The 57,671-nt window shown below is 58.2% G+C and carries 39 protein-coding genes and 2 tRNA genes (2 of these 41 cut by a window edge); 13 read left to right on the top strand and 28 right to left on the bottom strand.

Features of this window, described 5'->3' with window-relative positions:
• From KVT38_RS07215 to KVT38_RS07190, 6 genes are all read left to right on the top strand, one after another.
• Positions 1 to 1,050, top strand: partial view of a sensor histidine kinase gene (locus KVT38_RS07215; protein ID WP_217593010.1) — the 3' portion only. The gene continues 186 nt to the left of window position 1, outside the view; only the last 1,050 of its 1,236 coding nucleotides appear in the window; the start codon falls outside the window, past its left edge; it ends in the stop codon at positions 1,048 to 1,050.
• A 123-nt stretch (positions 1,051 to 1,173) separates the two neighbouring features.
• Positions 1,174 to 2,436: an ArnT family glycosyltransferase gene (locus tag KVT38_RS07210; protein WP_217593009.1), complete on the top strand. Its 1,263-nt coding sequence runs from the start codon at positions 1,174 to 1,176 to the stop codon at positions 2,434 to 2,436.
• The gene (locus KVT38_RS07205) at positions 2,423 to 3,148 is read left to right on the top strand and encodes a glycosyltransferase family 2 protein (RefSeq protein ID WP_217593008.1); all 726 of its coding nucleotides are present in this window, start codon (positions 2,423 to 2,425) and stop codon (positions 3,146 to 3,148) included. Before KVT38_RS07210 ends, KVT38_RS07205 begins: the two co-directional genes overlap by 14 nt.
• Positions 3,138 to 3,527: a DUF2304 domain-containing protein gene (locus tag KVT38_RS07200; protein WP_217593007.1), complete on the top strand. Its 390-nt coding sequence runs from the start codon at positions 3,138 to 3,140 to the stop codon at positions 3,525 to 3,527. The genes KVT38_RS07205 and KVT38_RS07200 overlap by 11 nt, the downstream gene beginning before the upstream one ends.
• Entirely contained in the window at positions 3,524 to 3,868 is a 345-nt protein-coding gene (locus KVT38_RS07195) for an EamA family transporter (protein ID WP_217593006.1), read from the top strand. The genes KVT38_RS07200 and KVT38_RS07195 overlap by 4 nt, the downstream gene beginning before the upstream one ends.
• 21 nt (positions 3,869 to 3,889) lie before the next feature.
• The gene (locus tag KVT38_RS07190; RefSeq protein WP_217593005.1) at positions 3,890 to 5,659 is read left to right on the top strand and encodes a stalk domain-containing protein; all 1,770 of its coding nucleotides are present in this window, start codon (positions 3,890 to 3,892) and stop codon (positions 5,657 to 5,659) included.
• Positions 5,660 to 5,694: 35 nt separating this feature from the next.
• Here the strand turns inward: KVT38_RS07190 and KVT38_RS07185 are convergent, their stop codons facing one another.
• The 3 genes from KVT38_RS07185 to KVT38_RS07175 all read right to left on the bottom strand — a co-directional run bounded on the left by KVT38_RS07185 (position 5,695) and on the right by KVT38_RS07175 (position 6,817).
• A complete protein-coding gene (locus KVT38_RS07185) occupies positions 5,695 to 6,153 on the bottom strand; it encodes a MarR family winged helix-turn-helix transcriptional regulator (RefSeq protein ID WP_254639055.1) in 459 nt (152 codons plus the stop codon).
• A gap of 143 nt (positions 6,154 to 6,296) precedes the next feature.
• Positions 6,297 to 6,372 (bottom strand) — tRNA-Lys (locus KVT38_RS07180).
• Positions 6,373 to 6,741: 369 nt separating this feature from the next.
• Positions 6,742 to 6,817, bottom strand: a tRNA-Lys gene (locus KVT38_RS07175).
• A gap of 190 nt (positions 6,818 to 7,007) precedes the next feature.
• Between KVT38_RS07175 and KVT38_RS07170 the strand changes: the two genes are divergently transcribed.
• On the top strand, positions 7,008 to 8,963 hold the full coding sequence (locus KVT38_RS07170; RefSeq protein WP_217593004.1) for an ABC-F family ATP-binding cassette domain-containing protein: 1,956 nt from the start codon (positions 7,008 to 7,010) through the stop codon (positions 8,961 to 8,963).
• Between the two features lie 77 nt (positions 8,964 to 9,040).
• On the opposite strand, the gene KVT38_RS07165 is transcribed toward KVT38_RS07170, so the two are convergent.
• Positions 9,041 to 10,027 (bottom strand): stalk domain-containing protein, encoded by a 987-nt coding sequence (locus KVT38_RS07165; protein WP_217593003.1) that lies wholly within the window; start codon positions 10,025 to 10,027, stop codon positions 9,041 to 9,043.
• A gap of 199 nt (positions 10,028 to 10,226) precedes the next feature.
• Here KVT38_RS07165 and def point away from each other — a divergent pair, with 199 nt between their 5' ends.
• Together def and KVT38_RS07155 are read left to right on the top strand one after the other, a co-directional pair.
• The gene (gene def / locus KVT38_RS07160; RefSeq protein WP_217593002.1) at positions 10,227 to 10,754 is read left to right on the top strand and encodes a peptide deformylase; all 528 of its coding nucleotides are present in this window, start codon (positions 10,227 to 10,229) and stop codon (positions 10,752 to 10,754) included.
• Positions 10,755 to 10,956: 202 nt separating this feature from the next.
• The gene (locus tag KVT38_RS07155) at positions 10,957 to 14,418 is read left to right on the top strand and encodes an Npt1/Npt2 family nucleotide transporter (RefSeq protein WP_217593001.1); all 3,462 of its coding nucleotides are present in this window, start codon (positions 10,957 to 10,959) and stop codon (positions 14,416 to 14,418) included.
• Between the two features lie 415 nt (positions 14,419 to 14,833).
• Here the strand turns inward: KVT38_RS07155 and KVT38_RS07150 are convergent, their stop codons facing one another.
• Positions 14,834 to 16,201, bottom strand: coding sequence for an FAD-dependent oxidoreductase (locus KVT38_RS07150; protein WP_217593000.1), 1,368 nt, complete (start codon positions 16,199 to 16,201; stop codon positions 14,834 to 14,836).
• Between the two features lie 115 nt (positions 16,202 to 16,316).
• Between KVT38_RS07150 and KVT38_RS07145 the strand changes: the two genes are divergently transcribed.
• Positions 16,317 to 17,429: a LacI family DNA-binding transcriptional regulator gene (locus KVT38_RS07145; RefSeq protein WP_217592999.1), complete on the top strand. Its 1,113-nt coding sequence runs from the start codon at positions 16,317 to 16,319 to the stop codon at positions 17,427 to 17,429.
• A gap of 101 nt (positions 17,430 to 17,530) precedes the next feature.
• On the opposite strand, the gene KVT38_RS07140 is transcribed toward KVT38_RS07145, so the two are convergent.
• The 3 genes from KVT38_RS07140 to KVT38_RS07130 are packed head-to-tail and all read right to left on the bottom strand — an operon-like array spanning position 17,531 to position 20,633.
• The gene (locus KVT38_RS07140) at positions 17,531 to 18,616 is read right to left on the bottom strand and encodes a Gfo/Idh/MocA family protein (protein WP_217592998.1); all 1,086 of its coding nucleotides are present in this window, start codon (positions 18,614 to 18,616) and stop codon (positions 17,531 to 17,533) included.
• Positions 18,597 to 19,634, bottom strand: a complete 1,038-nt coding sequence (locus KVT38_RS07135; protein WP_217592997.1) for an AraC family transcriptional regulator — start codon at positions 19,632 to 19,634, stop codon at positions 18,597 to 18,599. Before KVT38_RS07135 ends, KVT38_RS07140 begins: the two co-directional genes overlap by 20 nt.
• 6 nt (positions 19,635 to 19,640) lie before the next feature.
• Positions 19,641 to 20,633 (bottom strand): Gfo/Idh/MocA family protein, encoded by a 993-nt coding sequence (locus KVT38_RS07130; RefSeq protein ID WP_217592996.1) that lies wholly within the window; start codon positions 20,631 to 20,633, stop codon positions 19,641 to 19,643.
• A gap of 193 nt (positions 20,634 to 20,826) precedes the next feature.
• On the opposite strand from KVT38_RS07130, the gene KVT38_RS07125 reads away from it, so the two are divergent.
• Positions 20,827 to 22,026: a M20 family metallopeptidase gene (locus KVT38_RS07125; protein WP_217592995.1), complete on the top strand. Its 1,200-nt coding sequence runs from the start codon at positions 20,827 to 20,829 to the stop codon at positions 22,024 to 22,026.
• Positions 22,027 to 22,172: 146 nt separating this feature from the next.
• On the opposite strand, the gene KVT38_RS07120 is transcribed toward KVT38_RS07125, so the two are convergent.
• The 8 genes from KVT38_RS07120 to KVT38_RS07085 all read right to left on the bottom strand — a co-directional run bounded on the left by KVT38_RS07120 (position 22,173) and on the right by KVT38_RS07085 (position 28,778).
• Positions 22,173 to 22,850 (bottom strand): DNA-binding response regulator, encoded by a 678-nt coding sequence (locus KVT38_RS07120; protein ID WP_217592994.1) that lies wholly within the window; start codon positions 22,848 to 22,850, stop codon positions 22,173 to 22,175.
• Positions 22,851 to 22,973: 123 nt separating this feature from the next.
• Positions 22,974 to 23,624: a bifunctional 4-hydroxy-2-oxoglutarate aldolase/2-dehydro-3-deoxy-phosphogluconate aldolase gene (locus KVT38_RS07115; RefSeq protein ID WP_254639054.1), complete on the bottom strand. Its 651-nt coding sequence runs from the start codon at positions 23,622 to 23,624 to the stop codon at positions 22,974 to 22,976.
• Positions 23,621 to 24,370, bottom strand: coding sequence for a 2-dehydro-3-deoxy-D-gluconate 5-dehydrogenase KduD (gene kduD / locus KVT38_RS07110; protein WP_217592993.1), 750 nt, complete (start codon positions 24,368 to 24,370; stop codon positions 23,621 to 23,623). Before kduD ends, KVT38_RS07115 begins: the two co-directional genes overlap by 4 nt.
• 5 nt (positions 24,371 to 24,375) lie before the next feature.
• A complete protein-coding gene (locus tag KVT38_RS07105; RefSeq protein WP_217592992.1) occupies positions 24,376 to 25,146 on the bottom strand; it encodes a DeoR/GlpR family DNA-binding transcription regulator in 771 nt (256 codons plus the stop codon).
• A gap of 30 nt (positions 25,147 to 25,176) precedes the next feature.
• Entirely contained in the window at positions 25,177 to 26,010 is an 834-nt protein-coding gene (kduI, locus tag KVT38_RS07100; protein ID WP_217592991.1) for a 5-dehydro-4-deoxy-D-glucuronate isomerase, read from the bottom strand.
• A 486-nt stretch (positions 26,011 to 26,496) separates the two neighbouring features.
• Complete coding sequence (locus KVT38_RS07095) at positions 26,497 to 27,069, bottom strand: hypothetical protein (protein WP_217592990.1); 573 nt, start codon at positions 27,067 to 27,069, stop codon at positions 26,497 to 26,499.
• Positions 27,066 to 27,893: a hypothetical protein gene (locus tag KVT38_RS07090; RefSeq protein ID WP_217592989.1), complete on the bottom strand. Its 828-nt coding sequence runs from the start codon at positions 27,891 to 27,893 to the stop codon at positions 27,066 to 27,068. The genes KVT38_RS07095 and KVT38_RS07090 overlap by 4 nt, the downstream gene beginning before the upstream one ends.
• Positions 27,894 to 27,932: 39 nt before the next feature.
• Positions 27,933 to 28,778 carry a GNAT family N-acetyltransferase gene (locus KVT38_RS07085; protein WP_217592988.1) on the bottom strand — a complete coding sequence of 282 codons (846 nt, stop codon included), beginning with the start codon at positions 28,776 to 28,778 and terminating at the stop codon, positions 27,933 to 27,935.
• A gap of 447 nt (positions 28,779 to 29,225) precedes the next feature.
• Here KVT38_RS07085 and KVT38_RS07080 point away from each other — a divergent pair, with 447 nt between their 5' ends.
• Positions 29,226 to 30,317: a hypothetical protein gene (locus KVT38_RS07080; RefSeq protein ID WP_217592987.1), complete on the top strand. Its 1,092-nt coding sequence runs from the start codon at positions 29,226 to 29,228 to the stop codon at positions 30,315 to 30,317.
• A gap of 448 nt (positions 30,318 to 30,765) precedes the next feature.
• Positions 30,766 to 32,463 carry a hypothetical protein gene (locus KVT38_RS07075; RefSeq protein WP_217592986.1) on the top strand — a complete coding sequence of 566 codons (1,698 nt, stop codon included), beginning with the start codon at positions 30,766 to 30,768 and terminating at the stop codon, positions 32,461 to 32,463.
• Positions 32,464 to 32,519: 56 nt separating this feature from the next.
• Here KVT38_RS07075 and KVT38_RS07070 read toward each other — a convergent pair whose 3' ends face one another.
• The 12 genes from KVT38_RS07070 to KVT38_RS07015 all read right to left on the bottom strand — a co-directional run.
• Positions 32,520 to 33,614 carry a GerAB/ArcD/ProY family transporter gene (locus tag KVT38_RS07070; RefSeq protein WP_217592985.1) on the bottom strand — a complete coding sequence of 365 codons (1,095 nt, stop codon included), beginning with the start codon at positions 33,612 to 33,614 and terminating at the stop codon, positions 32,520 to 32,522.
• Positions 33,615 to 33,633: 19 nt separating this feature from the next.
• Positions 33,634 to 34,734: a Ger(x)C family spore germination protein gene (locus tag KVT38_RS07065; protein ID WP_217592984.1), complete on the bottom strand. Its 1,101-nt coding sequence runs from the start codon at positions 34,732 to 34,734 to the stop codon at positions 33,634 to 33,636.
• A gap of 7 nt (positions 34,735 to 34,741) precedes the next feature.
• Entirely contained in the window at positions 34,742 to 36,226 is a 1,485-nt protein-coding gene (locus KVT38_RS07060; protein ID WP_254639053.1) for a spore germination protein, read from the bottom strand.
• 137 nt (positions 36,227 to 36,363) lie between these two features.
• Positions 36,364 to 38,793, bottom strand: coding sequence for a glycoside hydrolase family 31 protein (locus KVT38_RS07055; RefSeq protein WP_217592983.1), 2,430 nt, complete (start codon positions 38,791 to 38,793; stop codon positions 36,364 to 36,366).
• Between the two features lie 51 nt (positions 38,794 to 38,844).
• Positions 38,845 to 39,729, bottom strand: coding sequence for a carbohydrate ABC transporter permease (locus KVT38_RS07050; RefSeq protein WP_217592982.1), 885 nt, complete (start codon positions 39,727 to 39,729; stop codon positions 38,845 to 38,847).
• An 18-nt stretch (positions 39,730 to 39,747) separates the two neighbouring features.
• Positions 39,748 to 40,638 (bottom strand): ABC transporter permease, encoded by an 891-nt coding sequence (locus KVT38_RS07045; protein ID WP_217593017.1) that lies wholly within the window; start codon positions 40,636 to 40,638, stop codon positions 39,748 to 39,750.
• Positions 40,639 to 40,702: 64 nt separating this feature from the next.
• Positions 40,703 to 42,409: a type 2 periplasmic-binding domain-containing protein gene (locus KVT38_RS07040; protein ID WP_217592981.1), complete on the bottom strand. Its 1,707-nt coding sequence runs from the start codon at positions 42,407 to 42,409 to the stop codon at positions 40,703 to 40,705.
• Positions 42,410 to 42,600: 191 nt separating this feature from the next.
• On the bottom strand, positions 42,601 to 43,956 hold the full coding sequence (locus tag KVT38_RS07035; RefSeq protein ID WP_217592980.1) for a response regulator transcription factor: 1,356 nt from the start codon (positions 43,954 to 43,956) through the stop codon (positions 42,601 to 42,603).
• A complete protein-coding gene (locus tag KVT38_RS07030; RefSeq protein ID WP_254639052.1) occupies positions 43,953 to 45,371 on the bottom strand; it encodes a sensor histidine kinase in 1,419 nt (472 codons plus the stop codon). Before KVT38_RS07030 ends, KVT38_RS07035 begins: the two co-directional genes overlap by 4 nt.
• A gap of 436 nt (positions 45,372 to 45,807) precedes the next feature.
• Positions 45,808 to 50,769 carry an InlB B-repeat-containing protein gene (locus KVT38_RS07025; protein WP_217592978.1) on the bottom strand — a complete coding sequence of 1,654 codons (4,962 nt, stop codon included), beginning with the start codon at positions 50,767 to 50,769 and terminating at the stop codon, positions 45,808 to 45,810.
• Positions 50,770 to 51,040: 271 nt separating this feature from the next.
• Positions 51,041 to 52,825 carry an S-layer homology domain-containing protein gene (locus KVT38_RS07020; protein WP_217592977.1) on the bottom strand — a complete coding sequence of 595 codons (1,785 nt, stop codon included), beginning with the start codon at positions 52,823 to 52,825 and terminating at the stop codon, positions 51,041 to 51,043.
• A 173-nt stretch (positions 52,826 to 52,998) separates the two neighbouring features.
• A protein-coding gene (locus tag KVT38_RS07015; protein WP_217592976.1) for a cohesin domain-containing protein crosses the window boundary here: on the bottom strand, positions 52,999 to 57,671 show its 3' portion. 526 nt of this gene lie beyond the right edge of the window; the window shows 4,673 of its 5,199 coding nt (coding positions 527-5,199); the start codon falls outside the window, past its right edge; it ends in the stop codon at positions 52,999 to 53,001.

Genomic DNA, 57,671 nt, shown 5'->3' with positions numbered 1-57,671 from the left:
CCCGTGCTGGTCGTGTTCGGAACGGTTCTCTTTTTCGTCTATTATTTTCTGCTTAGCCGCAGCACGATCCGCCGGCTGGAGGAGCTGGACGACGCGCTGCGCGGCATGGAGAACGGCGAGCTCGGACAGGCTTCGTTCACGACCGCGAACGACGAGCTTGGGCAGGCAGCCGCCAGCATCGACAGACTCGCCGACAAGCTGGCCGACTACCTGGAGCGCATCACCGAGGGCTTGCAGGCCGTGGCCGGCGGCCGGCTCGAGTATCGGATCGAGATGGACCGCTCGTACGGCGACTTCGCCCGCATAGCCGAGAGCATCAACGCGATGGCCGAGCAGCTCGACCGTTCGATTCGCGACGAGCGGCACGCCGAGAAAACGAAAAACGACCTCATCACCGGCGTGTCGCACGACCTCCGAACGCCGCTCACGTCCATTCTGGGTTTCCTGGAGGTCATCGAGCAGGATCGGTACAAGGACGAAGTCGAACTTCGCCACTACGTCAATATCGCCTATGAAAAGGCGCGCTCGCTGAAAAAGCTGATCGACGATCTGTTCGAGTATACGCGTATCGGAGGCGGCATGCCGCTCGTCTGGACGAAGCTGGACCTGACGGACCTGCTGCGCCAGCTCGCGGAAGAGTTCGTGCCGATCCTCGAGAAGGCTTCGATGACCTGCCGTCTGGCCGCGCCGGAAGCGCCGCTCGTCATCGAAGGCGACGGCAATCTGCTGGTGAGAGCCTTCGAAAATCTGGTCTCCAACGCGATCGCGCACGGCAGCGGAAGTCCGTACGTGGACATCGAGATCGAACGCCGGGACGATATCGCGCTCATCCGCGTCATCAACTATGGCGAGCCGATTCCCGCGATGGATCTTCCGTTTATTTTCGACCGCTTTTACCGCGGGGACCGTTCGCGCGCTTCCGGCGGGACGGGTCTTGGGCTCGCCATCGTCAAGAGCATCGCCGAAGTGCACGGCGGACGCGTCCAGGCCCGCAGCGACAGGAGCCGGACCGCGTTCGAGATCGCATTGCCCGTCGCGCGCAGCTTATAACGCTCATAACATCGTCAGCGTTTGTTAAGGATTTGATAAGCTTTCGTGCAGGCGTCCGTTAAGATTCCTCTACTATACTTGCTTTCGATAGCAAGGATACGAAGAGGAAGGGGATACATAGGCATGGAAAGGTTAGCGCCATCCCGAACGCCGGTGTTCAAGCCGGCGCTTGCCCTCGCGTTCGCGCTCGTGTTCGCGTTGGCCGCTTTTTTAAGATTCGATTTTTTAACCTCCGTCACGCATCAAGTTACCCACGACACCGTCTATTACGACAAGATGGTCCGCCAATTGATCGAGAACGGGGTTTACGGCTACAAAAGCGAGACGCCGAACGCGAAGGTGCCGCCCGGCTATCCGCTATTCATGGCCGCCGTATACAAGCTGGCCGGCTATACGGAACACGATCCGTACCCTTATATTCGTTATGCGCAGGCGGTAATAAGTCTCGCGACGTTGGCGATCGCCGCGTACATCGCGAACCGGCTCGGCGGTCCGATCGCCGCGCTCGCGACATCGGCCGTCATGGCCGTCTATCCGCCGTTCATTTGGGCCAACGGGGCCATCCTGACGGAGACGCTGGCCGCCCTCCTGCTGCTGGCTTACCTCGCGCTGCAGCTTGCCGCGCTGGACAAGCCGACGCCCCGCGCATCCATACTGGCGGGCGCCGCGCTCGGACTGGCTATGCTTGCGCGTTCCGAGTTCGCCGTCCTGCTGCCCGCCTCCTATCTGCTGTTCTGGCTGATCCGCAAAGACGCACGCCATGCCGCCAAGCTTCTGCTCTGCGCCGGGCTCGGCACGGCGCTCGTGCTGTCTCCCTGGATTCTCCGCAACGTCGTCACCCTCCACAAGCCGATCATCGCGTCGACGCAGGTCAACCCGTTCGCGGCCGGCACTTATCCGAACAAAAACTACGAAGACGGACTCGTCGACCGTCACGGCAAGACGCAGATGGAGGTCGCCAAAGAACGCCTTCGCATCGGGTTTACCGAGCATACCTGGACCTACGTGAAATGGTATACCGTCGGCAAGCTGCGCGAAATATACGGCCGCATGTTTTTTGGCTCCGGGCACTCGCCGATGTACCTGGATTTTCCGTTCCGGCAGCAATTCCACGTCGTCATCGTACTCGGGGGGTTGCTCTCCGGCGCGCTGATGCTGCGCAAATGGCGCAGCGCCGCGGTGCTGCCGGTCGTCTTTTTGGCCACGATCTCGGCGACGCGCCTGGCCTTTGTGCCCGAATACAGATACAACTTCACGGCAATGCCGATCCTCATCGTGCTGGACGGACTGCTGGCCGCCGCGCTGGCCGGCTGGGCGCTGAAGCGTATTCGCGGCTCCAAAGGCGCGGCCACCGGGAAGGAGGGCGTCACGTATGAAGCAGGCTGAACTGCTCATCATTGTCCCTGCCTTTAACGAAGCCGAAGGCATTCGCGGCGTCCTCGCCGATATTCGAAGCCATATTCCCGATGCCGACATCCTCGTCGTCAACGATGGATCGACCGATGCGACCGCTTCGGAGGCCGCCGCAGCCGGAGCCGCCGTCCTCACCTTAAGCTGCAACCTCGGCATCGGCGGCGCCGTTCAGACCGGCTATCGCTACGCGGCGGAGCGCGGCTACCGCCTGGCCGCCCAGATGGACGGCGACGGGCAGCATCTTCCCGAGGAGATGGACCGCATGCGTCTTGCCCTCGCCCGAAGCGGCGCAGATATGGTCGTCGGCTCGCGCTTCGTCGAGCGGCGGGGCTTCCAGTCGAGCCGCGCCAGACGGATGGGCATCGCGCTGCTGGCGGGGCTGCTCACGCGGCTGCTGGGACGCGAAGTCACCGATCCGACGTCCGGCTTCAGGCTGTGCGGACCGAGGGCGATCGCGCTGTTCGCCTCCGATTATCCGACGGACTACCCCGAGGTCGAAGCGCTCGTCGAGATGGACAACGAGGGCTTGCGATGCATCGAGGTGCCCGTCGTCATGCGGGAGCGGCTGACCGGCAAGTCCAGCATTTCCCCGTTCAAATCCGTGTATTACATGTGCAAAGTCACAGTCGCCGTGCTGATCGCGAAGACGCGCAAAAAGAAATGGAGCGTCCGCTATGAAGGTTAATCTGTACCTGCTTAGCTTCCTGCTCAGCGCTTCCTTCTTCGTCGTACTCGTCTATATGATCCGCGGCCGCAAGCTCAGGGAGCAGTACGCGCTGCTCTGGCTGGCGCTCAGCGCCATCATGATGACGCTATCGCTGTTCCCTTCGGTCATCGACCGGATGGCTCGCCTGATCGGCGTGGTTTATGCGCCGTCGCTGTTGTACCTGCTTGGACTTGTGTTCGTGCTGTTCCTGCTGCTGCATCTGACGATCGCGGTATCCACGCTGACGCGCCGTGTCATTACGCTTACGCAGACGCTGGCGCTGCTCGAGCAGCACGACAAGCGCGTCGATGCCCGGTACGTCCGGCAATTGCCGGACGAAGGCGGACAGCGCCGATGAGCGGTCTCTTGCTCGCGATCAACATCGTCCTGCTGGCAGCCGGTCAGCTTTTTTGGAAAAAAGCGATGCTGGTCGCCGGAGGCATCAGCCTGCAAAGCTTGCCGGGCTTGCTCATGTCTCCCTTGTTTCTGCTCGGGGCGATCTGCTACGGTGCCGCGACGCTGTCCTGGATCGCCGTGCTGTCCCGGATGCCGCTCAGTCTCGCCTATCCGCTTCAAAGTTTGACCTACGCCATCGTCATGCTGGCCGCCTGGCAGCTGTTCGGAGAGGCCGTGCCCCTGAGCCGCTGGATCGGCGCCGGCATCATTCTGGTCGGCGCCTTCGTCGTCGGCCTGAAGTAAAGAGAGGAGAATTACATCATCATGAGATTGGCAAAATGGAGTTTAGCCGCACTGCTCGCCGCCGGTTCGTCGGAGGTGCTGAAGCCGCTCTCCGCCCGGGCGGAGAGCGCGGCCCTGGCGTCTGGCGCAGTATCCGGCACGAACGTGTCGGGCAAGCTTTTCCTCACCGTCGGCAGCGCAAATGCGGCATTCGAAGGACAGACCTACATGGCGGCGCGCCCCGTTGTCGTCAAAAAAGGCGTGACCTACGTTGCGCTCCGCTTCATGGCGGAACGTCTGCAGGGCTCGCTGTCGGCGGATCCCGCGACGGGCGAGACCGTGCTGTCCGCCGGAGGCATATCGCTCAGGTACAAGGCGGGGAGCAAACAATTTAAAGTCGACGGCGTTGCGCGCGCGATGAACGGTGCGCCGTATGCGGACCGTTACGTCTTGATGGTGCCTTTGACCTCGATCGCGCAAGGCTTGAATCTGCCGCTGTCCGCATCCGGATCATCGCTCGTCCTGCAGCTCGGCGCCCCCCATGCGCTGCCCCAAGCTTACTTCGAGACGGACAAGCCGTCGTACAAGATCGGCGAGCCTGTCCAATTTTCCGACCTCAGCACGGACGCGGAAGGCGCAATCGTGGCGCGCAGCTGGACAGGGAAGCAGGACGCTTACTTTGAGCCTGGCGACCGGACGGTCACGCTTACGGTCAAAGACCGCTATGGCTCGGTGTCCGCCTTCAGCCGCACGATTCGCATCGAAGACGAGGTGATGTACACTAAAGAGACTTACGATTTGCTGTTCGCTCCTGTGGGGCAAAACATCGCGGTGGACGGCGTCGGCGTAAAAACGATGGAAGCTTTGCCTTACACCTATCGCACGGAAGGACCCGTGCTGCTCCGGAGCACCGGCCCGGAGACCGTTTACGAGGAGGGCATTCTATATGGGGACGTCGCAACGGGACCGGTTCGCTTTTTGCTGCACCATAAGAACAGCTCCGGTCGAAAAATGAAGCTTCATATCGTGGCGACGAACGCCGGTACAACGTCCGCCACACTCACGCCCGGAGCTTCAGGTGCGGCGGGCCCGACCTACTCTCCCGGGCAGGCCGGCAAGATGTCGCTGGCGAGGTATCTGAGCGCGCTCTCTTCGGGCACGGCGGATCCGGCCATCATGCTGGAACCTGGCCAAAGCGCCCTGCTGTTCGCCGATCTCCAATCCCTTCCGGCCATGTCGGACAGCGACGTCATTACGTTCACCGGCGAGGTAAGCAGCGACGCGGAGATCCGCTATACCGTCCTGATGACGACGGAGGGCAGCGATCCGCTCCTCGCGCTGCCGAGTCTGCCTGCGCTGGACCCCCGGGAGTGGATCGTAAGGGGCACATTCGCCGGCGCGACGAGGACGTTCGATTATGCCGAGCCTGTAGGAGACCGCATGGTCAAGCTCTCCCTGACCGACAATGCGGCGGACCCGTTCCAGGAAGGAACGGACGGCATTCTGAATACAGTCGCCCTAAATTCGGGGAACTACGGTCTGCTGTACAACATCAAGCTGCGCAAGGTCGCGCCGCGAACGCTGATCGTATTCAATCCGCGCGGCGGCATGTATGCAGGCGCGGCGCTCGTCAACGGTCGAACTGTGACCTTCTCCCACCTGGGCGCCGCCGGCATCCAGAACGAAGCAAGCGTGCTGTACCGGACGGGCGACGCCGAAGAGGAAGTCGACATCGCGATCAGCCCGGCAGCGGGCAGCAACCTGCCGTTCGTTCTGCTGTTCGTGCCGATGCCGGATGCCGCTAGCGGTTAACGACTGGGGACGCGCTTCACATCCCGTCTTCAGCCTTATCCTTCCTCACCCATCGCCGCGGCATGCAGCCCGATCCGCTTGAGCAGCTCGGCGAGCGTGCGCTTCTCCTCCGCCGAGGCGACGGACAGATTTCGCGAGATCATGGCCGTGTGCTTCGGGAAAATATCGTCGAACAAGGTGCGGCCATCGTCGGTCAGCACCGCGTTCGACGTCCTGCGGTCCTCCTGGCTTTGCCTCCGCTCGACGTAGCCCTTTTTCTCCAACTTGTCGATGACATACGTGATGCTGCCGCTCGGGATCTCCAGCCGCTCGCTGATCTTCTGGATCGGCTGCGGCCCTTTATTGTATAACAGCTCGAGGATCATGAAGTTGTCGGGGCTGAGCCCGTGACTCTCGATATCCCGTCCGACATTGCTGAAGATCGCGCGCGACGCGCGCGACCAGATGCGGAACAATCGCAGGTCGTCCTCCAAGCCGTCATTCATCGTCTCCATGTGCAGCTGCCTCCCGTTCGTTAAACGTTCGTTTGTCATAGGGAAATCCTATTCTTAGGATAATCGAAAGTCAAGCCGCGGAACAAGTAAACAACGCAAAAAGAGCAGTGACGATAATCGTCGCTGCTCTTGAACTTTAGAGGTGGTAGGCCCTGTGGGGATCGAACCCACGACCCGTTGATCAAGAGTCAACTGCTCTGCCAGCTGAGCTAAGGACCTGTAAAGAACTTTTATAATATAACACAGCCGGGACAGGAATGCCAAGCTTTTTTCGAAATTTTTTTTCGAGGGACGAATCCGCCGGCGGATCGCAGCGCGTATAGGTACATTAGCGATGTGCCAAATCCTTATCAGCTGCGCAGCCCGCTTCCGGAGCAACTTAACGATGCGCGACATCGTTATCTGGAGACAAATCGTCTCTGCAGGCACGATAGCGATATGCCGTATTCTTAAATCGCACGCAAAGATCCCCATTGACGAAATAACGATACGCGAACGTCTTATTCCAATCGTACGCTCCGTACGCAGCTCAGACAAAATAAAAAGAGAACGGAGCGAAAATCGCCGCCGTTCTCGTCGTTTACGGGATGGTAGGCCCTGTGGGGATCGAACCCACGACCCGTTGATTAAGAGTCAACTGCTCTGCCAGCTGAGCTAAGGACCTGTAAAGAACTCTTATAATATAGCACGCCGCTCTCCTCCATGGCAAGTCCAATTTCAAAAAAAATTTCAACTGCCTGACAGAGGCTCTTCTAGCCGAGTCGGACGGCCGGTAAGCGCCCCTTGCCGGGAATATGGTATGATACGTTTAATTCCAGTTCTCTTCTATATAAATATAAAGCGAGTGGTAACGCATGGCTACGATCCTTACGGTCGAACATTTGACGAAAAGCTACGGGGACAAGGTCCTCTTCGAAGACATCTCCTTCGGCATCGAGGAAGGCGACAAGATCGGCATCATCGGCGTAAACGGTACCGGCAAGTCCAGCCTGCTGAAGGCGGTCGCCGGCATCGAGCCCGCGGACGCCGGCCGAATCAGCGCGGCGGGACGCACGCGCATCCGCATGCTCGCGCAGGATCCGGTCTTCGCGCCCGGAGAGACGGCGCTCTCGCACGTGCTCGGCGGCGACTCGCCGCAGCTCGCCGCGCTGCGCGCTTACGCGGCCGCGCTCGAAGCGCTGGAGCTCGAGCCCGAGCGGGCCGGTCTGCAGGAGAAGCTGATCGCGGCCAGCCAGCGGATGGACGAGCTCGACGCCTGGACGATGGAGACCGACGCCAAGACCGCGCTCGCCAGGCTCGGCATTACGAGCTTCGAGATGGCAGTCGACACGATGTCGGGCGGCCAGCGCAAGCGTGTCGCGATGGCGGCGGCGCTCCTGCAGCCGTCCGATCTTCTCATCCTGGACGAGCCGACCAACCATATCGACAACGAGTCGGTCTCCTGGCTCGAGAGCATGTTGCAGAAGCGCCGCGGCGCCCTGCTCATGGTCACGCACGATCGCTACTTTCTGGACCGGGTGAGCAATCGCATCCTGGAGCTGGACCGCGGGCGCGCCTTCTTCTATGAAGCGAACTACAGCCGCTTCCTGGAGCTGAAGCTTGAACGCGAGGAGCGCGAGGCCGCCTCCGAGGCGAAGCGCAAAAACCTGCTGCGCAACGAGCTGGCCTGGATTCGCCGCGGCGCTCAGGCCCGCTCCACGAAGCAGAAGGCGCGCATCGACCGGTACGAGGCGCTCAAGGCGAACGCCCCCAAGGCAGCGGCCGGCAAGCTCGACATCTCCGTCGCCTCCTCCCGTCTCGGCCGCAAAATCGTGGAGCTTGACGATGTAACCAAGCGTTACGGCGACAGCATGCTCATCGACGGCTTCAGCTACACGGCCGTGCCGGAGGACCGCGTCGGCATCGTCGGGCGCAACGGCAGCGGCAAGTCGACGCTGCTCAAGCTGATCGCGGGCCGGCTGCAGCCGGATCGCGGCGCTGTGGAGCTCGGCGACACTGTCCGGATCGGCTGGTTTTCCCAGGAGCACGAGGAAATGGACGAAAACTTGCGGGTCATCGAATATATCCGCGAAGGCGCGGAGCAGATCACGACGGCGGAGGGCGAACAAATCTCGGCCGCGCAAATGCTGGAACGATTCCTGTTCCCGCCTTCGGCGCAGTGGACGCAAATCTCCAGGCTCTCCGGCGGGGAAAAGCGACGGCTGCAGCTGCTGCGCGTGCTGACCGAGGCGCCGAACGTGCTGCTGCTCGACGAGCCGACCAACGACCTGGATATCGCGACGCTGTCGGTGCTCGAGGACTATCTGGACGACTTCCCCGGCGTCGTGTTTGTCGTCTCGCACGATCGCTACTTCCTCGACCGGACGGTCGATCGCATCTTCGGATTCGAGGGCGACGGCGTCATTTGCCAGCATACGGGCAACTATTCGGATTATCAGGCGTATGCGGAAAAGCAGCAGGCGCTCGAAGCTGCGGCGCAAAATGCTGCGACGTCAAAAAAACCGGCTGCGCCCGCTCCGGCGGACCCGGCTTCCGGCGGTGCCGGCGACGCGCGCGCGAGCGGCAAAGCGCTGAAAATGTCGTACAAGGACCTTAAGGACTACGAGCAAATCGACGGCTGGATCGCCGAAGCCGAGGAGCGAATGGCGCATCTGGGCAGGCAAATGGAGGACGCGGCGAGCGACTCTTACCGGCTGCAGCAGCTCACGACCGAACTGGCGGAGCAAGAGTCGAAGCTGGACACCCTGCTCGAGCGCTGGACGGAGCTGAACGAGCTCGCCGAGGCGATCGCCGCGCAGAAGAAAAACTGAAGGCGAAATGTAAAAGGACCGGATCGATCGCGAGATCGCCGGTCCTTTTGTATGGAACACGTACCTATGCGGCAATGTTAGTCCAGCTCGACTTTGACTGCCCTATAGGCCATCGTCCGCACCCCCGTTTCCCAGGCCCTTATTGTTTTGCCTACCATCTCTTCGGTAAAAACGGGCTTTACGATCGTACCGTCCACAATCAGCTTTGCATCCTCATAAAGTGATACGGAAAAAGGAAGTTCCTGCTTTATTCCGCGAATCTCCCCCGATACCTCAATCACCTTGCGAGTCGTATCGACCTTCTCGACGACGCCTACTATATCCGGGTCGCGGGTGCAGCACTCGGCGACATCCAATATCAATGGAAATTCCTCGCCCGCAATCCGGTACATCGCAGCTCTGACAGCGGCGAGCTCCGCATCGCCGAGCTTCCTTTCCACATCCCCGTAGCTTCGGATTTGTATCCACACCTGTCCGTTCACCACGTCTCCCGACAGCGGCATCACCCCGATGCCATCCATGAGCTCGTCATGGTGCTCGAAGACGGCTTGCATCAAATGCGCCAGGCGCTCGTCGAGCGACTCCTGCTCCTGTTCGGCCCTTTCGTAATGCACACGCACAGTCAGCGGGGACCCGCTCGCCGCGATGCTGGCGCCAATCGCCAGACTGACCGATCGGAGCGGAACATACAGCGTTCCGACGCTCATCCAGGAAGGCTGGCTCAACAAATATTGCTCGCCGTTAAAAACAAATTTGGACGCGCCCGCCGTGATCGCGGCGGTAGATCCGTCTAACGTCGCATTCGCGCTGCTCGTGCGGTCGTCCCAGCTGACCTTCCCCCCGAGCGCAGCGATAAAAGCGCGGAAGGGCACAAACGTCTGCCCCTGCCGGAGCTTCGCGGGAATCTCGACGCTTGCCTGTTCGCCAACGGTCACGATCACCTTGACCGGCGTTTGAGCCGCGGCACTCCCGGCGAGCGCGGGAACCGCCGCGGCCGAAGCGAATCCCGGCAATGACACGAGCAAAGCGGCGATCGCCAACCAAAACAACCCATTTCTCATCATCCTCATCCCCTTCGTCGATTCTCGTATTGACTCCAGCATAGATGGGATTTTTAAACAAAACAAGATATTAATTTCCGTTTTTTCATTCTTAAGTAGTCAAATCGGCTCGAATACTGCGCTTTCCCATGCGTCCGACGGTTCACAAAACTGCAGGCAGGCGATAGAATAAAGCTATATTTGGAAGGAGCGGAGAACGCGAATGACGATTCGAACGATACTGCCGTTCGGCGAAGAGCTGCTGCGGAAAAAGTCGAAGCCTGCCGACGGCATCACGCCGCGCATCGAAAAGCTGTTGGACGACATGGCGGAGACGCTGTACGCGACCGACGGACGGGCCGGACTGGCTGCGCCCCAGATCGGCATTTTGCGGCGGGTGATCGTCATGGATTGCGGCGACGGGCTGATCGAGCTGGTGAACCCGGAGATTTTGGAAATGAAGGGCGAGCAGATCGGCGCCGAAGCGTGCCTGTCCTTTCCCGGCTATGCGGGCATCGTCAAGCGGGCCAACGAGATTACGATCACGACGCTGAACCGGCAGGGCGAGACCGAGACGATTCATGCCGACGGTTTTCTGGCCCGGTGCATCCAGCATGAGATCGACCACCTCGATGGCATCCTCTTTATCGACCGCGTCCACGGCCCTACCCTGTATCATGAGGAAAACGGCGACAAAATTTCGATCCATCAAGTAAGGAAAATCGCAGGCCCGCCGCCTGCCGGCCGCTAGTCCTCTTAACGTCTTACATTCCAAGCCTCCAAAGGGGAACACCCGTCTGATTGCCAACAAATGGAGTACCATACTCGGCCGGTTCGCCGGCCAGGGAGCGGGGAACGGCGGCGAGTACGCGAAGGTCGCGCTGCTGTTCCTCTATTTTTTCTGCACGGTCGCCGCCTCCATCCTGGGCAGGACGGCAGCCGATGCGCTCTTTTTGAGCCGCTTCGACAACACCGCGTTATCGGGCATGTATTTGCCGCAGGCGGCGACCATGATCCTGACCAGTCTCGTCTTCCAGCGATACGCCCACCGCGTCCGGATCGAGCGCCTGCTCTTCGGGCTGCTCCCCGCGGTCGCCATCCTCATCCTCGTCTCCCGCGTCGGCGTCGGACTCGAGCTGGGCTGGGTTTTTCGCACGATTTACGTCGGCTACGACGTGTTTAACTTTCTGATGATCGTCTGCTTCTGGCAGTTCGCCACCTCGGTGCTCGACCAGCGCAAGGCGAAAAAAATGATCGGGCTCGTCGCCAGCGGCGGCACGCTCGGTACGGTGGCGAGCGGCTTCGGCATCCGTGGCATCGTGCCGGTCATCGGCACGGCCAATCTGCTGTATGTATTCGCCGCACTCGTCGCGGCCGGCCTGGCGTTCGTCATCGCGATCAACGCGCAGCGCGCCCGCGGCGCCGACAAGACGACGGGCGCGCCAGCCTCTCCTTCAGCACCCTCCAAGACGTCCGGGGCTGCCGCGGGAAGGAGCGACGGTCTGTTCAAAAACGTTCCCCACCTCAAGTACATGATCCTGCTGGCAGCTTCAGTCACGTTGTCGCTGACGCTTATCGACTACCAATTCAAGGTGCTGCTGCGGGAAACGCTGCAGAACGAAGCGCTGGCCGGATTCATGGGCAGCTTCCAGGGCATATCCGGCATCGTCGGCCTGCTCGTTCAAGTCACTTTGTCCGGCTGGGTGCTCACGCGCTTCGGCGTCACGACGGCGCTGCTCGTCTTCCCCGTCGCACTAGCGGCCGCCAGCCTCGGTCTCATTTTCCTGCCGGTGCTCGCGATGTCGGTCGTCGCCAAGGGCAGCGACAAGGTGCTCGGCGACACGCTTTATTCCTCCGCCAACCAGCTCATCATGTTCCCGGTGCCGCCGGCCTGGCGCTCCAAGGCCAAAAACTTCATGGACGGCATCGTTCGCAACGGCTCCAAAGGTCTCGCCGCGCTGCTGCTGCTCGTGCTCAGCCATTGGCTGGCGCCGTCGCAGTTCAGCTACATCGTCGCGGTTCTGCTCGGGATCGGGATCGTATCCGGCCTCAAGATCAAGAAGGCTTACCTGCAGACGCTCATGTCGACTTTAAAAACCGGGCAGGACGATCCGCAGCGGGCCGAGCTCGACTTCATGGACCCGTCGAGCCGCGCGCTGCTGGCCGACGCGCTTCGGCAGCCGGACAAGCAGCAGGCGCTCTATGCGCTCCGCCTGTTGAAGGACATCGATGCGTTCGATCTGAAGCCGTATCTCCCCGGACTGGTGGCCCACCCGCACGCGCAAGTCGTCGTAGAGACGCTGGCCTACATCGAACTGCATAAGCCCGCCGGCCTGGAAGCGCGGCTGCTCGAGCTGCTCGGCGCAGACAGCGAGCCCGTTCGGGCTAAGGCGATCCTGGCGCTGGCGGCATATATGGACGAGGCGCATCTGGACGAGATCTCCCGACGGCTCGAAGACGAATCGGCGGACGTTCAGGCGGCCGCGATCGCCGCTTTGGTGAAGTATTTCGGCATCGAAGGCATGTATCGTTCGGTCGGCGTGCTCAAGCGTCTGACCGAGAGCGAGGTCGAGGCCGAACGGATGGCCGTCGCCTCGCTGTTCGGACAGATCGGCGTGCCCAGCTTCTACAAGCCGCTGCTCGGTCTGCTGCGCGATCCGTCGAGCCAGGTGGCCGTTCGCGCGCTCGACTCCGCGGCGAAGCTGCGCGTGACCGCGTGCATTCCGCCGATCGTTGACCGCCTCGCGGACGGCGGCGCGCGGCGGCATGCTATTCAGGCGTTGGCGGCCTACGACGAATCGGTTATCGTTCCTGCGCTCCGGACTTGCCTCGATCGAGCGGACATCTCCGTCCATCTGCCTGCCGTATTCGAGCGCATCGGCACGCAGCAGGCAAGAGATACGCTCCATGAAGCCTATGAATCGGCGGACTACGCGCTGCGCGACCGCATCCTCGAATCGCTGCTGCGCATGCAAAAGGAGCTGCCCGCCGTGCCGGTCGCCCTGGCCGAGCGATACGCGCGGCTGGAGCTCGCGCTCGACGAGCAATACGGCGAGCATGGCGGCGCCGTCGCCGGCAGCGCTGCCGGCTCCGAGCTGTCCGGGAGCGTCGCGGAGATTCGGGCGGGCATCGTCAGCCGGATCTTCCAGCTGCTCTCTCTGTTGTACGACGAGCGAGCGATGCAGGCCGTCTACGCGAACTGGACCGAGGGCGACGGCCAGCGTCAGGCAAACGCCATCGAGGTCGTCGACCAGACGGTTCACGGCGCGCTGCGGGCGCCGCTGATCAAGCTGATGTCGGGCTCCCGGGCGTTGACCGCCTCGAAGGCAGCGAACGCAGCGGCGCATTGGGCGTGGCTCGCGGAGCAAGGCGACGCCTGGCTCGCTCGGCTTGCGGCGTACGAGCGCGCCAGGCAAGAAGGCGTCCCGGCGGATCCCGCTGCGGCGCTGCAGGTCGAGCAGGTTCGGCTGCTCAAGAAAATCAGCCTGTTCCAGGGCGTGCCGCGGGCCGAGCTGGCGGCGCTGGCCGATACGCTGCAGCCGGTGACGGCGGCGGCCGGCGACGCGATCATCCGGGAAGGCGAGCCGGGCGACTGCCTGTACATGATCGAGAGCGGCAAAGTCGGCGTCTACAAGGGCGACATGCGCGTGCACGAGCTTGGGCGCGAAGAGTATTTCGGCGAAATGGCCGTGCTGACCCAAGGCGCGCGAACCGCCACGATCACGGCCGAGGCGGATGTGCGGCTGTGGAAACTCGACTCCGACGTCTTCTACGAGCGGATGATCGACCGGCCGAGCATGGCGGTCGAGATGATGAAGCTGCTGTCCCGCAGAATCAGGGACGCGCTGGGTGCAGCGGGCGCGGGCACGGCGGGGGACGGAGCGGCGGTTGGAGCAGAGGCGGTAGCTGGAGCGGCGATTGTAGTCGGAGCGGTCGTTGAGGCTGGAATTGAAGCGGCCGCAGCCGGAGATTTTGGCGGCGCTGCTGCCGAAGCGCCGTCCGGCAATGCGACGCTCGTCAAGCGCGTGCTGGTGCTTCAGCAGGTGCCGCTGTTTCAGCATTTGAGCACGGAGGGCTTTCTCGATCTCGCGCAGCTGGTGCAGGAGGAAGAATACGGGCCGGGCAAAACGATCTGCAAGACAGGCGAGTACGGCGACACGCTGTACGCCGTCGTAGAAGGCGTCGTCGGCGTGCGCCGCGACGGCCGCGAGATCGCAAGCCTGGGTAAAGGCGAATATTTCGGCGAGATGGCCATCATCGACAGCGGCCCCCGCTCCGCAGATTGCGTCGCCGTCAGCCGCGCTTCCCTGCTCGCACTGCGCAAAGAGCAGCTGCAGGCCTTCTGCTTCCGCGACGCGCAGGTGCTCCGCGGGATGATGCAGGTGCTTTCGGAGCGACTGCAAGGCATCGCATAAACAAGAGAAACGGGACGAAGCAGCGTTTATGTCTGCCTCGTCCCGTTTCGTTTATGGCTGGAGTTACTCGCAATCCAAGTTACTTCAAGAACCAATTGCTCCCGCGCGGCAGGTGTTCCTAGCCGGGAACTCTCTCGCCATCCTCCTACGCCCTGCGTCACAATTGTTCCTACCTGAGAACTCTTCCGCCATCCTCCTACGCCCCAAGCCGCAATTGTTACTACCCGGGAACTCTTCCGCGAACCATCTACGCCCGCGCCGTAATTGTTCCTATCTGGGAACTCTTTCGGGAACATCTACGCCCGCAGCGGCCAGTTGTTCCTAACCAGGAACTCTCTCGCCATCCTCCTACACCCTGCGCCACAACTGTTCCTACCCAGGAACTCTTTTGCTAACCTATCACGCTCTGCATCGACTAAAGCCCAACCGGGTCGCCTGCGTTCGGCGCGCGCTCTCCGAGCCAAGCGCCCTGCTCGACCAGTCGTGCTTGCAGCCGACCGACGTCGACCTCGCGGGACGACGCGCCCGCGACACCCGCTAGCGCGGCGGCCGTGCCTGCGGCCTGGCCCATCGCGAAGCAGTTCGGCATCACGCGAAGCGAGCCTTGGACGACGCGGTCGGCCGAAGCGGCGCGGCCGGGCACCCAGACGTTGTCCAGCCCTTGCGGGAGCAAGCAGCGATACGGCACGCCGTGGGACCGGCCCGGCGGCAGGTGCCGGATATCGATGCGGTCCTTGCTCGTCGCCATATGCACGTCAATGAAGTAGGCGTTTCGCGCGATATCGTCGGGGAAGCTCCGCATTTCCAAGAAGTCCTCGGCTACCAGCATATAATCCCCAACGATGCGCCGCGTCTCGCGAATGCCCACCTGCTCCGCCGTAGCGACAAGATGCGCGTCCTCGAACCCCGGCACGTATTTCCTTAAGAAGCGCAGCTGCGTCTGCACGATCTTCCTCCCCTCGATCGCGCCTCGCGTGAGGTCCTCGGCCTTGGTGCCGTCGATGCCGAACACATGCCCGAAGTTGACGCCCACATGTTCGTTCGACGCCCAAGCGAAGCCCGACACCTCCTTGCGGCCTTCCGGCAGATCGCCGCTCTGCTGCGCGAGCGTCACCAGCTTGCCGATCTTGCCGTTATCCCCACTCTCTTTGAGGTAAGCGTCGAACCGGCGCTTGTCGACGCCGCTCAGCAGATAACACATCGTGCCCGGCTGCAGCTCGCCCTGCTCGCCGCCCTTCTGGAACGGCGCGCCGGCTCTCGCCGCAATGTCCGCATCGCCGGTGGCGTCGATCACGTAGCGGCAAGCGATGGCGGACAGGCCCGTCTTGTTGGCCACCGCCACACCACTGACGGACCGACCGTCCTCGCTTAACAGCGTGTCGACGACGAAGGAGTGGAACAGCACGTCGGCCCCGCTCTCCAGCACGGCTTCGTCGTACACGACTTTGAGCGTTTCCGCGTCGATCGGCACCCAATCGAGCCGGTCCCGATGCATCGCCAGGTACGGCTCGGAGCATCTTTGCTTCATCTCTTCCATCAAAGCCAGTCCGATCCCGCGCACGACCGGCTTTTCCTTGTCGGTAAAAGGGCAAAACGCGGGCACGAGCGACACGGTCGCCATGCCGCCCAAATATCCGCGCTGCTCGAGCAGAAGCGTCCGCGCGCCGTTGCTCGCCGCCGCGATCGCAGCTGCAATACCTGCCGGACCTCCCCCTACCACGAGCACGTCCGTCTCGTGCGCAATGTCGAGCGTTCCGTTTTTCCAAGGCATCGTCTTTGCCATCTTCGCCTCTCCCCTATCTCGGTTCGAATGTCTGCTTCTATTTTAAGTTATTTGTATGCTTACTTTTAGCTTACATTTATAATAAATGTAAACTTACTTCAAGGAGCAGGTGCCGATGGCCAAGCGCAGCAAAGTAACGATGGAGCAGCTCGCCGCGCAGCTCGGCCTGAGTCGGCTGACCGTCTCCAAAGCGTTGAAGGGGCAAGCCGGGATGTCCGAGGAGACCCGCAGAACGGTGCTGGAGATGGCCGAGAAAAGCGGCTACCGGACGAAGGCGCAGACGGAAGCGGACGCGGTGGAAAACACCGGTCCATCTTCGCCCGCCCGCCGCTTCGCGTTCGTCATGGCCGGCGAGCAAGCCGAGTTGTCGGAGATTCATATGAAGCTGCTAAGAGGGCTCCACGACAGATACCAGCCTCTGCGTCATCAGGTCGTGCCGCTATTCATGCCTGAATCGTTCGCGGGCAAAAATAGCTGGACCGACTGGCAGGAGGATAGCGGACTTGCGCACTACGACGGTCTGTTTATTCCGCCCATGCTGAAGCCCGTGCAAGAGCGCATGCTCCTTGCGCTCGGGCTGCCGCGGATCTTGCTCAACTATCCCCGCCCGGGGACGAAGGCCGACAGCGTCATCTGGGACAGCTACGACCTGGTGCGCCAAGCCGTGCAGCGCTTGCTGTCGGAAGGGCGCAGGAACATTCTTTTTGTCGGAGGCATGCGGCTCGAAGGGCTCCGCCTGCGCTGGGCCGCCTTCCGCGACGAAATGGAGGTAGCGGGATTGCCCGCAAGCGAAGAAAATCATGTGACGACGCCGATCCACGATAGGGATCGCTGGCAAGCAGCGGTGTCCGAGCGAATCCGGTCGGTCAAGCCGGACGCCATCGTCAGCGCCATCGAGCACGATCTGCCCTGGATCGTCCATTTGTGCGGCCGCGAAGGCATCCGACTGCCCGAGGATTGCGTCGTCGCCGGCCTTGATCACGCCGAAGACGGTCCCGCGCGGGACGGCGTGGCCCGTTACTATTTGCCGGTTCTTGAGACGGGCAGGCGCGCGGCTGAATTGATGCTCTGGCGCATCGCCCATCCCGCCGTGCCTTACGAGCATATTCGAATTCAAGGCAGGCTCTTGCCGGATAAACCAGGAAAAAAGGGAAAGCCGGAAAAAACCGCTAAGTCGCTCGCGGACGAGCCGGAAACCGAAACCGCCGTGTTCGGCGCCGACGATTGAACGGGCATGTCCGATGCTGGGCGGACACAAATGCAAAAGGCCGCATCTCCGTCATACGAATGACGAAGATACGGCCTTTCTCGTTTATCATACCTGCCAGGTTAGTTCGGCAGCTTGATCTCGACTTCGCGGCGCTGATCCGCGGAACGCAGCACGCCGTCGATGATCGCTTGCTGGATCAGGATCTCCTCCGCCGGGATCGGAGCCGGACGGCCGTCGCGCACCGCTTCGGCGAAGTCGCGGACCTTCTCGTCGAACAAATTAAGCGAATGCCCGATCAGCGGCACGGCCGTCGAGGTGTGGCCGCCGAAGTCGTCGTGATACATCGTCATGCTGCCGATCGCGCCGTCCCAGACACCGGACCAAGGACCGGAGCCTGCCGGCGTCACCTTGAGGCCGGCATCGGTGCCGAGGAACATCGTGGCGCCAAGCGTATCCATGTGCATCGCCCAGGAAATCTTGAACTGAAGCACGAGGTCGTTGTCGAAGCGGACCATCGCTACGCCGAAGTCTTCGACCTCGAACTTCGAGGCTTCCTTGTGGTAGAGCGGATTCGTGCCGAAGTGATTCGACGTAAACGCGGATACCGATACCGGACGCGGATAGCCGAGCGTGTTCAGCGCCATGTCGAGCGAGTAGCAGCCGATGTCCGCCATCGCGCCGGCGCCTGCGAGCGCCTTGCTGATGAACGTGCCGCCCGGCATGCCGCGACGGCGTCCGCCGCCCGTTTCCGCATAGTAGACGTTGCCGAGGCGTCCGGATTGGATGATGTCCTGCAGCAGCTTCATGTTCGGATCGTAGCGCGGCTGGAACCCGATCGACAGCATGCCATCGTGGGACTTCACCGTCTGCACCATGTCCAGCGCTTCTTCAAGCGTGACCGACATCGGTTTTTCCAGCAGCACCTTCTTGCCTGCGCGCACCGCGTCGACGCTCGTGCGGTGATGCGAAGCGTTCGGGGTGCAGATGCTGACCGCGTCGAGGTCGTGCGCGAGCAGCTCGGTATGGCTGTCGTATGCGCCCGCGCCGACAAGCTCTTCGCGTTCGGCGAACTCACGCGCTCTGCCCGGCATTACGTCGGCGACCGCCACGATGTCTACGTACGGCAGCTTGCGATAAGCCATAACATGGTAACGCGCGATGCCGCCCGTTCCGATAATGCCGACTTTAACTCTTTTTTCGCTCATGATGATCTGTCTCCTCTTCCGGCGCGCCTGGCTGCCTGATGCCGTGCAAGCGGCGATAGGCCGAAGGCGTCATGCCGAATTTATGTTTGAATACCGGGTATAAATAGTTCGGATTGCCGTAGCCGTGTCCGGCGGCGATCGCCTCGACCGGACTGGACGAGCTGAGCAGCTCCTCCGCGATCCGCTGCAGGCGGACATGCTCCACCCAGTCGCGGAACGCAGTCCCGCCCTCGCTTCGGAAGATCCGCTGGAGCTGGCGCGGACTGACCTGCACCCGCTCGGCGACCTCGTCGAGCGAGATTGGCCGGGCCGCGTTGTCCTCGATATACTGGACCGCGAGCCTGAACCGGTGGTCGTTCATGTCGCGCGCGGGAATGCTGCCGGCGGCCTTCGGCGCGGCGTGCGCGCGGGCCGCGCGCAGCAGAATCTGCACGATGTGCTGCTTGAGCGTCGTATAGAAGCCGACCGGCTGGTCCTCCCAGGCCCGGTAAGCGTCCAAAAACGCGTTCATCCCGTGGTAGCGATCGAGCGCAGGCATGGCCGGCATCGTCTGCAAAATCGCCAGACATTCGTCCGCCTCTCTCCGCTCCAGGGGGTCTCCCCACGCCGCATCCGCGCCGGCATCGTCCAGCCTCGTAATTTCGCAGTGAAGACACAGCTCGTACATCGGTTCATCCGGATCCGAGCGCTGCTCGTGGACGACGTCGGGACCGGTGAGATAGAACAAGCCTTCCTGGAGCGGATAGGTCGCGTCTCCGACGATCAACATGCCCTTGCCCTTCGGAATAAAATGAAACTCGTACTCCGAATGCTTGTGCGCCGCGATCACTTGACCTGCCGCGAAGCTGGTCAGATGACAGCGCAGCACGCGAATGCCAAGGCCGCCCCACCGGAACCGAAGATCCAGCCGGTCCAGCGCGTCCCAGCGGCGCTTCATGCGGGCAAAGGCGAACGGCGGCTCGCCTGTCCGGCGCTCGGCCTGCTGCGCTTCGGTCCGGTTCGGGGTTTGGCCGCTCATCGGCGATTAGCCCTGCAGATCGGACAAGCGCACGGATTTGCCTTCGGCGGCCGAACGGTTCGCAGCTTCCATAAGCCGCGTCAGATCGAGCGCGAATTCGATATTTTCGGATGCTTCGGTGCCAGCTTCGATGTGGCCGACCCATTGCTCGAACGCGAACGGCAGACGATCGCCTACCGGCACTTCGGTCCATGCTTTTTCAGTATCCTGGTTGCTGCGAACCAAAATCTTCTCCTCGGGGAATCCGTACAGCAGCGTGCCGTCGGTGCCGTGGAGCTCGATGGAGAAAGGCGAGTGGCTGTTCACGAAGCCGGCTTCGGCGATGCCGACCGCGCCGTTCGGATAAGCGAAGACGGCAACGGCGTTATCCTCCACCTCGCGGCCGCTGACGAAGCCGAAGGTAGCGCTTACGGACTCGGGCAGGCCGAGGAATTTGCGTACCAGATATACCGGGTGGCAGCCCAGGTCGATGAGCGCGCCGCCGCCGCATTGTTCCTTCGAGTAGAAATGCGCGGGCAGCCAGTTCGCGGTCGAGCCGTTGTGCGACAGCCGTACGCGCGCCAGCGTCAGCTGGCCCAGCTTGCCGGAAGCGATTACTTCCAGAATCGACTGCGTATAGCCGTCATACAGACGAGGCAGGGATACCGCCAATTTGACGCCTGCATCGCGGACGGCAGCTGCGATCTCGCTTGCTTCGGACACGGTCGGGGCTACGACTTTTTCGGTGAAAATATGCTTGCCGGCACGCGCCGCCTTCACCATGACGTCCCTGTGTATATTCGTCGGCGCGTCGACGACGACGGCGTCAATATCTTCGCGCGCGAGCAGTTCGTCCAGATTCGCGATATAAGGTACGCCATACTTGGCAGCCTTCTCGGCGCCCCGCTCGGGCAGCTCGTCCCAGATCGCGGCGATTTCCGTATTCGGATGGCCCAGCACTTGCTTCGTATAATCCTCTGCGTGCACGTGCCAATAGCTCAGCATCCCGATTCGAATCATTTTAACTGCTCTCTCCCTTCAAATATACGACACTACCACAAGATAGCACGGACCAACATCCGATTTAAATGCAATTTCGTGTCATGTAGACTATAATTATGCGACATGCCTCCTCTTCATTTTAACTGAAGTCGCGGTTGTGTTACACTTCGCGTTAGACGCTTTTATATGGAAAAAGAAAGAGGGAACGAGGATGAACGCCCAGCTGTCGCACGATAAATCGCGAATCCGCGATGCCATAGACGCTTACGCCCCGAAGCTTCGCGAGCTTGCCGCCTATATCGCGGTGAACCCCGAGCTCGGTCACGAGGAAAAGCTGGCTTCCGCCCGCTTGACGGAAGCGCTGGAGGCGCTCGGCTTCGCCGTCGAGCGGGGGACGCTCGGGCTTGAGACGGCGTTCGTCGCGGAATACCGGTCCGGCAAGCCGGGTCCGACGGTCGCCTTGCTCGCCGAGTACGACGCGCCGCCGGAGATCGGCCACCCCTGCGGGCATCATCTGATCTGCACGAAGGCGCACGGCGCCGCCGCCGGACTGGTGCCGCTGTTGGCGGAGACCGGCGGCACCCTCCGCGTCTACGGGACGCCGGCCGAGGAGACCAAAGGCGCCAAGGTGGACATGGCGGCCGCCGGTCTGTTCGACGACGTGGACGCGGCGCTCATGGCGCATCCGTACCATAGCTTCGAGCGCTCTGGCTCCTCGCTCGCGATGGATGCGCTGCAATACGAGTTTTTCGGCAAAGCCGCGCACGCCGCGGCCAACCCCGAAGACGGGATCAACGCGCTGGACGCGGTCATCCAGCTGTTTAACGGCGTCGGCGCCCTGCGGCAGCAGACGCGCAGCGACGCGCGCATTCACGGCATCGTGTCGGACGGCGGCCGGGCGCCGAACATCATTCCCGACTACGCCGCCGCCCGCTTCTACGTCCGCGCCAAGAGCCGCGCCTACACGGACGAGCTCGTCCGCAAGGTGAACGCCTGCGCGGAGGCCGCCGCGCTCGCGACCGGCAGCAGGCTCGCTGTCAGCAACTACGAGTATTCGTACGACGAGCTGCGCACAAACGTGGCGCTCTCCGACGCATTCACGGTCAACCTGATCGAAGGCGGCGTCCGGTCGGAGCAGATCGCCGCCGGCCACGACAACGGGTCGCTCGATCTGGGCAACGTCTCGCTGCGCTGCCCCGCGGTGCACGGCTACATCAAGGTCGTCGACGCCCCGTACGCGCTGCATTCGCTTGAATTCAGGGACGCCGCGCAGCTCCCCCGGGCATACGACGGCATGGTGTTCGGCGCCAAGACGCTGGCGCTAACCGCCTACGACGTGCTGACCGACGCCGATTTGCTCTCCCGCATTCGCGCCGAATTCGCGGCCGCGACAGGGAAGCAACAGCGCTGATCGTCTCTAAACCGATACCTGTCGTACAATTGCGCGTCCGAAGCACCGTCGCCGATCCCGGCGCGGGATGCCTCGGACGCTGACCAATCTCTACAGCCAACCAACAATGTGCCGCATCCTTATTTGCGCTCAACCTTGCACGCCGTTCATTTTGTTTTCCAAGGCTCCGCTTTCTCGCCGAGCCTATAAGTTCGAATACGCGTTGAACCCGACGCGACCGCCAACCAGGCATCGTCAATCAACTCATGGAGCATCTTGCGCGCATACTGCAAACTGATACCTAACGGCAAACTGACTTCTTCAGGCGTAAACGGCCTCTTATAGCCTACCGCAAGACGATCGATCTCCCGCTTGAGCAATGAAAGCTCGGATCGATCGCTCGTTTGGAAATCGCCATACAGCTTGCCCATCACTTGCCATACAAACTGCTGGCATTTCCGCGGGTGCTCCCTGATCATATCCAACGGTATCCGAAACACCTTCCAACCGTCCAACGTCAGTTGATTCTGCCGATCCCGTTCGTACTCGAAGGTGCGCCGATTGACATGCTTGCCGTGCGTCGCAAAATCGTCGATCTCCCAATCGATAAGATGCGGCGGTCGTGCATAGGCAAAATCAAGGTAGAAGGAGCCGTCCCGATGGCTCAGAACTTCAAATTCGGCATGCAGAAAATCAAAGCTGCCGCTTAGCGGCCACCAGATAGTTTTGGCGAACAGCTTCTCGGATTCTCCATGCCCTTCCAGAAGACGGCGACGCGATTCTCCGGCCCGGCTTTTCGCTTGATCCGCCATCCAAAGCGCATGTTGATTTTCGAGCATATCCATAGCCCTGGCCTCCCTTTATGTACGAGGAACGCAAAAAACCGCCAGCTCCATTCGGAGAGGCGGTGTGCTTCACTCGCGTTCAATACTTCAATACTTTTATAATACTCGGTCCGGCAGGCTCGTTCAACTCTTCGCTACTTCGTCCGCATACGCCTGCGCGAGCTTCGCCAGCGCCTTGAAGTCGCCGTCCGCGACGAGCTTCTTGTCCACCAGATTGCCGCCCAGGCCGACGGCCACGGCACCGGCGTCCAGCACGGACCGGATGTTCTGCAGGTTCACGCCGCCGGTCGCCACCATCGGAATGTGGTTCAGCGGCGCACGGATCTCCTTCAGGTAACCGACGCCAAGGCTGCCGAGCGGAAATACTTTGACCGCCGAGGCCCCTGCCTTGTAGGCTGCCACGATCTCGGTCGGCGTCCTCGTGCCCGGCCACACCTCGATGCCCTGCTCGACGCCGAAGCGGACAACCTCCAGGTCCAGGTTCGGCGAAATGATGTACTCCGCGCCCGCCGCGGCCGCTTCCTTCGCCTGGTCCAGATCGAGCACCGTGCCGGCGCCGATCCGCATTCGGCCTTCGTAGCGCTCGCGGAACCGCGAGATCATGCCAAGCGCGCCGTCCGTGTTCAGCGTCACCTCGAGGAAGACGACGCCTCCCTCCGCCAGCGCTTCGGCGGTCGCGTCTCCCTTGTCCTCCGGAATGCCCCGGATAATCGCGACGATCTTGCTCGCCGCCAGCGACTTCATCAGCTCGCTCTGCGTTCTGCCTGTCGTCATCTTGCCAGCCACCCTCCATCCACGCACAGCACATGGCCATTCATATAGTCGGACGCCGACGATGCCAGGAATACGACCGGCCCCTTCATATCCTCGGGCTGTCCCCAGCGCCCTGCCGGAATCCGGTCGGTGATCGACTGGTAGCGGGCCTGGTCCGCGACGATCGGCGCCGTATTGTTCGTCGTCATGTAGCCCGGTGCGATCGCGTTGACCTGGATGCCTTTGCCCGCCCATTCGTTCGCCAGCGCTTTGGTGATGCCCGCGACGCCATGCTTGCTCGCCGTGTAGCCGGGCACGTTGATGCCGCCCTGAAACGTCAGCATCGATGCGATGTTGATGATCTTGCCGCTGCCGCGCGCGATCATATGCCGCCCGGCCAGCTGGCTGAGGAAAAACACCGAATTCAGGTTCAAGTCGATGACGTCGAACCAATCCTTGGCCGCGTGATCCACGGCCGGCGTACGCCGGATCGTACCCGCGTTGTTCACGAGAATATCGATGCTGCCGTAGAACGAGAGCGCCTTCTCGAACACGCCCTCCAGCCCGTCTAGCTCGCTCAGATTCGCGGAGATCTGCTCAATCGTTCCGCCGGCTTCGCGTACGGCCGCTACCGTCGCGTCGCAATTGGAGGAGGCGACCGCGACGACCTTGGCGCCGGCCTCGGCGAGCCCCATCGCCATCGCCTGGCCCAGTCCGCCGGATGCGCCGGTGACGAGCGCCGTCTTGCCGGTTAAGTCGAACAACATTGGCTCTATCCTTCTTTCTCTTCATTGATAAGTAATCGGACGCCCGCTTGCCGGTACTGCGCCGCCACCTCCGGAGAGAGTCCTGCGTCGGTGACGATCGCCTCGACCTCGGTCAGCTGTGCGAACGTGAACAGCGCGCCCTGCCCGAACTTGTGATGGTCCGCCGTCACGTAGGACAGCTGGGCCGTCTCGATGAGGGCGCGCTTCATCTCGCCGAACTCTCCCGTGTAGATCGTGAAGCCGGAGTCCGGCTGAACCCCCGTCGCCGCGAGAAACGCCTTGCGGATGTTGAGCTTGCGCACGTAAGCGACCGCATCGGCGCCGACCAGCATGTTGCGCACCCGGTAGCCGCCGGGTACGACGAGCCGGATCGCGTCCTTGCGCACGAGCTCGCTGATGATGACGATATCGTTGGTCACGACGGTCATCGGCTGGTTCGGCAGCTGCCGGGCCATCTCCTGCGTCGTCGTGCCGCCGTCGAGCGCGACGATGTCGTTCGGCTCGATCAGGGACACTGCCAGCCTGGCGACCTCCGCCTTTTCGGCGGCATGGCGCGCGACCGGATTTTTGAGCGACAGGATGCCGAGCTGGTCCGCCTGCGCAAGCACCGCGCCGCCGTGCATCCGCTGCAGCAGCCCCTTTTCCTCAAGCTTGGCCAGATCCTCGCGGATCGTTTTTCCCGTCACCTCAAGCCGTTCGCTGAGCTCTGCCACCGTCACCTCGTTCGCGGCCAGCAGCATCTCCATGATCATCTCGTGTCTGCGCAGAGGGTTCATTGCCGAATCTCCAATCCTAGCGATTTCCTTCTATTTTATATCTTTCATCGCGACGGCATCCATATCCTCGAAAATTTGATTTTCGCCGGCCATGCCCCAGATGAACGTGTAGCTGCTCGTGCCGACGCCGCTGTGGATCGACCAGCTCGGCGAGATAACGCTTTGCTCGTTGCGCACGGCCAGGTGGCGCGTCTCCTGCGGCTCGCCCATCAGGTGGAAGACGACGCCGTCTTCCGGCATGTCGAAGTAGAAATAAACCTCGGAGCGGCGGTTGTGGGTATGGCAAGGCATCGTGTTCCACATGCTGCCGTCCTTGAGCAACGTCATGCCCATGACCAGCTGGCAGCTCTGGATGCCGCCGGTGTGAATGTAGCGATAAATCGTGCGTTCGTTCGAATTGGTCAGGCTGCCGAGGTGGTTAGGCGAAGCTTCGCTGATTGCTGCCTTCACCGTCGGGTACGTCTTGTGAGCCGGCGTCGAGTTCAGGTAGAACTTGGCCGGCTGCGAGGCGTCGTCGCTCGCGAACAGCACTTCCTTGGCGCCGAGGCCGATATAGAGGCAATCCTTGCTGGCCATCGCGTAGGTCTCGCCGTCGACCGTGACGGTGCCCGCTCCGCCGACATTGATGATGCCGATCTCCCGGCGCTCCAGGAAGGTCGCCGCGCCGATCGCCTTCGCGTCCGCTTCAAGCTTGACGGAGCCCTTCACCGGCAGCGCGCCGCCGACGATAAAGCGGTCGACATGCGTGTAGGTCAGCGTCAGCTGGTCCGGCTTGAACATCTCCTCGATCAGAAATTCCTCGCGCAGGCGCGCGGTGTCGAACGACTTCACTTCGCGGGGATGGGATGCATAGCGGTTTTCCATGGTTTAAAAACCTCCGATTGTTTGTTTTGGTTCATATAAGTTCGTGTAGGTTTATATTAAAGAAGTTTAGGTTCATTTGCAACCTGAAAAGGAAAAATAGTGCTTCGCAGCAAGTAGAAAAAGCCGCCTTCGAATTTTGATGGCGCAGGATCGCGCAGCGGACAGACTGAGGAGCCGTTATTCCTGTTCCTATCACGATTCGCGGCCCGCTCGAGGACTCAGGCGCCGCTATTGCGGGTTTGACGGCGCTTTTTAGCCCTGCTCCAGGTTCATAAGGTCTCTCCGGTCCGAAAAGCTCGTAAACAACCCATTTTTACGAAAATAGCGCCTCCTGAGTCCGAAACTCGCCGATCAAAAAAAGCCACTCAGCTTTGGCTGCGTGACTTCGTTCGATAACACGACTTCTATTGATAATGTGGCTTCTATACGATCACGTGACTTCATTCAATACCGGGCGTTCCTCTGCCGGTCTCATGCTTCTACATTTTACGAGTTTGCCGCTACGTACTCCCGACCGAACCTACTTACCCGCACGATCAGCCAAATCCCGGCTACAAACTGGCCGAGGCCCGCTAGCACCGCGACTACGGTCACCGATCCGTGCCATCCGTTCAAGCTGAAGGGCAGCACGAACAGCATGACGGCGCCCATGGCGAGACTAGTATTCCACACGGCGCGGAACGATCGGGCCGAATCGAAGAGACCGAGCGAGGCAGCCGTGCGCTCGAACCCCTCGCAAATGCCGTACAGCAGCGCAAGCAAAACAAGCAGCGAAAGCCCGATTGGAAGCAAAGCGGGCAGCGAATAATATTGATTCACCTGCATGATCGTCACGGCTACCGGCATTACGCCCGCGAGCTCGGCGATCGCCCCGACGAGCAGAATGACTGCCGCGATTTTCGCGATCCCGAATGCCCGCTGACGAACCGGCTGATTGGCGAGGCCAATCAGAATTAATATAAAGCCAAGTACGTCCGGCAGCAGGTCGAAGCTATTAAACCGAAAGTCGAACAGCATCAGTCCCAGTCCCCAGGCGATCTGCGAGCAAGCAGTCCTCATTCCGTCGCCTCCCTCTGCGCTTTGACGTACGCGCGAATGGCCGCCTCCGACGGATAGGGCTGCCGCTCCAGCGGAATCATTTGAACGCGCTCGGTGCCGTCCTCATCCGAATATTCAAGCCGGAGCCGCATCGAGACGGGCTGCAGGTAAAGCTGCGAATCCGCCGGAACGTGAAAATTGGAGATGAACGATATCGACTCGCCGGCCTCGACCGCTTGCGGAAAGACGGCCGCCTCTTTTCCCGCATGCAGTTCATAAGTAAAGGCGGAGCCGAGCTCGTTCAAAAAAGCGGAGCTGAAGCCGTTGAGGGTGACAGGTTTATCCACCTGAAAGGCCGCCGTTTGCGTCCCGTTCGAAGATGAAGAGCTGTTCGTCTGGCTGATCGAACCGCCGCTCGCCCAATCCCCCCGGTACACGATCATCTCGCCGATATCCGCTTTTCCCCGCGTACCGTCGCTGTAGTAGACGTCAACCGAATGGATCGTAAGCGGCTTCGCCTTCCCGAACGGCGTATTGTCCGGATCCCCGTTGAAATGCCCGAGCAACCGATACATCCGCTGATTCCGGAACGTCATATATTCCGAGACCGGATCAAATTGCAGCGCCGACATCCCCTCGATCGAGACCGATATGGGCAGCCGCTTGTCGTCGTTGTTCGCGATGTAATACAGCCAGAAAGAGTCTCCGGGCGAATCGGTCGCCTCGATGCGATGCGATAAAAAGCGGCCTTCCGGCAGCCGGTTCGTTTGATGCGAATAAAGGTTGTAGCCCCAGCTTGCGACGATAAGGACAACGACGATCCATCCAATGTATGTCTTCCGCAAGCGATCTCCCCACTCCCCCTCGTCTAAAATCCGACGGTCTCAACCGTCCAGCCGCGTCCAGGTCGTCCGTACATATCCCAGCTTCATCCCGGCCCGATCCATATTCCGATGGCTCTGGGACAAGTATGCGCATTGGCTCACGGCGATCCTGCACCCTCTCCGGTGCGCTTCTTCGATTCTGGCGTCCAGCAGCCGCCGGTGGAGCCCTCTGTTCCTGTATTCCGGCAGTACGGCCGCGAAGGTGAACGAGGCTATGTCGCCCTGGGTGAAAAGAACGCCGGCAGCGGCTGCGACGCCGTCCGCATAGGCGAGGTAAAACTGCCAGCCCGGACGCCCGTACAGCACGCGATTATTCGCCGCGACGGGCGAAATTCCCGCTTCCGGCAGGCCGGTCGCCCTGCAGTGAATAGACGCGTACAGCTCCATTTGATCTTCCCGGAGCGGCTCGATCGAGATCGTGGCCGAACCCGCGGCCGCATCCTGAGCCGAGCCCGCCTGTCTCTCTTCTCGTCGTTCAGGCTGCATATACATAGACGTATGAATGCCGGAAGGATAAAATCCCGCCTCGGTCAGCTTTCGGAGCAGATTCGGGCTCGCCAGGCCGGGCACCGCTTCGAACTGAACGGCGCGCCCCCTTTCTCCGTAGAACGCGACGATCGAATCGATCTCATCCGCATCCGCCTCGGAAAGTCCCTTTACCGTGTTAAAGGCAGGCCAAGGCATCGTCTTGCTGTAAAAGCCTACGGCATTTCCGAATCGGACGATCTCCACGCCTTCCGGATTGCCCGGCCTGCCCTGAATCGCCAGCATCCGATCCGTCATAAATTCGATCTCCGACGCTTCGATATCGCGGACGAGCGCGAGCGACGGCAGTAATCCGTTCATCGAGAACGCCTCCAGGAATAAGATTCATCCCCTGATTTTACCACTCTTTGCTCGCGAATGACTACAGGAGCTCGCTCTTGAAAGCCTGGCTCGTACACAATACATGTGGATTGGAACAAAACCAGTATATCTGCTAAATTTGTGCGAAACTAAAATTGTTTAAATAACGAGAGACGATAGCAGAACGAGTATCGCGGCAGCCGGTCAGACGATCGGCTGCCGTTTCCGTTTTGTTCGGCTTTATTTGCGGGCAAAATCCCCTGATTATTACACTCGCTCATAAATGAAATATCTGATGACTCTACGTATCTGGTGAAGTTTTAAAAATTCTACTATTGTAGAAGGAATAGCATGCAGCGAGTTGCCCTTCCTAGTCATCCACTTCTTAAAAGGGTATGCTGCACCAAATGAACTAATAGTGAATTTTTTCGTTGGAGGGAATGAATCTTGAAAATAAATGGCTCTACTCTTCCGGCGGGGCTGACGCCGATGTCGATGTCGATCAACCGTGCGGCTTTTAAAATCAGCCATCCAACGGACAATTCGCAGCTTGCCTTGTCTATTTCCCCTGTCGGCAACGCTAAATCCCAGCTTCTCGAGCGGTTCCGCGCAGCGTTGAATCCCGATGCAAGTCCCGCATCTTATCTGCCCTCTTATGCGGAGACATACGCGAAACTCCGGGAAGAGATTTTGGGCGGCGAAAGCGACGCGCAGGAAATGTCGTTGAAGCTATTGGACGAGGTATACGGCGAGGTGACCGGAGAGGCTGCAGATCGGTTGGCCAACCGCTTCGACGCCTTTTTCAACGGGCCGGAGAAGCTATTGGATAGATATCGGATGTCTTCAATGCCGTCCGGATTCGACCGCGATTCGTTTCGCAACCATTTGACCCAGCTTGCAGAGGAGGCTCGGCAGCAAGCGCTTGCGCATCCGGGAGAGGCAGCCGCTTACTTGGAACGTTCCGGACCCGCCGATACGCTGGAATCAATGAGCTATCGCGATATAAAGGCACTCTCCGGTGCGTTGGCGGAAATCGGCGCCTTGCGACCGCCGATCGCAGTCGGCAACGATCCGGATAAATTCGGCGCTGCGGTAGCGAACTGGGAGGCGGACAGCAGACGGATTCTGGATGCCGCCGGCCTCTCCGATAGCGTCAAGAACGCGGCCTCGAAGACGCTCCATGATTCCTCACAAGCTCGGCTTAAGACGGGGTCGTATGCGCTTGCGGTGGATTCTTACCAGAGTAAAATCGATGAAACGTTCAAAAAATTGTCGCATCTCTCATACTTGATCTCGACGATCAACGGCAAGCTGAATGAGTTCAAGGGACTGGACCCCCGAGATCCCCGCTTACAGAACTTGTTGCGCAGGGAGCAGGAGCTGGAGAAGAGCCGCGCCGATTATTCCTCGGAGCTGAAGTCGGATAAAGCGAGCCTGAAAAAGCTCGAAAACGATCCGGACTCCGTCGAAAGCAGCGATACATACCGCCGAGCCAAGTCGGCTTACGACAACGCTTCGAACAAACGATCCAATCAATAAGCGAAGAACGAAGGATAACTCAATCTTTATTACGAAGGCAGCTGAACACGCGTTCAGCTGCCTTCAGTTAACAGTCCACGTGGACGTGGAAGTAAGTCAAACATATATGAACGTGTCTAAATAGAATACAAGCGGGTACTAACTCCAGTAATACTCGAAAGCGTTTATCACTACGTCAATGAGATCAGGATAACTGAGGAGGCTGATAATGTAACCTGAGAGCACACTCACATTTACTCCAGGCAGGAAGGGATTGCGATGCTAGACTACGCTGGCAACGAGGTGTGGCTGGCGGACCATGTGCCACCGGTATGCTTCTCGGTAGAAGCTGCGAAATGAACAACGCTCCTTTATCAAAGGTTGTTTATACCAACCCAATTTGGTTTTAATAATAAATGGTACAATCTAGGCGGTTCTCGGGAAGGTCATAACACAGGGGGCGCTTATATTGGAAGTTTATTTGAAACGAATCTGGAAATACCGATTTCACTATTTGCTGGCCCTTCTGCCTGTGCTTGTGATCTTACTGTTAAAAGGGATACCGTTTATATTGGGCATCCGGACTGCCTTTGCCGATTATGATCCGTCGCGAGGCGTCTTCGGGAGCGCATGGACGGGCTGGACGAACTTTAGAACGCTGTTCGCATGGCCGGAATTCGGGAATGCCCTGGAGAACACGCTTGCGATCAAGCTATCGTATCTCGTCATTGTCAGCGTCGTATCGCTGCTTCTGACGATCGCACTTTGCGGCATTCGATCGGCCAGGCTGAGGAACGCCTTTGTCGTTTTGTTCCTGCTTCCGTATTTCATCCCTTCCTCCGTTTATGCAAATACCGCCATTTATTTTTTATCGCCGCCAACCTCGATCTGGCCGCTGGGAGACTCGTTGCCGTTGATGGATCCTGCGTCCTTCCGAGTCATCGTGTATGTTCTGGAAACGCTGAAAACCTGCGGCATTCCCGTATTTCTCGCAGTAACGGCTATCCTTGCTTATCGATCGGGAGCGCTGGCGCAGACGCCCCGGCGCGCTTCTTCCTTTTATCTCGCCTTCCGGGCGCTTGCCGCTTCTCTGCTTATCCAGCTGTCAACGATTCTGTCAACGGACTTTGAGCTCCTCCATCGGCTTAACAATCCGACAGTTTACTCGGTCGGCGATACGCTGGATACGTTCTGGTTCCGGATCGGATTTCTGAATCTCGATTTTAGCAGGGCTACGGCGTTGTGGCTATTCCAGTTCGCGGTTCAGCTGGCTTTTACGCTAATCGCCTACCTGCTCGTCCGCAAATGGTTTGTTCGCGACCTGTTCGCGGGAGAGGCAGCCCGGACTGCAATGCGGCATGTCAAGGCGCGCGCCGGAACTGAATTCCCCGTATCGCCATGGAAGAATACGCTGGGCATCGTCGCAGCATCGCTTTATTCGGCCATCGTGCTGTTCGTTTTATACGCGTTGTTCGTTTATCCCTTCTTAGCCGGCCAAGGCGGCGGTCAGGGGCTATCGCCTGTCCTCTCGGTTCAGAATATCGTTTTTTACCTGTTCTTTTATGTTGCAGCGACAGTGGTCGGTCTGATGCTGATCCTCATGCTCGCCTATCCTTTGACCGTCCGCCAGCTGCCCGGCCGCAGTTTATACAAGCTCCTGCTGCTGTTCGGATTGACGATCGGTACAGGCGGTACCTTGCACGACTATATGATGCATCAATCGTTAGGAACGGTAAATTCCATTTTTCCGTTGTTCGTTAACGGTATGATCGTGATCATGGGCGTATTTGTGGTGAAAAGCATATTCAACGCGGATGCGGAGGCGTCGTTGAAGCTGCGAACCGAGCAAGAGGAACGGGGATCGATGGCGCCCTTTTTTACTTTATTCATACCGCGCGTTTGGAGACCTTTGCTAGGGCTCGGGGTGCTCAGCTTCGCCGCTTTGTGGAACTCCTACTTGAATCCTTTGATTTACCTCAACGATCCCGAACTTTTTCCTCCGGTCTATCGGGTCGTCATGATGAGCAACCAGGGAGGGCTTGAGCAATATCCCGAGATCATGCTGCAATTCGGAGCGATTGTCAGTCTCCCGCCGATCCTGCTCTTTTTAGCTTTAAGCAGATTTTTGACATCGGACGTATTTGTGGGTGCGCTGCGCAGGCTGTAGGTTTGCTGGCCCCAGCATCTTTTGCCACTCTCTACTCGCGAACGGCGTGATGCGGTTCAACCCGACTTCGCCGAAAAACGGGAGATGACGAAGACGAGCGGAATATAGGAAAACACCAGGAGCTCGCCTGTTTTTGCATACATGTCGATCAGCTTTCTCGTATCCCCGGGATCGTTGTCCAAAAAAAACAAAAGGAGAAACAACGCCAGCGCGCCCGCCAGCGCAATCCGCGGCCTGACCCGCAGCTGCTGCTTCAGGCTGTGGCAGGCGGCCCATAAGCCGAGCGATATGTTCGACACCATTTTGAGCAGCCATAAATTGAGAACGACGTATTCGAGACGCTGCATGAGCGGCACATGAATGATAGAGACGATGCTGAGCGTCGGCCAGACGGTCTCCTTCAGCTGCTGCGGGCTGAAAAACATGATCGAGATCAGCAGCATGACGATATAGATAAAGGCAGCCGCGCCTGCGGCCAGATACGCCCATTTGGCTGAGCGGGCGCCGTCCTTAATGAACGGATACACGGCCATGAGCGCCACGCATCCCAAAAATTGCTGGGCCATCAGCCTGGTCGAGCCGAAAATCGCGGCTGCGCTGTGATCGATCGCCGGCATCAAATTTTGCGGATGCAAAAATGGAAAGACGAGCACCGTCTGCGGCAGCACGAACAAAAAGATGCTGAGCGTTCCCCAGAAGCATATGCCGGCAACCGTCTGAATGCCTCCGGACACCGTATAATACAGCAAAACAAAGATGCAGAGCACGAGCGGCCACTGATTCATTTCCGGAAAAATCCACACCTCGATCACATGCAAATAAAAGCGCAGCGTCAAAAACGCGCCCCACAAAAAATACAAAATAAAGCACAGATTCAGAGCCGCGCCGACCACAGAGCCGAAATACCGCTTGTTGACCGCCACAAGATGGGCGCCCGACGCCTCCTGCCGCTTGAGGATGCCGTACATCATCCAGATCAAAAGAACGATGAACAGCGACGCCGCCAACACCGCAATCCACGTATCCTGCTCCGACAGTGCCGCGACATGCCGCTGAAAATCCATAAGTCCCGCTCCGACCAGGCTGACGTAGAGCAAAAAAAACAGATGAACGGCCGACAGCGTATACTTGTCGCTCTTCGATTTGTCCAAGACGACGGTCCTCCCTGCTTTAATCGATCGTCCCGCTCTGCATCAGCTTTGCGCGCACACGCACTTCGGTCTTCATCGTCGGATAAGCCGCATAGAACGCTTCGCTGTCCCAATGCCGCCGGTGCGTCCGGGCGTAATCGCCGAAGCCTGCCGGATCGATGCGCAGCTTTTGGCACTTCGCGATGAATTCGGACAAGCCGTTCTCGATAAACCGCTCGATCGTTCGCTCCATCTGCGCCGCTTGCGATACATCCTCGATTTTTATCGAGTCCGAGATGCTCTTGATGCCCACGGTCATATGCAGCGCGATCTTGAAGGACGGCGCCGGACCGCCCGTGCGGAGCGTCCAGGAAGGACGGGAATTTAAAATGCGCAGCAGCAAGTACTGATCAGAGCCTCCTTTCGCCTCAAGCGGAACGAGCAGCATGCCTGCGCGCGTCTTCTCGGACAGAAGCTTTAAGTACAGCATCTCCGCGCCCTTGGCGACGGCGACCAATCGATCCTCCTTGAACAGGGCGATCCCTCCCGCCTGCGGCCGACGATGGCTGTTCATCGTAATATAGGGCAAGTAAAAATCGCGGCCTTCGCCGTAGTAGCCGTACATCACCTCCTGCAGATTTTTGCCCGGCAGCTCGGCCGTTCTCGAATTTTGCTCGATCATGTTCGTCAGAAACAGCGTATCGTCGGAGTCGGCGGTCGCCGCCATCGTCTCTCTCGCGGACGTGTCCGCGACGGCGAGCAGACAGCGGTTCTGAACCTTCACGTCGCGGGAAAGCATCTTCAGCACATGCGAGATGCCATGCTCGGCGTACGCTTTGCCGAACAGCATGAGCTTCATCTGGCCGTATTCGATCGGCTTGTTGGTCTGCCGGTTCAGCAGCGGCACCATATCGAAGCTGTTGTACGAATCCGTCTCGAGCAGCTTGACCTTGGTCTTGTCCTGCTCGGTATACTCGCCGATCAGCATGCTGGTCACGATCTTCCCTTCCTGCCTGTCGTAGCCCGCCGTCTGCACAAGCGAGATCCGGTCCACGATCTGCGAACTGCCGCAGCCGCACAGGGCGAGCGTCAGCAGTGCCGGCGCGGCGCCCCGCCGGACTTTTTTCCATGCTCTGCTCATCTCCTGCTCACTCCTCGTCAAAGTCGTTAGCTCTCCGCTCGGCCTTCGGCTTATAACGCCGCATCGACGCCGGCTTCAGGTAGGACGGCCGCGAGCCCGTGACGGAATAGGAGGATCGCACGAGGCTGTCCTTCAGATCCTTGGCCCGGACGGGGAAGAACGGGACGGTATACGGATATCCGAGCGACCGGAGCTTGGACAGATGCACGAGCAGGAAGCAGACGCCGATGGCGATACCCAGACTGCCCCAGACCGCGGCGAGCAGGATGATGGGAAAACGCAAAAAGCGGATCGCGTTGGACATTTTGTAGATCGGTGTGACGAAGGACGTGAGCGCGGACAGCGATACGATGATGATCAAAATGTTGCTGGTCAGCGACGCCTCGACCGCCGCTTGCCCGAGAATGACGCCGCCGACGATGCCGAGCGACTGTCCGATGCGGCTTGGCAGACGCGCGCCGGCTTCGCGCAGGAATTCGACGGTGATCTCCAGAAAGAGTACCTCGAGAAAAGGCGCGAACGGCACGTTTTCCCGCGAATAAATCAGCCGGCCGAGCAGCTCCTTCGGAATGACTTCGTAGTGATACGTCATCAGCGCTACATAGAAGGAGGACGCAAACAACGAAAAAATAACGCCGAAAATGCGAATCATCCGAAAAAAAGAGCCTAACACCCAAGGCAGAAAATAGTCTTCCGGCGAAAGAAAAAAATCGAAAAGCGTGGACGGTCCCGTAATGAAATACGGGGAGCCTTCGCTGATCACGGCCACCTGCCCCGTGATGAGCGCATAGACGACCCGGTCCCGGCGCTCGGTCGTCGTGAACAACGGGAACGGCGTCCTTGAATTGTCCGCGATGATCTGGTCGAGCTGCGAAGTGTCGAAGACGACGTCGAAGTCGATATCGCGAAGGCGCTTCTCCATCTTGGCGACGTTTTCGTCGTTCGCGATCCCGTCGATATACAGCATGGCGACTCTCGATCGCGAGACGCTGCCGACGACGATCTCCTTGAGCAGCAGATCGGGCGTATTCAATTGCGCGCGCAGCAGATGGATGTTCGTATCGAGATCCTCAATGAACCCGATCTTCGGGCCGACGACGCTGAACTCCATGTCTGTCTCGTTGCTCGAGCGCAGCCCCTTCTTGGCCGGCAGCGGGATGAGGGCGCATTCGCCCTCCGCATCCTTGCCGGGATAGGCGAGCAGATAGCCTTTGAAAATTAGCTTGCGCACGCGCTGCGGATCGGGATCGAGCTCGATGCCGTCCATCGGCGCGTGCGCAAGCAGCGAGTTGAGATCGCCGCTCTCCTTCGCCTGCGTCGAGGCTTGCAGCGCATGCAGCAGATGGCCGAGCGCTTCTTCGTCGATCAGCGTTTTATAGTAAGAAAAACTGAATTCGAGCTTGCCCGTCGACAATGGCGTCGTCACGAAATCGACTGAGCGTTTGCAGCTGTCGAGGATGTCCGTCCTGCTGTCGCGTTTTTGTTCCGGCAAATCGATCCCTCCGTTGCCCACGGTTCCCGGTCCTTCCAGTAGTATCCGGTTTAGGGGAGCCTTTATGCACAAAAGAGCGCGCCAAAAGCTCCGCCTGGCAGGCTGAGCCTGAGGGCGGAGCTCTTTTTCGCGTCGGATTAACCTTGGATGACCAACTCCATCTCGTCAAACGAATTCGGCACTTGCAAGCTGAGCGTCCGAAGCGCTTCGTCGTAGGACCAGCTTCCGCCGGCTTCCTCCAAGCTTGCCTGTCCGGCTTGAACGGCCGCTGGCGCGAAATACATCGACTTCACTTGAAGATCAAGACGATCGCGATCGCTTGTCATCCCTTTGGACGCATAAGACAACTTCAAGGTCAGCTTGTCTTCCTGGAATACGGCCTTCGACTCCAGCAGATTGAAGCCGCCGGTCTCGTAAGCGTAAGTACGCGCATCGTCCTCATACCATCGACCCGAAGACTCGGTCCCCGACGCTCCGGCATATACACTCAGCGCAACGTTCGCCCGCTCGTCCATGACCGGCTTCCACGCATCCTCTGCAAGCTCGGACACCATGCTTCCCGCCTTCACATATAGCGGCAATACGTCGACAGGCGCATGCGCCAATATCGTGCGGCCGCCATCGTGGCGCTCGCCCGTCCAATAATCGATCCACTCTCCCGCAGGCAAATAAACCGAGCGGTACTCCGTGCTTGGACGGAGAATCGGCGCGACGAGCAGGCTCGTTCCGACCAGGAACTGATCGCAAAGGTTAAAGACGCTGCGGTCGTTCGGATACTCCAGAATGAGCGGGCGCATGATGGGCAGCCCGGTCTTATGCGCTTCATAAAATTGCGTATACAGATAAGGCATCAGCTTATAGCGAAGACGAATGTACTTGCGGCAGATGTCTTCAATCTCCGGGCCGAACGACCAAGGCTCCTGGCGGATCGACTCCAGCACGCTATGGTTGCGGCAGTAAGGGAAGAACACGCCTGCTTGCGTCCAACGCGCCAGCAGCTCCGACGTCGTGTTGTGGGCGAAGCCGCCGATATCCGGTCCGGCGAACGGCTGTCCGGACAAGCCGAGGTTAAGCACCATCGGAATCGCCATCGCCAGATGCTCCCAAAAGCTGCGGTTGTCTCCGGTCCAAGTCGCCGCGTATTTCTGTATGCCCGCATAGCCTGCGCGCGTCAGTACGAAGGGACGCTCCCCGTCCAGTTGCTTTTTCAAGCCCTGCTGAGTCGCCATCGACATCAACATGCCGTACAAATTATGCAGCTCGCGGTGCGTTTTTGGTTCGCCGTCATTGCCGTGGACGACGTCGAGATCCATCGTCTTCGAGGCGTTGAACACGGCCGGCTCGTTCATGTCGTTCCAGATGCCGTGGATGCCGAGCTCCGTATAATAACGGTGCTGCTCTCCCCACCAGGAACGTACCTGCTCTTCCGTGAAGTCGGGGAATGCGCTCGCTCCCGGCCATACATTTCCAATGAACACTTCGCCCTCCAGCTTGCGGCAGAAGTAATCGTTTTTCGTACCTTCGATATAATGCGCGTACTCCGGGTCCTTCTTAACGCCCGGGTCTACGATCGGAACGATCTTGATGCCCATCTCGCCCAGCTCGTCGATCATCTTTTTCGGATTCGGGAACCGCACCGGGTCGAACGTGAACACGCGGTATTCGTCCATGTAGTGAATGTCCAGGTAAATAACGTCGCAAGGAATGTTCTTGCTGCGGAAGTTCCGTGCGAGCATCATGACCTCTTCCTGATCCATATAGCTGTACCGGGACTGATGATACCCGATAGCCCATGCCGGCGGAAGCTCCATTCGCCCCGTCAAGCCGCTGTACCTTCGTACGACATCTTTCAATTCCGGCCCGTACACAAAGTAATAATCGATCGTTCCCGCATGAACCTGGACCGTGTAGGCCATATCGCTCGTGTGCATATCGAACGTGGAACGCCCCGGATTGTCGAGAAATATTCCGTAAGCCGGCCGATCGTAGCGGAAATGGATGAGAAACGGAATCGACACATACAAGCATTGGATCTCCGGCACATGGGGATCGAACACGTCCGAATTCCACATATCGTACTTCTCGCCTTTTTTGTCCAGAAAGCTCGTCTTCTCCCCCAGACCGTAAATGTGGGAGTCTTTCTCCATCGCTTTTCGGAAGCCGTATTCGCCTCTTCCCGCCCTGTACAGCTCTTGTTCCCTGGAGATCAATTCGCCGTCGGTATCGTAAAAGTCGATCCGGGCATTCGCTTTGTGCACGACAACCGCAAGCGTCGGCAGCACCAGCTTGTACTGCTCCGGCTCTTCTTCCAATCGTGCGTCAACCTTGACATAAGCCTCCTGTTGAACCGCGATTGTCGACTTCAAATCGAGCGCATGGTCGAGCAGCAGCTTCACGCGAACAATGTGATCGTTGACCGGCTGCAGCATAACCGACGCGTGTGCGCCGCGGAATACGTAGGCGCCTTGCTCTTCTTGAACCGACTGGATCGCGCCGACATGCCAATCGACCTTGGGAGCTTCCTGATGTTCGATTTTATCGGGGTGGATCGTTTCACTCGTTTGCACAAATAGATCTCCTATTCTGATTAGACTTTATTTAGGGTCCGCCTTTAATCGTCAGCCTTTAACCGATCCAAGCGTTATTCCTTTTACGAAGTACTTTTGGAAGAAAGGATAAATGAGCAGCAGCGGCAGCATGGAAATGAAAATTTTCGCCGCATTCAAGGTCTGGTTCGACATGGTCGCAAGCCGCTTGGCCGATTCCGCATCGATTTTGGCTGGATTAAGCACGATCGTCACTTGGCGGATGTACGATTGCAGCGGATAATTTTCGTTTTTAGTCATTAACACAGGCGCCTGGAAAAACTCGTTCCAATGTCCGACGATCGTGAATACGAGAATCGTCGCCATGACCGGCGTAGACAGCGGCAGGAAAATGCCGAACAGAATGCGCCACGGTCCCGCGCCGTCGATCAAAGCGGATTCTTCCATCTCCTTCGGAAGGTTGCGGAAAAAGTTCATGACGAGAATGACGTTAAATACAGGGAGCCCGCCTCCCAGCACCAACCCCCAAATGTTATTGATCATACCCAGCGACTTCATCGTCATGTACCAAGGCACCAGGCCGCCGCTGAACAGCATGCAAAAGATCAAGAGCCACATGAGGATATTTCTAGGTTTGAATTCCTTAGCGGTCTTCGATAGCGGATAGGCCATGAGCAGTACGACGAAAAAAGCAATGATCGCCCCGAGGACGACGCGCTCTACCGAGATGAAGAACGATTTGAAAAACTGCCCGTCCTCGATGATCGTTGCGTACGAATTGAACGTTAAGCCCTGGGGCCAGAAAAACACGTCGCCGGCCGCTACCGCCGCTCTGTCGCTCAAGGATACGACGAGCGTATACCAGACTGGCAGGATGCATAGAAGCGTGATTAAGATCAGCAGAACTTTATTGACTCCGTTAAACAGCCTGGTGACAGCGGAACGATCCTCTACCATAGTGATCACGTCTTTCTGTTAAAAAATTCTGTAGTTCGCAAATCGGTAAGCGAGCGTGTAAGAAACCGAGATGAGAACCAAACCTACAACCGATTTAAGCAAGCCGACCGCCGTCGCAAGTCCGTACTGCATATCGATGAGACCCGCCCGGTAAACCCAGGTGTCGATTATATCGCCGGTTGAATATACCGTGGGATTGTACAGATTAAATATTTGATCGAATCCGGCATTTAGAATATTCCCGAGACTAAGCGTACCCAGCAGAACGGCGACCGGTAAAATACTCGGAAGCGTAATACGCGTCAACCGTTTAAATTGGGATGCACCGTCAATGGCAGCCGCTTCGTACATTTCAGGGTTGATGGACGTTAAAGCCGCAAAGAAAATGATCGCCGCAAATCCAAATTCCTTCCAAATGTCGCTAAAAACAACCATCCAGGGGAATAGATTAGGATTCGCAAAGAACAGCATCGGCTCCGCGCCGAACAGGGAGAGAACCTGATTAATCGGGCCGGAGTAGGAGAAGATATCCAGCATAATGCCCGCAATAATAACCCAGGACAAAAAGTGAGGCAAGTACACGATCGTTTGAACCGATCGGGTAAACAACCTGTTTTTTACTTCATTTAACATAAGCGCAAAAACGAGAGGAACGATCAGGTTGCCGAGCATTTTAAACAGCGCGATCACGATCGTATTTTTGAATATGACTTTGCTGTCGTCGAGCTGGAACATGTATTCGAAGTTGTCCATACCGATCCATTCCGACTTGAATATGCCGAGTCCCGGATTAAAGTCCTTAAAGGCCATCAGCACGCCATACATCGGAAGCACGTTATAAAGCGCGAGCCATATCAATCCAGGGAGGAGCATCAATAAATAATGTTTAGAAACGCCTCGGTTAAGCATATCCATTCTCCTTAACAGGATCATCAAGGCGAGTGAAGTTGCCACTCGCCTTGAACATGATCCTTTATTTCAGTTCATTGACTTCTGCCGTGATTTCGTCGCCGCCCTGCTGCTTCCACTTCGTAACGAAGGTATCGAATTCGTCGACCGGCGCGATTCCCATAATGATTTTCAGGAAGGTCTCGTCTTCGAGCTTCTTCAGATTGGTCCACTTCGTTTGCATCGTTTTCGTTTGAGCCGTGGCGATACTCTTCACATAGTTGACGTTTGCATCTACGAACGTAGATCCGCCATTCAGATGCGCATATACGTGAGCGAAGAAGTCCGGATCTGTCTTTTGATCCCAGTATTGAATGTCATAGTTGTCAAACGGCTCTTTCTTAATATTTTTCACGTGCGAGGAAAGCTCGTACGTAAAGCCATAGTTCGCTTTGTCGACTTCCTCAAGCTTCATTTCGCCCGTAAGAACCTTCTGCGTCGTTTTAACGGCGTACTGCAGTTGATCGCCGAAGCCCATGACCAGGAACAACGGAATTTCCTGCGAGGTCATTTCTTTGCCTACGGCCGTCTTGTAGCTCTCCGGCTTTTCGGATACGTGCAGGTTCAGCATTTTGATGATGGCTTCCGGGTGCTCGTATTTTTTGTTCACGACGATGAAGTTGCTGCCCGTCGCCTGATTGGAGTTGAATACGCCCGCATCGTCAAGCGGCGCTGCATAAGGTCTCCAGTTGGCTTCCGGATTGCTCTTGATCGCATCCTGCAGATCGTACGGGGACCACCAAGGACCGAAGAAGATACCTGCCTGCCCGCTGGTGAGAGCTTCTTTCGAGCTCTTTCTAAGGCCGATTTCCTTATCCAGGATACCTTTGGCGTACCAGTCGCGCATGAGCGACAGCGACTTCTTGGTCTCGGCCGTCGTCGAGCCGTATACGGCGTTGCCGCTCTCATCCTTCACCCAGATGCCCGGGTAGGCGTCGTTGGCGAAGAACAAGGACGAGAAGTTCATGAAGTGGTCGCCGGACGACAGGAACGTGGAATACAGCGAACCGCCCTGCTGCGTGCCTACGATGCCGAGCGTATTGTCTCCGCCCATTTTGTTGTCGATGAATGCTTTTGCAACATTTTCGAGATCCTGCAGCGTCTTAGGCGCTTCGAGTCCGAGCTTGTCGAGCCAGTCTTTGCGGATCCAGGTCATCGGCGCCGAAGGCAGCGTCGTCTCTGGCAGCGCATACAGCTTGCCGTCGAACGTTACGCCTTCAAGCAGGCCCGGGTTCGTCTTGTAAATCTGCTTCAGCCGCTCTGCGCCGTACTTATCGTAGACTTCCGTCAAGTCGGCCAGTTGTCCGGCCTTCACCATTTGTCTCAGCTGCGTTTCGTTAACGAGCATCGCATCCGGCAGGTTATTGCTTGCGATCGCCAAGCTTACCTTCTGACCGTAATCGGCCGGGGCGGCTTCCCATTCGTGCTTCACGACGATGTTGTAGGAGTCCTTGAGCCAGCGGGTATAGATGTTGTCCTCGGCCGTGTCATTGCCTTCGTATTTGTAGGTAGGATCGACCCCTCTGCCGAGCGATACTTCGACAGGCTCCGCGAACTTGCCCATCGGATCGACGGCTGCCTCCGATGGTGCTGCGCTGCTCGAGCTGCTGCTTGCCGCAGGGCTAGCGCTGCCGGTGCCGGCAGCGTTGTTATCCGCGTTGTTGCTCGCGCATGCACCCAAGCTGAACGCAACGGTCAGACCAACTGCCAAGGTCTTGAAGCTCTTATTCATTTTCTTTCCCCCAGATGGTTTATTGAATTAGCATCCTTGCAAATTTATTATAGTTCTTCATGCGAGCAGCCCGCGTTAGAAGATCCATGGCAATAAGGATGACAATCCGATGAAGATCATAAAAATAAAAAATTCGTCCGAAAACTGTCTAACCTGTTTTCGGACGAATTTCTACTTGGCTTGCGGCAGGTTTAATGACTCCTGTCGTGTATGCTCTCTTGCCGATAGTCGCTAGGCAGCACGCCGACATGCTCCCGGAACAGACGACTAAAATATTTATCGTCATTATAGCCGACTTGTTCCGCGATCCATTGGATGGTCCTCGCCGTATTCTTTAAGTAATGCTTGGCCCGCTCCATGCGAATATCCCGCAAATAATCGGTGTACGTTTTGCCAACGATTTGCTTGAAGCATTGACTGAAATAGCTGCTGCTCATATTGACCATCTGCGCCATTTCGCCTGCCGTCAAAGACTGGTTCATCATCGTTTGGGCCAAATTCGTCGCTTTCGCGATACTGTTCTGAATCTCGAGGGAAAATTGCGGCTTGATATTCGCCTGTCGGATTGCTTCCCGTGCGCCGCTCAACCACGCTCCGAATTGCACGAAGTAATGAAACGAATCCTCTATCGCGACAGGGCTTTCCATGGCCTGCCCGTACAACCGGTTCCACTCATCCGTCAGCGAGAAAAACAATCGAGTCAATCGGATTGGCGGCAGCTTGACGGCCTTGAGCTCCTGAAGCATCTGCTCGAAAATGCGGTCTTCGTAGAGCCAATCAGGGGACAGCCATTTGCTTTTCAATTCATTCAGATCCAGACCGCTATCCTTACCGACATTGACGATCTCGTCCCGACGGATATCAAGAAGTGTCCGCGCCGGATCGTAATCGTAGAAAAATCCGTTTCTGCGGTAAGTCCGAATGAGCTGCACGATCGCCTTGCGGTCCAGTTCCATCAGGTCGCGGATGCATACAAGGGCATGGCCGGCGCTCGATGTCCAAACGCCCGGGGGCAAATCGCGCCAATACCATACGCCCATTTCAACCTCTACGGCGTCATTGGGCATGGAGGCGTCCCATTTCGGATCGTCGTGATGCGGATTTAACATATAAACGACATACACCTGATCGACTCGACTTTTTTCCGTTTGTTGAACTCCTAGCTTCTTCTTATCCAACAAAGAAGCGATTCTCCCCAGCACGTCCTCGAATTGTTCCTTCTCAAGCTGCGTTTTGGCAATATAATCGATGGCGCCAAGCCGCAGCGCTTCCTGCACGTATTCGAAATCGGTATGCAACGTCAATACGACAACCTGGATATGCGGGTGATGCTTGCTGACCTCCTTCATGAGCTCAATGCCGGACATGACCGGCATCGAAAGGTCCGTCAGCAACAAATCTACCTTGTTATTCTCGATGAACTTCAGCGCATTCTCGCCGTTATTGGCTTCCCCCACGACTTCCATTCCGAATTCCTTCCAAGGCATGAAGTTGACCAGACCGATTCGAACCATTTTTTCATCATCAACGACCAGTACGCGAATCATGACGGGAGTTCACCTCTATAAACAGGCAAGCTTAACGAAACGGTCGTTCCGTTGCCAATCTCGCTTTTAATCGTAAACTTCGCCCGATCTCCATAGTTTGATTCCAGTATCCGGATGACGTACTTCATGCCGATTCCCATGCCTACCTTCTGGCCTTCGAGAGGATCGTCGTTCAGCAGCTGCCGGATTTTCTCCGGCGTCATCCCGACCCCGTTATCTTGGACCTTGATTTCAAGTTCTTCATTTAACCGTATATCGACATGAACGTAACCGTCGTCGCTAACGCCGTGGTAGAGCGCGTTTTCCACGAGCGGTTGAAGGATGAAGCGCGGGATCTCCAACTGCATCGCCTCCTCGTCCACATCAATATCGACATCGAACTGGAAGTCGTATCTGATTTTTTGGAGCTGCAAATATTCCTTCAACGCTTCGATCTCGCCTTGGATCGTCGTTCCTCCGCCCATTTTCCCCAAATTATATTGCAACAGCTTGTTGAGAGAGAGCGTCAGCTTGTCGATTTCCTCCTGTCCATTCATCATTGCCAGCCAATGCACGGTATCGAGCGTATTCATCAGAAAATGCGGATTGATCTGATACAATAGTTTTTCTACCTCTAAATCCGCTCTTCTTTTTTCTTTCTGTTCGATTTCCCCATACAGCTCCCATACCTTCTTCTTCATCACGCGAATCTTAAACAGGAGGTAATCGAATTCAGGAATATTCGTTAACTCGGTGTTGTCCTTGGCATTGGATTGCACCAGATTTTTGATCTCCATGTTAAATCGCTCGAGCGGCTTGTAGACCATTCTTGACAATAAGAGGGCGAGACCGATCGCGGCCAATTCAAATAACAAGAAATATAAGGCGATTTGCAAAAACCACTGATTTTTCTCCCGGTTCAATTCCTTCTCGGGTACGACCGACACGAGGCTCCAGCCTTGGTTGCTCGTTTCTTTATGCCATACGGATTGTCCGTATACGCCCGACGCTGCTTTTTTGTCGCTTGAAGGAAATAGACTGTTCAGAGGAAAATGCGCTTCATCCTGGGTGTACGTAATTCTGCCTTCATTGTTGAGAATGAGGAGATTGCGCGATCTGTTGTCCGAAGACTTGGATTCCAACAGCTTCTGAGCCGTATTAAAGCCTGTCTCCACGTACAATTGTATGTCCTGATTGGCCACGTTTACCTTGCGCATGATGCTGAAAACCAATTGATTCGACGACCTATTATAGCTTTTATGCGGACCGAAATAAGTAATTTCCGGATAGCTTTCCATAATTGGAAGCAACTTTGGATTAAAGGTTTCTCTGACCATGAAGTTTTCAAAATCGTATTCGCCTGTATCCTGATTGTAATACAACGTCAAGCCGACATTAGGGTTTGAAAAGGTAACGACGTTCAGCTCGTACTTCATCTCGTTCCGAAGTCTTATAATTTCGAATCGGCTCGTCTCCTCCTGCAGCTGCTCCAGGATCCTGTTCGTCCCTCCGCCGAAAGCGAGCTGTTGGGATACATGATTCAAGTTGTTTAACGTATTGTCCAAAATCAGTAAATCCTGCTTTAAGTTGCTCTGAAGGGAGGTGCCGACCTTATTGACGAGGATCGAGTTGATGGTAAAGAGCGAAGCCAATCCCAGACATACAAAGGGGATCAGAACGATCAGGAAAAATATTGAAATGATCCGGTGTTTAAACGTGAATTGTCGAAAGCGCTTGGATATAAAACCTAATTTCACTATCTCCCCTCCTGATCTCCCTTTATATTATCATGGATTGCGCTTGTTGCTTACATCATGAGAAGCAAGCCATAAACCCCGTACCTTTCGGCATTGGGGCTTATGGCTGCAATCATTAGATATTCAAAAGGGTGTATACGATCTGTGCGGCTTCTGCCCGTGTCAGGGAAGTCTGCGGCATGAAGACGTTTGCTCCCTTGCCTTTCAAGAGACCCAGAGCGCTCGCCTTCGAAACGGCATCCTGAGCCCAGGCACTGATGTTTGCCTGATCCGAGAATGCGGCGCCTGCCGCCGGAACGTCGCGGTTCCCGCTTTGGAACGCATAAGCGCGCATCAGCATCACGGCAGCTTCTTGCCGGGTAATCGTCTTGGCCGGTTCAAACGTTTGAGGGTCGCGGCCGGCGACGATTCCCGCTTCGAATACGGCCGTCACTGCATCGGCATACCATGCGTCTTTCTTGACATCGTTGAATGGATTTGAGCCCGTCGATTGGAGACCGAGCGCTCTCGTCAGCAGCGCCGCGAATTCCGCTCTCGACACGGAACGATTCGGTGTGTATTCCGTCTCCGTCGTTCCGTTTACGATTTGCTTCGCGGCCAGCGACTTGATGGCCGGAGAAGCCCAGTTCGATTCGCTTACGTCGCTGAAAAGCTTGTTGATTTCCAATACGGCATAGGTGCTGAAATGACGGACCTGCGCGGTAATGACGTTGTTTTCGATCTTGCCGCCCGCGTACTGAAGCTCATTTTGGCTGCCGATGAAGTAGACGCCCGTCAGATCCGGATTGACGGCTGCCTCCACCGCAAACCGAAGCGTAAGCGGCTTTGCGAATTCGCTGATCTTCGTTGCTTCGTTGCCGTCGGTCTTGACGGACAGCGAGAAGTCGTACATGTGCCCGACTACCTTGACGGCAGCGCGGTTCAGAAGACCGGCATTTTGGATTTGCTCCGCTCTCGCTTGCGAGACTGGGGCAACCTCAAGCGCAATCTTTGTCTTGTCTGCCGGCTGACCTGCCGCGCTCAATTGCGCTGCGCCGAGCACTTCTGCAGGGAGCTCGATGGTGATGGCATTAAACTGGATCCGGATCGGCTTGTTGCCGTTCAGATCGGCAGCCTGGATCGGAAGCAGAACCTGCGTCGCGTCCTTCGCTGCGATAAGAACCAGATCCCCGCTCAACCGCTTCAGATCTTCTTCATTAAAAGTCGTAACGACTTTGTTGTCGCCGGTCGGTGTCGGTGTCGGTGTCGGCGTTGGTGTCGGTGTTGCCGGGTCAGGTATGATGACCGGACCTTGCGTAATGACGGCCTTCTTGAACGTATCCGCCGCCGATGCCAGCGCTGTCAGCGCATCGGCCAATTGCTGCTCGGTTGCAGCCTTATTGCCGTATACCGTCTCTGCCGCAGCGATGGCTGCTTGCAGCACAGCCTTGGAGCCCGCCGGATATTGTCCCGGACTTTCGCCCTCTACCGCCCCGTCCAGCAATGTTTGCGCTGCGTCGATCGCCTGGCGGAGCGCCGTCCGGTCTTCGATCGTGAGCGACTTGACGACAATCGTGAAGGTTTTCTTGTCGATCGCTTCGCCCTTCGTTACGGTTGCGGTCAAGGTCACCGTGGCGTCCTCCTGGCCTACGGCCGGACGAACGACTGCCCCCTCCGCACTGACGACTTCAGGCTTGTCGCTGGACCAGGAGATGGCGACATCTCCCGCTGCAGTAGTCGGCAGCGTCACGTTACTCGTGACGAGCGCTGCATCGTTGCCCTCGGCATAGCCCACTTCGAGAGCCGCGACCGCAGCCGTTACCGCTTCAGCATCCAGATCTCCCTGGAGAACCCAGTGCGCGTTAAGGCTGGCGACGGATTCAGTCGACCAATTGCCCTCGAACACGCGGATGCCGTTGCTGTTGTAGTACTGCTGGCCTTTTCCGTCCGTGTTTTCATAATAGCCTCTGAACACGTAGCCGGCTCTTTCCGGCGGGGCGATGCCGATTGGCAGCTTGCCGCCATGAGAGACCGATACGCTTGCCGTACCGCCAGATCCGCTCAGCGGATCCAGCGCGACATTGTAGCGGTTCGCATCGAAGCGGGCGTACAGCGTCAGATCGCCTACGGAGCCTTCCGCGATGCTGTCGAGCTTGGAGCTCATCTTAAATTGCGGATCGGTGAACCAGCCGACAAACGTATAGCCTTCCTTCGAGCTCGGGGCGATCAGGTCAAGCGTCGGCGTGACAATCGTATAGGCAGCCGGTTCGGTGCCCGGCATGACAGCGGAACTTGCACCGTCCTTATAAGCGATCGCGTAGGACACCAGGTTCCACTTGGCGAACAGCGTCATCGACGCCGCCACCGTATCCGTGCCGAAGTTCCATTCGTTGTTGAACTCCGCATCCTTGTACCAGCCGCCGAACGTATAGCCGTTCCGGACCGGCGGCTGCGGCGCTTCGATCTTGGTGCCGTAAACGACGTTGGCAACGGACATGACCGGGCTGCCGCCCTGGGTATTGAAATCGACCAAGGCTTTGTCCGCATCCAGCTTGATCCATCCGGCATAAAGCGTCATGGCGTAAATTTGATCTTCGCCGAGGGTGTTGACCACCGGCTTGTCGAAATCGTATACCTGCGTCATCGCCGGATCGGTGTACCATTTTCCGTCGAAGAGGTACCCGCTGCGCGTAGGATCGGTTGCCGGCCGGGTCGCTTTAGCGCCGTCTCGGACATACTGATTCGGGACCGCGCTGCCGCCCGACGTGTCGAACATCACGCCGTTGCGTCCCGGCGGGAATACGCCGCTGGCCGCGTAGCCGATGTTGTTGCCTGCGGCAAACGCCGTGTCCCAGTTGGCGCGGGCGTTGTTGCCGGTATCGGACGAGCCGTTGATGTTATAGTTCGTCAGCGTATTGCTGGTGCCATAGAAGTACAATTGCTCGTTGTTGAGCATGGAGGCGGTAATCGCCGGTTGATTGGATTGCTGTTGGACGTCCGCGTTCGTGCGCGTGTTGAAGATGATACCGCCGACGGCAGCCCGCGGCATTTTAATCATGTACCAATGGGTGTCGGCACCGTTGTACTTCATTCTCGTCATCGTGCCGCCGGGCCATCCGCCGAACAGCTCGGGATTAAAGGTATAAGCCCTCACGCCGTAGGTGTAGGTGCCCCACGCCTGGTAGTTCGCATGACGGTTGATGGAGAAATAAACGTTGACGTGCGTCGGCTCAGCGATCGGCGGCGCTGTCGCTTTTTCAGGCTCTACCCTTGTGTAGGTGAATTCCCGGGTGATCCAATTGCCACCGGCTGCCCGGCCCATCAGCGTGACGGTGAGCGGATCGTTGTAATTGGCGCTCACGGTGATGATGTCGTCGTTGGCAAAGCTCGCGGCGACGCCGTTGTTGACGGCATACATCCCTTCGGTCACATTGACCGCCGACAGTCTGAGCTTCAGCTGATTGCCGGTGAAGCTATTGCCGGCGATGACGTCGTCATCGCTCGGCATGGCCGCCAAAATGGCGGGCATTGCGCTCTCGCGGTCCATCAGCACCACGAGGCCCGGATTCGGGTTGGTATCGGTGTTCGATACTTTGGCAGGGTTGCCGGGAAGGGTCCCGCTGATTCTACCGTTCGCCACGGTGAACACGTTGCTCGGGTTCAGCGTGTTGACATAGAAGCCGTCCTTCAGGAACTTCACCGGCACGCTGCCGAGCACGCGGTCGGTCTTGCTCGTGTTGACCAGCACCGCGCCGCCGCCGTCCGCGGTCGTGCCGCGCTCGATCATAACGGCAGTGTTGCCGAGACTTACCAGATTCTCGTCGCGTCCCGCCATCGCGTTGTGGAACTTGTTGACGGCCACGACCTCGGGATGCGTCCATTGGGGCTTGCTGTTGGCGACGTTGTCCGCAGTCCGCACATTGGCTCGCTGCGTACCGTCGGCATTGACGTTACGGGCGAAGAAGAGAGGCGAAGCGTCCTTCCGGGCGGCGATCATCGCCCAGCCCTGCCGGATCTGCTTCGGGCTGAAGCTCAGGGACTCTCCTTCGTTGTTGTAAGTATCGTGGGATTCTACCCACGGCACCAGCCGGTCGGGCGTCAGACCCTCGGCGCCGTAATCAGCCCACTTGTCGAGACGGCCGATATCACCGACTTCGAGGACGCCGCGCACATCATGACCATACTTGGAAGCAGTCAGGTCGACATACTTGGCATAGCCTTGCATCCTGTCCATGTTGGGGTCTCCGCCTTGCAGCACCTCGCCGTACTGGAAGTTGACCTTGCCTTTCTCCTCCAGATAAGCCTTAGCGGCGCCGGTGATGTTCTTAATGTAATCGCTGGCAAACTTCCCGTCCGCATATCTCGGATTCGTGGCGCCCGCGGCGATGCTCGCCGGGGAAGGCTCGTCGTCGTCCAGCTCGATGTGCTTGATGGCGTCGTAGCGGAACCCGCTCGCGCCGGCGTCGATGATGTCTTTCAGATAAGCGATGTAGGAATCTTGAACGAACTTGGAGTGCGTGTCCAGATCCCGCAGCCCGCTGATCATCTCCGGCTGGGTCAGTAGGAAACGGTCATTGTAGCCTACGTTGCCGGTCACATTGTGGAAGTACGTGCTGTCGTTCCAAGGGGCATCCGAGTTGGCGGCGGCGCCCATGTGGTTCGCGATCACGTCGACGATGACCTTGATGCCGAGCGCATTGGCGGCGTTGGTCAGACTTACGAACGCGTCCCTGTCGCCGAATTTGTTGCCGTTGCCGCCGGCGACCATATTGCGGGGTGTATAGGAAGAAGCCCAGCCGGTCCCCCCGGAGGAGCTGCCCATGATCGGCGACGTCTGGATCGCCGTGTAGCCTGCGTCGGCGATCGCCTGCAGGTTTTCCTGGATGACGTTCAAATTCCAGTCAAAGGCGTGCAAAATAACGCCGTCCCGAATGCGATCCGGCGTGCCGCTGTTCGCAGCGACGGCTGACGCCGTCACAGGCGCTTCGACCGTTTCTTCTGCGAACGCCGGATTTGATGTCGTGACAAACGGGAACGAAACGACTGCCATGCACCATACGAGCGCATGAGCCAAAACCTTATTCCATTTCCTGTTCAATTCAATTCCCCTTCCAATCTTTTTATATGGCCCCGTAAATATATCACCTCCTCTTTTTTTTCGAGGTAGATATCGATTGCGAATGTAGACGATTATTAAGCGATTACAAAAAAGCGCCGCGAAAAATTTCTATCCTGTTTTCGTCGAATTGCCTAACCATAGACATGCTCGCTGCCCGATTGGCATTTGACTAATCCCGTGAAAAAAAGGAGAGGCCGCGCGCCGCTTCCATGCGGGCGAGTCCTCTCCTTGCTCGTAAACTTGCCGTTCGCTATTCCTTATAAAAATAGTTGTACAGGCGATGCATCAGCACGGCCGTTTCCGCCCGCGTCGTCCACGCTTTCGGATGGATCTGCTGATTCGAACCGTTGACCAGGCCCGCATGAATCAGTCCGGCGACGCTGTCGCGCGCGTACGCTGCCACGCTGCCGGCATCGGTGAACCCGCTCAGCGGTTCGGCAGGCGCAGGTACGGCTTTGTCTGCGTATGCCAGCGCCTTCGCGATCAGCACCATCATGTCCTGTCTCGTGATGGCGTCGCTCGGGCGGAACCGGTTGTCTCCGGAGCCCGTGGCGATACCCAGGCCGCGCAGCACGGCTACCGCATCCGCATAGTACGCGTCCGCCGCCACATCGGAAAACGCTTCGCCCGCCGCTCCCTGCAAGTCCATCGTTCGGACGAGCAGCAGCGCAAAATCCGCCCGGCTCACGGAAGCCCCCGGCCTGAATTCCGTCGCGGATACGCCGTTGACGATTCCTTTGGAAGCCATCGCTTCAATCGCTGATTTCGCCCAGGCGACTTTGCCGAGGTCATCGAACGTTTTTTGCACGAACGCGACCGCGTATTGGCTTAAATGCGTCACCTGGAACTGGACGGTTCCCGATGCCGGATCGTACCGACCGCTTGGTACCGCGGTCGCCTTGCCTTGTCCGTCAATATACCAGATCGTAATATGGTCCGGCGCTCCCTGTTCCTCCGCCGTCGGACTGTAAGGCACGCTGATCGTCACAGGCGCCTTGGGATTGCTCCAGGATATCTTCTGTCCGCCGCTGAACACGCTCACGTCGATAACGGGACGGTCCCCGATTTGCGCGCGCAGCTTATCGTCCAATCCGCCGACGTCGGCTTGCTCGATGCGGAATTCGATATCGCCCGCCGGCAGCTCGCCGTCCCGGAACATATGGTTTGGCACAGTGACCGTGGCAAGCGGCGTGGAAATCTCGACCAGCAGCGCTTCCGCGGAAGCGCGGAAAGCCAAAGCCGGCAGCTCCAGCGCGTAAGATTTGCCGCCGGGCACCTCGGCCAATGCCAATTGAATCTTTTTGAGTTTGCCGCCCCCAGCCACCGTTTTTTCGACGGCCCTTAGCCAGGTCGGCTCGTCGATTTTCGCTGCGACCCGCCCCGTCGAGCCGTCGACCTTCGGCGTCGGCGTGACCACGACTTTGCCGCCTTCGTCGTCTACAACGACAGGCGTATCGCCGCCGGAGCCGTTCCCGCCGCCGGGGTTGCTGCCCGGACCCGGATCAATCGGCGCCGCGACCACCGTTACGCTCGCGACCGCGTTCGCTTCGACGTCGGCGACTTTCATCGCGCTGTCCACCGTTTTAACTTTTTTGAGCTCGACCGTGCCGCTGCCCAGTGCCGTCGTTTCAAATACCATTTCCGCCAGCACGGCCGTCCCGGATTCACCGGGGATCGGTCCGACTTTCGTAAATGCCAATACGATCTGGCCGCCGTTCACGGAAGGCGTCACGGCATAGCCGAATCGCTCGCTCGATGCGCTTTTGAATCGCAGATGATCGGCGTCGAACGTCGCTTGCAGCTCTGCCGCATACACGTCGGTCAGCTCCTGGCCAACCACCTGGACTCTCACTTCGCGGCCGACGATCGGCTGACTGTCCAAGACGGATAGCGTATACGCCGAAGCGGCGTAAGCGACCGAAGTCGCCGATGATAACAGGCTTAACAGAAGCGCGCTCGCCAGCAAAAGACTTAAGCCGACGATTTGCAGCTTTCTCGGCACGACGGAATAGCCGCTTCTTTTTGTTTGTCTCATTCGCCAACTTCCTTTCCAAATAGATGGGGGGAGGAAGGCGCCAAAGCGCCTCCTCCCGACCAATCAGCTTAACGATAATTTTAGAAGCGATTCGATTACTGCCAATTTCCCAAGATGCGTGAGTTCCCCCTGATGCGTTAGTTGCCAATGATGCGTTAGTTGCCAATGATGCGTCAGTTGCTCATGATCCGTTGAGCGACCGCAGCCAGATCCTGAATCCCGATCGGGCGCGGCGTCGTAATACCGAGCGCCTTGTACAGCGTCCAATTGACGTCCGCGCTGCTTTGCCCGTAGTACTTGCCGATGACCGCCAGATCTCCGATGGTCACCGTACTTGCGCCAGCCAGCGTTTTCAGAGATCCGCTGAACGCGGAGGTCGCGTCCGTCAAAGCCGTCACCGCCTCTTGAATGCCGGCCTGAGACAGATCGGGATCGGCCAGTGCGTCCCTGGCCGCAGTCAGCTTCGCTTGCAGCAGCGCTTTGGAGCCTGGCGCATATTGTCCAAGGAACGTGCCTTCCATCGCGCCGGTCAAGAGGTTGTCGGCCGCGGAAATAGCCGCGCTCAGCGCCGCTTTGTCGTTAAGCGCGATCGCCACATTATGGCTGGCGGCGCTTACCGGTGTTTCCGTGACGCCGTCAGAGATGACGACGTTTTCGACTTTGATGGCGTTCGCCTCGACTGCCGTGGCGACTGTTTTCGCCTTGAAGCTCAGCTCCAGCAATTTATCCGTATTGGAGATGGCCTGACCCGAGCCTGCGGCAAGGAATCGGATCTTGGCCTCGCCGCCCGAAGTGCCTTCCTGGTCAAGCACGATCGAGAAGCCGTCCACCAGAGAGACGCCCGACACGTACTCTACCTTGTCTGCATCGTATCGAACGGTCAGATCGATCGCATATACCTCCGACGTCAGGTTGTTCAAGCCGAAGTTCAGCTTGAACGGCTCGCCGGACAAGACGGACGACGGTCCGCTCAGCAGCGCGCCTTCTTGCCCGCTGATCGTGATCAGCGCGAAGCCGCTCAAACCGGAGTCGCTGGCTTTTGCCGTTACTTTTACGACGCCGTTCTTTTTGGCCGTCAGCAAGCCCGTCTCGCTGATGATCGCCGCTTGCGTCTCCGAACCGTCCTCTGCGGTTACGGACCATACGGCGGGCACTCCGGCAGACATTTGCAGCGTGCCGTTTTTCGTCGTGATGGAGGTCGCTCCCCCCTCGCCGGTGACGACCAGCTCCGTATACAGTTGAAGCGATTTGATCGCGCCGCGCAGCGCGTAGTATGCATCGTCCGCTGCATCCTGCCCGATCGCGCCGTTCGAGACGGCCGCTTGGGCCGTTGTTAAAGCGTTTGCAAATACATTCCACGAGTCGGCCGTATACTTCGTTTGGTCCAGGTTATCGACGGTTCCGATCAAGGCGGTCAGCAGCGTTTTGTCGACGCTCGCCGGAACGCTTGGGTTTGCGGCGCCGCCGCGGCCTGCTTTGACTTCGCTAAAGTAGGTTTCGATTTTCGCAACTTCCTCAGCCGTCAGTACACGATCGTAGATGAGAACCTGCAGCACTCTGCCCATGAAACGATACGGAGTCGCAGCCGCCATCGTGTAGCCTACGCCCAGATCCGATCGGTTCCCTGTCAGCGCCTTGGCGTTGGTTCCGGTGCCGATAGAGTTGTTGTTCACATACACAGCTCTGTTCGTTCCATCGAGCTGCGCCCGGACACTGACCAGGTCGTTCGTGGCCGACGTGGCGATGGACTGCCCGCCGCCGGATACGCTGCCGTCCGCGTTGCCGAAGCGGAGGTTGACTCTGTTCGTTCCTACGCCGAGGTTAATACCGCTCCACCCGTCGTTGGCGGCCCATGTCTGATAAGCTTCGTTTAATCCGAAATAAACGAGGCCGCTTTGGTCGCTGGAGTTGTTGGCCGTGGTAGTCGGCTTAACCAGCGTGTAGATCGTCATCTTCGTGCTGCCGTTGTAATTTTTGAAGCCGGCAGCTTTAAGCGGCCTGGCGTTCGCCGCGAAATCTACATAGTCGTATACGTCTTTCTTAATCGTGGGATTGCCGGTCGGCGTTCCCAGATTGTCGCCGCCGCTGCCGGGGACGTTCGCAGGGACGAGCTTCGCCGGGACACTTCCCATATTCGTCCATCCGGTCACGTTGCCGCTGCCGTCTCTTTCCACGCCCTCGTCGGCCTTGAGCCATAAGTCGAGACCTTCTCGAGGAATATCTGCAAGTGTCGTATCCGTCACCACGACACGAGCGTGCGACTGACTGAGCACTTCGCCGTCTTCCGCCAGCACATAAATGATGTACGGACCGGGCAGCGCAGGCGCCGTCATCCCGACCTTGTCGCCGGAGGTCACCGTCTCGTCGTCGCCGCCGTCGAAGTGTCCGCCGCTTGACGAGGAGATCCATATCTTTTTCGTCGGATCGTTCAAGTCGAGCGCAAATCTGACTTGGCCGCCGGGTGCCACCGACACGTCGGCCGGAAGCAGCTTGTTGGCCACCGATATCGTGGTGGTGAAGGTGACGTTGATCGCGTTCGGCTCAGTCGTCGTGCTGCCGATCAAGTTCCAGGTTCCTTCGGTAGCGATCTTGTACCCGCTCGTCACCGCATTGCCATTGAGCTTGAAGGTGTAGCCTGCGCCCAGTGTCAGTTCAAGCGGACGCACCGCCGATACTTCGTATTGATCTCCGTCGTTGACATTGACCGCCGCAGCGCTCTGGTCGACGTATACTGTATATTTGGAGGTAGCCGTTGCTTTGCCGTCTCCGTACTGAATATACAGCTTGTATTCCCCTGCGGCATTCGGCGCTTTGATGGAATTGGCGTCGCCGGCCGCCTTTGTCATCGTGTTGCCTTCGCTAAACGTCGTCGTGTTCGCGGGCGCCAGCCAGACCGTGTCCTGCGCTTTGAGCAGACCTCTGCGGTTCAGCTTCTCGCCCTTGCCCAGGATGACGTTGGAAGCCAGCTCGAACTCGGTATCGGCAATGAGGCTTCTCGGGATCATGTGCGTATATTCGTTCGTCAGACCCGAATTCAATACGATCTCGTTGCCCTTGACCGGCCAGATGCGGGCTTCGCTCTTGAAGTTGTTGTTCACGATGCGTGGAGCGCCATTCTGATTGTTGTTGCCGTCCACATAACCGTCGACGGCAATCATGTCGCTCTTGCGCTTCCAGTTGTTGAACTCGAACAGACGGCTCTGTCCGGGAGCATGGGAGAGCTTGGATTGTATGACGTTGCCGATCATCTTGATAAATGTGCTGCCTTCGTCCGGATGGAACCCGTTCGTCCAGTTGTTGGAGGTCGTCGGTTTGTCGGTCGGATTCGGGTTCAGGAAGTTGTAGTTCATCTCGGTAAAATTCGTCCAGTTGTCGGGATTCCAGTTGCTGTTCTTGTCGGTGACGGGGTCGTTGGTCAGGTTGTTGACGGTGTCCCACGTGCCGCCGCCCGGCAAGTTGCCCGGATCGCCCTGCCGACCCAGCGAGTAAATGGCGCCCGAGTCGTTAACGACCGTACAAATTTCCTCGATCCGATTGTAATTGATTTTGTTGTTTCTCGACGTTGTCGTAATGTCCGGAGACCTGGCGATGCTCGTTTCATGCGTGCCATGGTAGGGACCGCCGGTCTTGTTGGTGCCTTGGGCAGTGAAGCCGAAGCCGTCGTACTCGTCCCAGCCCCAGCCGATGCTCATGGCGCCGTAAGTCGTGTCGTAAATATAGTTGTGCAGCACCTGCATGTTGGTCGTATAGAACGAGGCCAGCGCGTTGGCGCCTGGGAACCCGTAGCAGGTTCTGTACAAGAAGTTGTTCGTAATATAAATGTTTTCCGGCACGGCTTCCGTACCCGCCGCGAATTTCTCCTTGTCGACGCCGGCCCAGCTTCTGATCGGCGTACCGGAGATCGAGACGCTCGATTCATGCTTGATCGCCTGATCGTTTTCGTAGATATGCTGCGGATGTCCGACGACAATGCCGGAGGCGAGCGTATCGACAATATAGTTGCCCGTCACCTCGATATCCTTGACATCGTTTTCAATATGAATGCCGTTAAATCCGGCAAGCCCGATCTCGCCGTTCAGCACCTTGATGTTCCGCGCCGCGTTGATCATGACCGCCGCAGGCGGTATGTCATACCCGCGGTAAAACGTCTCATGCCAGTTGATGCTGCTCGGGAAGTAAACTTTATTTACGATAGAGCCTTGAACGGACGCATAGCCGCGCGAACTGGTCGTCACCGGACCGGTTCCGTCGCTATATGTATAGGTGCCCGTCAGTTCGAACAGCTTGTAATCGGTATGGGCAAACTTCAGCCCGTTAAAGGTGATGTTTTTGACGCGTCCGTCGTCCGAGCCCGCAATCGGGTTCAGCCGGTCTCCCACAGGGATGCCCCGGATGTCGACGACCGTCTCCAGCCTTGGAATGACCACCTCGGCGGTATTGATATCCTCGCCTTCGAGCGGGATGTAGTAGAGCGTGCTCTCCGCCTGGTCGAAGTAGAAGTCGCCGCGCTTGTTGAGGAACTCGAAGGCGTTGCGGATGACTTGATTGTTGCCCGGATTGTATTGCGTATTGTTGCCCAAAGACTGGGAGATCGCGCCATACGGCATCTGGAACCGGAGCATGACGCCGCCTGGCTTGCCGCTGGCTGCCGGCGCCTGTTCGATCGACGCGAAGGTGACAAAAGGCCTCGCCCATCTGGCAGTGGAGCCCCCCATGCTTTCGGCTTCGATGTTCTGCGGGTTTTTCGTGTCGGTCGTCAGACCTACGCTGGCATCGAAGACGATGCCGCCCCGGATGTTGCTGCCGTTCTGCCACGCCCAAGGGTTGTCGGCCGAAGTGAAGCTGA

The sequence above is a fragment of the Cohnella sp. GbtcB17 genome, from assembly GCF_019091135.1.
Lineage (GTDB): Bacteria > Bacillota > Bacilli > Paenibacillales > Paenibacillaceae > Cohnella.
Note: the sequence above shows the minus strand (reverse complement) of the source record. Positions and strands in the feature narration are given on the sequence as shown.

Coding starts and splice junctions, on each gene's coding strand:
- KVT38_RS07210 (WP_217593009.1), top strand. CDS start 1,174: ATGGAAAGGTTAGCGCCATCCCGAACGCCGGTGTTCAAGCCGGCGCTT.
- KVT38_RS07205 (WP_217593008.1), top strand. CDS start 2,423: ATGAAGCAGGCTGAACTGCTCATCATTGTCCCTGCCTTTAACGAAGCC.
- KVT38_RS07200 (WP_217593007.1), top strand. CDS start 3,138: ATGAAGGTTAATCTGTACCTGCTTAGCTTCCTGCTCAGCGCTTCCTTC.
- KVT38_RS07195 (WP_217593006.1), top strand. CDS start 3,524: ATGAGCGGTCTCTTGCTCGCGATCAACATCGTCCTGCTGGCAGCCGGT.
- KVT38_RS07190 (WP_217593005.1), top strand. CDS start 3,890: ATGAGATTGGCAAAATGGAGTTTAGCCGCACTGCTCGCCGCCGGTTCG.
- KVT38_RS07185 (WP_254639055.1), bottom strand. CDS start 6,153: ATGGAGACGATGAATGACGGCTTGGAGGACGACCTGCGATTGTTCCGC.
- KVT38_RS07170 (WP_217593004.1), top strand. CDS start 7,008: ATGGCTACGATCCTTACGGTCGAACATTTGACGAAAAGCTACGGGGAC.
- KVT38_RS07165 (WP_217593003.1), bottom strand. CDS start 10,027: ATGATGAGAAATGGGTTGTTTTGGTTGGCGATCGCCGCTTTGCTCGTG.
- def (WP_217593002.1), top strand. CDS start 10,227: ATGACGATTCGAACGATACTGCCGTTCGGCGAAGAGCTGCTGCGGAAA.
- KVT38_RS07150 (WP_217593000.1), bottom strand. CDS start 16,201: ATGGCAAAGACGATGCCTTGGAAAAACGGAACGCTCGACATTGCGCAC.
- KVT38_RS07145 (WP_217592999.1), top strand. CDS start 16,317: ATGGCCAAGCGCAGCAAAGTAACGATGGAGCAGCTCGCCGCGCAGCTC.
- KVT38_RS07140 (WP_217592998.1), bottom strand. CDS start 18,616: ATGAGCGAAAAAAGAGTTAAAGTCGGCATTATCGGAACGGGCGGCATC.
- KVT38_RS07135 (WP_217592997.1), bottom strand. CDS start 19,634: ATGAGCGGCCAAACCCCGAACCGGACCGAAGCGCAGCAGGCCGAGCGC.
- KVT38_RS07130 (WP_217592996.1), bottom strand. CDS start 20,633: ATGATTCGAATCGGGATGCTGAGCTATTGGCACGTGCACGCAGAGGAT.
- KVT38_RS07125 (WP_217592995.1), top strand. CDS start 20,827: ATGAACGCCCAGCTGTCGCACGATAAATCGCGAATCCGCGATGCCATA.
- KVT38_RS07120 (WP_217592994.1), bottom strand. CDS start 22,850: ATGGATATGCTCGAAAATCAACATGCGCTTTGGATGGCGGATCAAGCG.
- KVT38_RS07115 (WP_254639054.1), bottom strand. CDS start 23,624: ATGACGACAGGCAGAACGCAGAGCGAGCTGATGAAGTCGCTGGCGGCG.
- kduD (WP_217592993.1), bottom strand. CDS start 24,370: ATGTTGTTCGACTTAACCGGCAAGACGGCGCTCGTCACCGGCGCATCC.
- KVT38_RS07105 (WP_217592992.1), bottom strand. CDS start 25,146: ATGAACCCTCTGCGCAGACACGAGATGATCATGGAGATGCTGCTGGCC.
- kduI (WP_217592991.1), bottom strand. CDS start 26,010: ATGGAAAACCGCTATGCATCCCATCCCCGCGAAGTGAAGTCGTTCGAC.
- KVT38_RS07095 (WP_217592990.1), bottom strand. CDS start 27,069: ATGAGGACTGCTTGCTCGCAGATCGCCTGGGGACTGGGACTGATGCTG.
- KVT38_RS07085 (WP_217592988.1), bottom strand. CDS start 28,778: ATGAACGGATTACTGCCGTCGCTCGCGCTCGTCCGCGATATCGAAGCG.
- KVT38_RS07065 (WP_217592984.1), bottom strand. CDS start 34,734: ATGAGCAGAGCATGGAAAAAAGTCCGGCGGGGCGCCGCGCCGGCACTG.
- KVT38_RS07050 (WP_217592982.1), bottom strand. CDS start 39,729: ATGGTAGAGGATCGTTCCGCTGTCACCAGGCTGTTTAACGGAGTCAAT.
- KVT38_RS07045 (WP_217593017.1), bottom strand. CDS start 40,638: ATGCTTAACCGAGGCGTTTCTAAACATTATTTATTGATGCTCCTCCCT.
- KVT38_RS07040 (WP_217592981.1), bottom strand. CDS start 42,409: ATGAATAAGAGCTTCAAGACCTTGGCAGTTGGTCTGACCGTTGCGTTC.
- KVT38_RS07035 (WP_217592980.1), bottom strand. CDS start 43,956: ATGATTCGCGTACTGGTCGTTGATGATGAAAAAATGGTTCGAATCGGT.
- KVT38_RS07030 (WP_254639052.1), bottom strand. CDS start 45,371: ATGAAGTACGAGCTGAACGTCGTTACCTTTTCAAACCCTAATGTCGGC.
- KVT38_RS07020 (WP_217592977.1), bottom strand. CDS start 52,825: ATGAGACAAACAAAAAGAAGCGGCTATTCCGTCGTGCCGAGAAAGCTG.